Source organism: Cohnella zeiphila, from assembly GCF_014212055.1.
Lineage (GTDB): Bacteria > Bacillota > Bacilli > Paenibacillales > Paenibacillaceae > Cohnella > Cohnella zeiphila.
The window spans coordinates 57,672-115,342 of the sequence record NZ_JACJVO010000018.1 but is presented as its reverse complement, the minus strand read 5'-3'; the positions used below and the strand labels follow the sequence as shown (position 1 = coordinate 115,342).

Here is a 57,671-nt window from a genome sequence, read left to right as displayed (position 1 = left end):
GATCCGCAAAATCATTTTCAACCTTCGTCCGATGGCTCTGGATGACTTGGGTCTCGTACCGACCTTGCGAAAGTTCGTTCAGGATTTCGAGGAGCGAACGTCCATTCGGGCCAAGTTCGAGGCGATCGGCAGGGAGAAGCGTCTGACATCGGCTCTGGAGGCCGCAATGTTCCGACTGGTGCAGGAGGCGTTCAACAACGCGCAGAAGCATGCCGAGGCTTCTTTTATCTCTCTGGACATCGTTTTTCTGGAAGAGACGATCCAATTGGTCATCCGCGACAACGGAAAAGGCTTCGATGTCGCCGTCGTGGAAGCCCAGGCCAAGAAGTTCTCGAAGTTCGGTTTGATTGGCATGAGGGAACGGGTAGACTTGCTGCAAGGTACGATCGAATTCGATTCAAGCCTCGGCCAAGGCACTGCCATTGTCATACAAGTTCCTATTAACGCTGAGCTGCGAAAGGAGTTGGGACATTATGGAGAGCAAGGCCCCGAATCGTAAGATCAAGGTGCTTCTGGCCGACGATCATCAGCTTTTTCGAGAAGGGCTGAAACGCATTCTGAACATGGAAACCGATCTGGAGGTGATCGGGGAGTGCGGAGACGGCATTCAGGTGCTGGAGTTCTGCAACCGGATCAAGCCGGACGTCGTCTTGCTCGACATCAACATGCCGATCGAGAACGGAGTGGTAGCCACGGAACGTCTCCGCGATATTTTCCCGGAGATCAAGGTGATCATTCTCTCGATTCACGACGACGAGAGCTATGTGTTCGAGACGCTTCGCAAAGGCGCGACGGGCTATTTGCTCAAGGATATGGAAGCCGAGTCGCTGATCAACGCCATTCGCACGGTGGCGATGGGTCACGCTTACATCCATCCGAAAGTGACCGGCAAGCTGATCAACCAGCTTCGCCGCATGACCTATCTCGACGAGATCGGCGCTGCCTCGGGCGCTGCGGCCAGCCGGGAGACGGTGACCAAGTTCGTGCCGAGCGGCAACAATCCGCTGACGCGCCGGGAGTCGGAAGTGCTCCGCTTGATGGCCGAAGGCAAGAGCAACAAGACGATCGGGGAACACTTGTTCATCAGCGAGAAAACGGTCAAAAACCACGTCAGCAGCATCCTGCAGAAGATGGAAGTGGACGATCGCACCCAAGCGGTCATCAACTCGATCAAGTGCGGCTGGGTCACTCTATAGGGTCCGTTAGCGGGGACACGGTCCCCCATCTGAATGCCTAAGGGAGGAAATGTGAAGAAGAGTCACCGGTATCACCGTGGTACATAAAGCATCTCTCGCGGCTCTCATCGCCTCTCGGCGGTTGGGGGCCGCGATTTGTTTGACAGGAGCGGCGGAAGTGCTTCGCATACGTTGTAAAACATCGTAAGCGCATGGTGGGCCGGGTACATGCGCGCTAGCGATGTTTTGCATCGCATGGAGCGCGGATTGATCGCGCTCGGCCGAGAAAGTGCTTCGCATACGCTATGAACCATCGTTAAAGTAGGAAAGTCGAGTAGGGAGAGAAGGATTAACGATGTTTTATATCGTATGATGAGCTACAGCGGCTTGCGAAATGCGTACGGGTTATTGCAAAATGTGCCTCAGATTAAGCTCCGAAGCCAGTCTATACTTGCAGATTCGCGCCTCCCCCCTCCCGGCTGGAACGAGCAGGCGCTGTCGTACGAGGTTGTGAAGAAGCTTGCGGGCTTTCTGGCCCTCGACCCCTATCAGCTCGCAGATGGCTCCCGGAACAAAGGAGTTAGGAGCGAGTTTAGCGGCCATTCTTATAATCTCTCTTTCTTCTGCAGTCAAGGGAGCCAATATGGGCTGTATGGCGCTGCTCAAAACGCCGCCCATATATTGCTGAATCATTTGGACGCACATGCGGGGACGTTCCTTTACGTCGTCGTAGGCAAAGCGCAGAATGTCCCACTTATCCAGGACCAGGTGATTTTGGCGAATCCGATCGTCCGAGAACTTCTGTTTGCCGGCATGGCGCTGGTGGGCGTCGTAGCCATCGATCTCAATCGCCAGGCGAGCGCCGTTCCGGATCCAGGCAAAATCAAGATAGCGGCTGCCATCGCGAAAATCGGCCACTTCATACTCCGGCTGCAAATGCTCAAAATGACCGAATGATGGCCACCAGACCTTTTCCAAAAACATCTTCTCGGCATGGGAATGCCCGACTTCGAGTCTCCTTCGATTCTCCCCCTGGCGACGCTTCAGATGTCCCTGCAAATATTCGGCGTGCGCTTTGGCAAATTCCTTGTTCATAAATGGCCCTCCCGACAATGGACGCAAAAAAACCGCTGTCCGTTGCGAAACAACGGGACGAGCGGCGTGTTCTTCACGACCCTTCCTGTGGGAAAATCATATCGCGGCAAGACGGGGGCTGTCAACCGGGCGAACGGAGGAACGAACGAGGCGTCGGCGGCATATAGTATCGCACCTGAATAACGGCTTTCCAGGCTGAATGCGAAGCGGGAAGGCGCCTGAAGGAGGTGGCCCCATGCTGGCTGAATTGTTGGGGATTATCGCAGTGTATGCGCTTGCCGTTCTTTATGCGCACTGGGTTGCCAGTCACCGCAGTAAAGCGGAAGCGAGCCGATACGTTCTCGTGGCCGGGAACCATCAAGCCCAGATCGAGGGGTATTTGCGGTCAATGCAGGCCTATTCGCGAAGGAGCGGAACGGATTTGGCCATTACCGTGCTGCTTCGGAATTCGTCGGACGAGACGCAGCCCATCGTCGAAAAGTTTGCCCGCCACAGCTCGGACGTCGAATGGCGGAGGGAAGAGGCGGAGGCGGAACCGGAAGCGGCGCGTGCGGAAGGATTTCGGATCGATTTATCTTTGGGAGCAATCCGGCGTTTTCGAGGGCGAAGAGGCGTTTGACGGAACGGAACCGCAAGATTCGGCGGTTGTCCGCGGCCGAGGCTCGGAGTATAATGAGAACACTTGTAGCAGTTTCGGGGTGATGATCACCTTGCAGATCGTCGCTTAGACTCGAACGATCGGCGAGCTACTAGAAGCGGCTTAAGAAAATAGAGCTACAGGTGTGGAAGATCCAACCGATTAGAGCAGATTTCTGTTGGCCGGATGAGTAGTCTGCAAAAACATAAATGCTGAGGGTGAAGCACACTCTTGGATCGCGTAGAGCGATTCGAGGGCGTGCTTTTTTGTTTTGTGTTGCTGGGAAGAAACCTGTATGGAAGATCACATTGATGCACGAGGAGGAAAGGGCAATGAAGGCGATTCTATATGCGATGACGATGGGGAAGGGCTGGGAGGTTCGCTGGACGGTGGCGTGGGAAGTGGATGCCGGTTATTGGAGTCTGGCAAGAGAGGATTCGACGGCTATCGCGATTCGAACTAAGGCAAGCCTGCCGCTCGGGATCGCGGAGTCGGCGGCCGCGTGGTTGACGGAACGGCTTCGCGCAAAAGCGGCGGGAGCTGCGGAAGTGGAGGAGGCGGCTTGCGAGATGAAGAGAGCGATCGGCATGGCTTGGGAAGCGGCTTGCGGCGCGGCAGCCGACGAGGAGGCACAGCGGGAGATCCGCGCGGCACAGGAATGGCCGATCGAGACGGAACGGCTCGGGAGGCGGGAGGGACGAGGCGGCGCGGCGGGCGAGGCGTGGGTGGCGGCTGAAGGCCTCGAGGCTGGGAAGCTCGAGGCGATGGCAAAGGCGGCGCGGCAGGCGGGCGAATGCCTGCGCGGCCGCTCGCTCTTGCGCGAGGAAGCCACCGCTCTGCTGGCGGAGTCCTCGCTGCGCGAAGAGCCGGAGGCGCTTCGCGCCCTGCAATTGGCCGCGCTGCTGGGCGCGGCCCGGCTTAGGGCCGCCGTGCAGCCTGCGGCGGCCGGTTCGGCGCGGCGAAGCCGCGCCCTGCGCTGCCGGCGATGCGGCAGCGGCGAAGAGCGCATGCGCCGCACGCGGTGCGCCTCGTGCGGGCGAAGCGGCTGCGCCGTTTGCGAGGCGTGCGCCACGCTAGGCCGCAGCCGCGAATGCGGCCTGCTCGCCCTCGGCGCCGCGCCTCGCGAGCAGCTCTTGCTTGCGCCGCCGGTATCGGCGGAGCAGCAGGATGCAGCCCCGGACGCGGTCCTGGACCGCTGGGGGCTCAGTCCCGCGCAGCGGAGCGCGTCGACGGACGCCGTCCGCTTCCTGCGCGAGAATGCCTTCGCAGCCGCGCCTGCTCGCCTGCCGGAGACTCGCCCCGTCGAGCGGCACAATGTGCCAAGCCGTCCCGGCCAACACTTCCTTTCGCCCTTGCGCAAGCTGCTCACACTACGAGCCGGGCAGCCCTTTACCTTCGACCGAAGCTTTCTTTTGTGGGCGGTTACGGGAGCGGGCAAAACAGAGATGATCTTCCCATTGCTCGAGACTGTGCTGCGAGCGGGAGGCCGGGCGCTGGTGGCGACGCCTCGTAGGGACGTTGTGCTGGAGTTGGCTCCTAGGCTGGCAAAGGCGTTCCCGAACGACAGCATGGCGGTTCTTTACGGAGGCAGCGAGGACCGATGGCGGAACGCCGGTCTGACGCTCGCCACTACGCATCAGCTCTTTCGTTTTCAGGAGGCGTTCGACCTGGTTTTGATTGACGAGTTGGATGCCTTCCCCTACCATAACGATCCCCTGCTGCACTTTGCGGCGGTTAAAGCCCGTAAACCCGCCGGCGCTACGGTTCTGCTCAGCGCCACGCCTCCGCCGGCTTTGCAGCGGGCCGTTCGGCGCGGAAGTCAGCCGTGCGCGCGGGTGCCGGTGCGCTATCACCGTCATCCCTTGCCGGTTCCTCGCCGGCTGGGCATGCCGCCAATGAAGCGCTGGGTGCGGAAAGGCCATCTGCCCCCCGCTCTTGCCAAGGCGATCGTCCGGTCCGTTGAACGTGGGGCGCAGCTTTTTCTCTTCGTGCCTTACATCAAACATGTGGCGCCGCTTGTGGAGTTGCTCCGGCGGCATGCCGACGAATTCGGTCTCGCGCCTGAGGCCATAGACGGAACGTCGTCCGTCGACGAAGCGCGCGCGTTGAAAGTGAGCGCTTTTCGCGCCGCGGAGCTGCGCATTCTGGTGACGACGACCATTCTGGAGCGGGGGGTGACGATTCCGCGAAGCGATGTGTTCATCCTGGAGGCGGAGCAGGCTCAGTTCGACGAAGCCGCGCTCGTGCAGATGGCGGGGCGGGCGGGCCGTTCCGCAGACGATCCGCACGGAAAAGTCATCTTTTGCTCCTCTTACTTATCGCAATCCCAACGGGGAGCCATCGGCCAAATCACCGCCATGAACCGCCTGGCGCGAAAGAAGGGCTTTATGCTGAAGGAGGCGACGGCCCGATGAAGTGGGCGGAAAAGCTGCACGGTTTGCTCAGCGTCGGCGGGGAGACATGCTTGATCTGCGGCCGGGACAGCCGGTATCGCGCGGCGTCGTTCTTGCCCGTTCGGAACGCCGGTCCGCGCAAAGCGCTTCGAACGCTATGCGCTTCATGCCTGGCGCGAATTCCGTGGATTCTGAGCATTTCCTGCCCCGTTTGCGGAAGGCCGGAGCGGTGCGGCGACTGTCTGAGGCGATGGGAGCGGCATTTCGTCTGCTGCCGCGGTGCGGTTCGGTACGACGATGCGATGAAGGAATGGCTTGCCGTTTACAAGTATCGCGGCCTCGAGAAGCTGGAGCCGATTCTGGCGGCCATGCTGTCCACCGCCGTCGAAATGCTGCTGAACCCGCTGCAAGACGGCGTCGACGTCATCACCTCCGTGCCGCTGGCGGAAGGAAGGCTGGAGGAGCGGGGCTTCAATCAAGCGGAGCGGTTGTCCCGGCGAGTCGCGCAATGGTATGGATTGCCATATGAGCCGATGCTTCGGAGGGCCCGGCACACCGAGAAGCAAAGCTTTAAGTCCCGCAAAGATCGGCTGGAAGATATGAAGGGAACGTTCGCGCTGTTAGAGGAGCGAAACGTACCTTACGCGATGGCAGGGACGGTGCCGACCTCGGTTCCTTTTTCCGCTTCCGCCTATCCCCGTCCTCTTCCTGGCGCCTCCGCCAGGCCGCTGCGCATCTTGCTGGTCGACGACATCTATACGACCGGCAGCACGATGAACGAATGCGCTTCGGTCCTGCGTAGAGGCTATCCCGGCTGCGAGATATACGGGGCGCTCTGGGCCCGATCCTGACGGCTCAAAAAAACTATCGTTTCCCCAAAAAATGGGGTACAATGGTACAAAACCGTCAGATGATGTCGACCGAGGTCGAGAGGAGAGAGCGCCAGATGGACTTGGCCAACTGTCCGCGCTGCGGCAAGCTGTTCGCCCGACATTTCCGCGACATTTGCCAGAATTGCTATAAAGAGCTGGAAGCGGAGTACGAAGTGTGCATCGAATACCTGCGCAAAAACAAAGGCGCGACGATTACCGTGCTGTCCGAAGACACGGGGGTGTCGATCAAGCAGATTACGCGTTTTATCAGGGAAGGGCGGATTTCTCTCTATAACGCGCCCAATCTGTCCTATCCGTGCGAAGTGTGCGGCGTCCTGATCCGGGACGGGAATATGTGCGACAACTGCCGCTCCCGCCTCCGCACGGAGGTGCGCAACCTGGAGACGGACGAGACGCTGAAAGCCCGGAGGATGAACGAACTGCGGAACGGCGCAACGTATCAGATAGGCGATCGTCTGCGGGAGCGCGAATAGATTTAGATCGAAAGAACGATTCGATTGCCCGAAGCCGTCTTTTTCACCGGTCTTCTAAAAATTCGATAAATGGTAACCGATAATACTCCTAAGAGATTATCGGTTTTTTTATGGCCGGAAACCCAATGAGGTGACGACTTGAAGATTAACGATACACAGCGCATCGGCATGTATAAGAGCTACAGTCCGACGACGGACACTCGGGTCCGGACCGGCTCCTCCGGAAGCCGCCGGGATCAGCTTCAAATCTCCGAAGAAGCGAAGGAACTGCTCGGGGCTCAAGGGAAGTCGGACGCGGAGCGCGCGGACAAGATCGAATCGTTGAAAAGCCAGGTGAAATCCGGAACTTACTTCGTGGACGCCGGGAAGATTGCCGAGAAGCTGCTTCCTTATCTTAAATAAGCTTCGTTGGAGGGATGGAATTGACGGTTCAATGCATTTTGGATACTCTCCAACAGCAATCTGATATCTATGATCAACTTCTGGTCATTGAGAAGGAAAAAACAGAAACGCTGATTCATAACCAAATCGACCAACTGAACGCCATCGTTCAAAAAGAGCGGAAATTGACAAGGCAGGCCGAGGAGTTGGAGCAGCGCCGCATTCAAGAGACGGCTTCTTATATGAAGAGCGTTGGCTTTCAAGGACCGATGACCCAAATCGATCAACTTATTCGCGCCGTCAGCGATCCGAATTTCAAGCAATCCTTTTTGAAAATCAAGCAGAAGCTTTCGGAATCGCTTCACCAATTAAAGAGAATCAATGAAATGAATCAGCAATTGGCCCGGCAGGCGATTGATTTTACCGAATTTTCGATCGGACTCATGATAGAAGACCCCAACGAAGGGTTTGTTTACCAGCATCCTATCAACCAGAATAATGGACGGGGACGCAACGGCTTGTTTGATTCCCGAATTTAACATAATCAAATTCTTTAAGGAGGATGTCTAACAGTGCCATCGACATTTCTCGGAATCGAGACTTCCAAGAGAAGCCTATTCGCCCACCAAGCCGCTTTAAATACAGCCGGTCACAATATTGCTAACGTCGACACGGAAGGCTATTCGCGCCAACGTGTCAATCTGGTTACATCCAGATCGATTGAGGCATATGGGATGAACAGATCGAACACTCCTGGTCAATTGGGAACAGGGGTAGAGTTTGATTCTATTACGAGAATCCGGACTACATTTTTAGATGATCAGTTCCGCAATCAAAATCAAGCGCTGGGCAGCACGGAAGTTCAATCGGATACGCTGGACAAACTGCAGCAAGTTTTCAATGAGCCTTCCGATTCTGGGCTTAGGGAATTGATCGACAAGTTCTGGAGTTCCTGGTCGGACCTCAGCAATGACCCCGAGAATATTTCGGGACGTTCGGTCGTTGCGCAGAATGCCATTTCACTGGCCCAAACTTTTAATCAAATGAGCGGGCAGCTTAGCGATTTAAGTTCTGATTTGACAACAAGCGTCGCGCTAGATTCCGATAAGATTAACTCGCTCGGCTCATCGATAGCCGATCTGAACCTGCAGATTCATAAAGTGGAGTCTCTTGGAGACAATGCCAATGACTTGCGCGACCAACGGGATCTGTACGTCGACCAATTGTCGAAACTGGTCAATGTTACAGTCACCGAGGGCGATATGGGATACACGGTTGCAATGGGCGGGACAACGCTGGTCGATGGGGAGAATTCGACGACCGTTTCCGCGGCTTCCCTTGAGACGGCTTTTCAATCAGGCGATTTAAAGGGCGGCTCTGTTTACGGAGCACTCTATGCAAGAGACAATTATGTGTCGGATTATTCGAAACAGTTGGACAGTCTGGCCAACACGTTAGTCAACGGCGATGTGACCGTAACGCTTCCGTCGGGTACCGTATTGCCTGAGGGTACCGTTCTGAACGGGGTAACGTACACCGGCGCCTCTCGTACATTGACAAGCGATTTAACCGTTACGGTCAAAGGGCTGAACGGTTTGCATAAATTGGGATACTTACCGAATACGTCGCCGGCAACCGCAGCCGGAAACTTCTTCGTGGCATCGGACGGCGGGACGATTACTGCAGCAAACATCAAATTAAGCTCAGACATCGAGAAAAATCCAAACCTTATTGCTTCCTCTATGCGAACAAGCGGGTCGCCTGAAACCGTAGTAAGCGGAAATAATACGTTGGCTTTGCTTGCAGCCCAACTAAAGACGGGGAAATTCGTCATCAGCGGCAGTTCGAATAATGCAGTGTCGGAAGGAACGTTGGACGATTATTTTCAATCTCTCGTAGGAAAGCTTGGCGTACAGGCGGAGACGGCTACAACCCAGACGACAAATCAACAAGCGCTTGTTGATCAGGCAGATTCCAATCGCCAGTCCGTAAGTGGAGTATCTCTGGACGAAGAAATGTCCGATCTGATTAAATTTCAACACGCTTATAGTTCCGCAGCTCGATTCATGACAACCATGGATGAAGTGTTGGACAAGCTAATTAATGGTACAGGAGTAGTCGGACGTTAATTGGTTAACATGAAGGAGGGACTATAAAATGGCAATGCGGGTAACGCAAGGAATGATGCAAACGCAGGTTCTGCGGAATATTAACAATAATTTATTGTCCATTGACAAGAATCAAAATATGTTATCGACGGGACGCAAAATCAACAAAGCATCGGACGATCCGATCGGAGCCACCTATGCCATGCGTTATCGGAGCCAGCTTAATATGACAGACCAATACACTCGTAATATTAGTGCTGCGCAGACCAATTTGGATACCACAGATACAACCCTGGGGTCCATTAGCGACTTGCTCCAGCGGGCCAAAGAGTTGACGACCCAAGGCGTGAACGGAACGAACCCGCAAGCATCGCTTGATGCGATAGCCTCTGAACTGGAACAAATCTACCAACAAGCTGTTAATCTGGGGAATACGCAGATTAATGGAAAATACATTTTTAACGGACAGCAGACGGAAACTCAGCCTTATACCGAGGCCGGCGCAGCTACAGAATCAAGCGACGATCAGAAGATCGACTATCAAATCTATGCAGGAACAACCGTTCCGGCGAACGTAACGGGTAATGAAGTGTTTGGAACACCAGCTGACTCTGACAACATGTTTGCCGTGCTGAAAGGACTTCAAAATGCTTTTGCGACTGGAGACCAGGATACGGCTTCCGGATTAATGGATGAACTTACGACAAGACTAGATAAGGTCCTGGAGGTTCGTTCGCAAGTAGGCGCGGTCACGAATCGGGTGGATCTTATCAGTAGTCGCGTAGATAGCCTGAATACAAGCTTCACGTCCATGCTTGCGAATACGGAAGATGCCGATATCGCTGAATTGGCCACTAATCTGCAAGCTGGGCAAAATGTCTATCAGGCATCATTGTCAGTCGGATCAAGGCTCATGCAGCAAAGCCTTGTCGATTATTTGAAGTAAAGCAATTAGGTTAGATTTTACTTGTTGAAGGGGGGAGACCCGGCATGTCGAATATGCGACTTTCCATTCACCAAACGATGGGACAGATTGGGATTCAGACCCAATGGGCTTCACAGACGATGCATTCGTCCTTGGGAAGCCTCTCGATTGAGCAGCCAGCGGCCGACATGCAGATGGAGTCACCCCGTGGCGAGCTTACAGTTGATTCATCTGCTGCTTGGGATGCGCTGGGTAAAGGAAGCAACCTCGCCTGGAGCAGTCGAATTTATAGCCAGAGCAAGGATATCGTGCTTCAGTCGATCGCCAGAACGGCCGCGGAAGGAAAACGGATGTCCGATCTGACAAACCCTGCTAACCCGTTCGCGGCGATTGCTCGTGATCGTGCTTTAGCGGACTCCCCTTCGGTGTCGTATACAGGGCCGGCAGGCTACTCTAATGTAGAGCTGCACTATGAGGCACAAAAACCGGATATACAAATTACTCCTCGAAAGCCGGTAATCTCTTACACCCCGGTGAGACCGGATGTTCAGTACAATCCCGGATCCGTGGATGTTTATATCAGGCAGAAAAACACCATTGACATTCAGGTTAGCAACTATGACTTGTTTTCGTGAATTCAAACGTGAGCATCCCGCGCAAACAAAAGCGCATAGGGATGCTCTTTCCACAAACAAGGGAGGATATCTGATGTTGAACGGCTTCAACGATCGTGTGTTCCATTTCAAAGGAAGCGTGCTTGGATTCGATCAATTTGACGATTTTAAATTTTTTGCGGCGGAGGAGAATCCATCCTTTGGATATTTGGAGAGCGTAGAGGATCCAAGCGTCGGTTTTGTAGCGGTTTCTCCCTTTCACTTCTTTTCCGGTTATCAGTTTGAGATCGAAGAGAAGGTCAAGGACGAATTAAAACTCGTAAAGCCGGAAGAAGTGCTGGTGCTATCCATTATTCATGTAAAAAATCCGTTTACTGAATCCACCGTGAACTTAATGGCTCCATTAATCATTAATGTGACCAACAATCAAGGCCGGCAAATGATTTTGACCCAACCATCCATGTACGGTACGAAGGAGAAGTTGCTTGTGCCTTCTTCGAAGGAAGGCGGGGAGGACGCATGCTGATTCTGACCCGAAAGATTGGACAATCTATTATCATCGGTAACGATATCGAGATCATCGTTTCCGCTATTGACGGGGATCAGGTGAAGATTGGAATTCAAGCTCCGAAGGAGCTAAAGATACTCCGCAAGGAAGTGTACGAGGAAGTCACGATAAGCAATCGCGAAGCTGTAGTCTCTCGAGATAGTTTGCTTCAGATCAAGGGGCTTTTGGAGTGATTTTGAAAGTTAAAAGATTTATTTTTCGAAATATCAATTCGGCTCTAAAAAGCTGGATGGAATTGCCGATATAGTCTGTGAGGAATTTTATCCTTAATCCACACGGAAGTGGAAAATGATCATTCAGGGAGGAAACAAGCAATGATTATCAATCACAATTTGAACGCAATGAACGCTCACCGCAACCTTGTGTTCAACAACACGCAACAAGGCAAGTCCAGCGAAAAGCTGTCTTCCGGCTATCGCATCAACCGCGCGGCTGACGACGCTGCCGGCCTCTCGATCTCCGAGAAAATGCGCGCTCAAATCAAGTCCCTCGACCAAGCACAACGCAACGCGCAAGACGGCGTATCGCTCGTGCAAACGGCTGAAGGCGCGATGAGCGAAGTTTCCGACATGCTGGGCCGCATGAAGGAACTGGCAACGCAAGCTTCCAACGGAACGTACAACGCTTCCGACCTGGATGCTATGAACAAAGAGTACAGCGCTCTGAAGAACGCTATCACCAGCATCGCAACGAACACGAAGTTCAACGGCATCACGCTGCTGAACAATACGAATAAGATCACGATTCAGACGGGCGATACGGCCAGCAACACGGTAACGGTAACGATGCAGAACATCAGCAGCCTTACCCTTGGCGACTTGAGCAGCAGCACGAATGCTTCCTCCGCTCTCTCGTCTATCGACACCGCTATCGGCACGGTCAACAAAGCTCGTTCCGCTCTCGGTGCTTCCCAGAACCAACTGGAGCATACCTACAACAACATCGGCACGACGTCCGAGAACCTGCAGTCCGCTGAATCGCGTATCCGCGATACGGACATGGCTTCGGAAATGATGAACTACACCAAGTTCAACATTCTGCAACAAGCTTCGACGGCAATGCTCGCGCAAGCGAACCAAGCTCCGCAAGGCGTGCTGCAGCTGCTGCGTTAATAGTTTCGGCCCATACGAAGCGAGAGAAGCCCGAAAGGGCTTCTTTCGTTATGATGAGATGATCTCATTCCGCTATGTTTCGGAGGATATATGAAAATATCGGTTTGTATGATTGTTCGCAATGAATCCGCTCAATTGTCATATGCTCTCGAATCTATTCCTGAAGAGTATGAGAAAGTCGTCGTCGATACGGGCTCGACAGACGACACGGTCCGAATCGCCGAATCGCTGGGCGCCCGCGTCTTTCATTATGCATGGAACGACGACTTTGCCGCAGCCCGCAATGAATCGATATCTCATGCAACCGGAGATTATATTCTGATTCTGGATGCGGACGAATGGCTTGCCGAGGACGCTGGCGGGCAAATGGAACAATTTGTGCGCGAACATCCTAATGAACCGGGTATTGTGTCGATTTGGAATCAGATCGATGGCGAAGTGCACCGGACTCAGATGGTTCGTTTCTTTCCCAACGCGCCCCAATTCCAATTTCATGGTATCGTACACGAACAACTCTATAATGGGAGCGAACCGGCAACGTCTCTTCCCAGCAATATTGGGATTATTCACATGGGTTATCAGAAGGATATCTATGTGGCGCAAAAAAAAGAAGAGCGCTATTTAAAATTATATCGCAAACAATTAGAACAGGATCCTAATAATGGTTATCTGCTTTATCAGATCGGGAAATTGCATTATTCGCTTCAACGTTATGCGGAGGCAAGCGAGTATTTGAGCTTATGCGTGGATCTTCGGGAAGAAAATCGTTTGTACTATCCTCCGATGCTTGTCATGTACGGATATGCTTTGAAAAATTTAAATCGCAGTGCGGAAGCCGAGACATTGCTTACTCCCTTCTTGACGCTTTATCCTTCTTTTCCTGACCTTCCCTTTTTGTTAGGATTGCTTGCGATGGATACGATGAAAGTGCAAGATATCGAACGCCACTTTCTGAGAGCTCTCGAGATTGGGGAGACTTCTCAATATGCGACCGTTGCGGGGGTCGGCTCTTTCAAAGCAGCTTATAACGTCGGCTTATTTTATGAATTGACAGGGCAGGCCGATAAGGCGCGAACCGCTTACGAGATTGCCTCGTCCTATGATTATTTGCCGGCTGTAAATAGATTAAGTCAATTAACAAGGGGACCCTTTATAAAACGGTAACTTTTGACGATATAGAAAGTAATTGAAACCTCTAGTAAGGAGGAAGAATCATGGTCACTCGTATTACGGGTCTTAACTCAGGGATGGATATCGACTCGATAGTTACGCAGTTGATGACTGCTGAGAAGATACCGTTGGACAAGATGAAGCAGAATAAGCAGACGCTGACCTGGAAGTCGGATGCTTACCGGGATATCAACAAGCAGCTCGCCACTCTCAACACGACATTAAACAAACTGCGCTATTCTTCTCAATGGCAGACATCGTCAGCCAGTTCTTCCGATACAAGCATCGCGACGGTAACGGCCAGCACGAATTCAAGCGCGTCCTCGCATAGTCTCGTTGTCAATAGCTTGGCAACTGGAGCCATACTGAAAGGCTCGGCGGTCTCCAAAGCGGATGTCCCGCTTACGGCAACAACCCCGCTCGCATCAACGACGCGAATTACCGCTGGAGAGAACGACCAGCTTTCCGTAACGTTGGACGGTTCCACCAAGACCATTACATTAACGGCGAATGATCCAAGTGATCCGAGTGCTTCTTATACCCCGCAGCAATTGGCCGATGAGCTGCAGAACCAGTTAAACAGTTCGTTCGGATACAAGAAGGTCCTAGTGGGTCTAGATGGAAATAACATTACCATGACGCCGCAGGGATCGGCTGATAGTCTGCCTCAGTTGACAGTCGGTACGTACGGTTCTAATTCGGGGCTTGATGCGCTGGGCTTCACATCGGGCCAGTCGTTTAAGATCAATACGGCTTCCAAGCTTAGCGATATCGCAGGCCAATTCAATACGCCACTTTCGTACGGGACGTTCAGCGTGAACGGTGTCAGCTTTACCTACGGGGCAGACGACACTTTGGCTTCTATTATAAACCAAGTGAATGCTTCTTCCGCCGGCGTGAGAATGTCCTACGATTCTGTTACGGACCAATTTTCGGTCGTATCAAAGACGACGGGAGCTTCATCTATTGTCGAGATTAAAGACGGAAGCGGAAATCTCGCATCGGCACTAGGCTTCGGAAGCTCCAACACCGCTAGCGGTACCGATGCCGAAGTCGTGATCGACGGTACGACGTCGCATCGCAGCTCAAACTCTTTTACGGTCGATGATATTTCCTATACCCTTGTGAGCGCCGATCCCAGCAAGACCATAACAGTAAACTCTACGCAGGATACCGATGCGATCTTTAATTCAATCAAAAGCTTCGTTGACGCCTACAATACGACCATGACGCTCGTGAAGACACGTGTGAATGAGGCGGTCGACAAGAATTATCCGCCGCTTACCGACGATCAAAGGAAGGATATGTCCGACAGTGACATCCAGCTATGGGAAGCCAAGGCGAAGGTCGGCGTGCTGCATAGCGACAGTATCTTGAACTCCATTGCTAGTTCGCTTCGCAATGTGACCAGCGCTTCGGTTAGCACGGTTTCGACGGATTTCAACGCTCTTTACAAGATCGGGATCACGACGATGTCATATTCTTCTGGTTACGACGTAACGACGGCGAGCAATCTGCAGATCGACGAGACAAAACTGCGCGCGGCGATCCAGAAGGATCCAGACAGCGTAATCAAGCTGTTCTCCAGTCAGCCTAGTGACAGTTCAAATGCTAAAACCGGTATTGCCCAGCAGATGTATAATCAAGTGAATGACGCGATCAGTCAGTTGGTTACGAAAGCTGGGGGGTTATCCTCCGCACAGGATGCCATAACCAGTACATTAGGCAAGCAATTGCATGACTTGGAGAACGATATCGATGATTTCCAGGACAAACTGAATACCAAGGAAGATAACTATTATAAGCAATTTGCGGCGATGGAAGATGCGGTAGGTAAAGGCAATAGCACGCTTAGCTGGTTGCAATCCACGTTCGGATAAGGAGGATCAGGCATGGATGTTTCGTTGAATACCGCTTCGGCTACCCAAGGTAAAATGGTGAGCGGCGGCGAGGATTCGAACAATCGAAGCACACCTGCTGTTTCTTTAACGCAACAAGATCTACTTCATAAGAATAGAAGCGAGCTAAGTGTATCCGAGGAAGCTTTAGTCAAAGCTATTGAAAAAGCGCAGAAAATGATAGACGGCGTTCCGCGCAAGTTTGACTACGAGATCCATCGCGGTCATGTGGTCGTAAAGGTGATTAATTCCGAGACGGACGAAGTGATTCGAGAGATTCCTCCGGAGAAATTCATCGATTTGGTGGATAATCTGATGGAACTGAGCGGAATGATCATTGACGAAAAGAGGTAATAGCAGATGAATGCCCAGGCTCAGCAGACCTATCTTCAGATGCAAGTGAACACCGCATCCCCGGGCGAGTTGACGCTGATGCTTTACAACGGATGCATTCGGTTTATGAAGCAGGCGCTGAAGTGTATGGAGAGCAAGGATTACGCAGGGAAGAATGAATTCATTCTAAGAGCGGAAAACATTATCGACGAGCTCCTCATCACGCTAGACCCTCAGTACGAGATTTCGGAGAATTTGTCCGAGCTATATAGGTACATGAAGTCGCAATTAATTCAAGCGAATATGAAGCTTCAAACCGAGTCGCTCGAAACATGCATTCGGCTAATGACAGAGTTGAAGGATACATGGGTGGAGGCGCTAAAAATCGCCAAAAAAGGTACGCCCATTCAGGGACAAGCATGAATCGTGAGCAATTGCTAACCGAGATGCTGGTTCTATCCAAACGCGTGTTCGAACTTGATTTTGACCGAGATGAAGATTTAGCGGAGTTGGAGCGGATTCAGCAACGGCAGTCGGACATTCGAGCGATATACGATCGCTTGTCATCGGAGGATGGTCAGGAGCCTACTCAGAAACTACGAGATCTTGCGCATGAGATTACCGGCCTCGAGACGGAGAACGTAATTCGAATGCAAGAATTCAAATCAAAATTGGAACAGACCCGGCGCGACATTCAATCCGCCAAACGGGTAAAAAACGTCTATGAGAACAGCTACATACAAGGCTTCGGCTATTTTATCGATTCGCACAAATAAAGCCTTCGCCCTTTCGGGGGCTTCTTTCTTTTTATACCCCATTTAGAATCGGGAAGGTGTCTACCAATGTTGATTTCTCTCTGCATGATCGTGAGGGACGAAGAGAAGGTGCTCGGACGCTGCCTAGACAGCGTTCAAGGATTAGCGGATGAGATTATTATTGTCGATACCGGCTCACAGGACGGTACGAAGGAAATTGCGAGAAAGTATACCGATCATGTATATGATTTTGAGTGGATCAATGACTTCGCGGCTGCCCGCAACCAATCGCTGCGGCATGCTTCCGGCGATTGGATCCTTGTCATGGACGCGGATGAGTACGTCCAACCGGGAATGCAAGATCAACTGCGGAGGAAGCTTGAGCGAATGAAAGCCGATAGACCGCATTGCTTCCTTGTTAAAATCATGAACTTCCATGGAGATCGCGGCGAACAACTATATGAATCGACGGGAGCTCGCTTGTTTACCAACAAAAGAGGCATCTATTACAAGGAGCCGATTCACGAGCAATTGGAATGTTCGGAAGGACAAATTCAGTTTGAGATGGATTCGTTTGCGCTCTTTCATTCGGGGTATATGACGGATACTGTGATGGAGAAAGGCAAGAACGAGCGGAACATGAAGATCCTTCTCGATATGGCCACCGAAAGCAAATTACAAGACCCGTTTTTCTGTTTTATTCTTGGAAACGAATACGCCAATAGCGGAAGTCAGGAACAAGCCTATGAGTATTATAAGAGGGCCATGGAGAAAGCTCCTTTAACTACAGCCTGGTACGAGCATCTTCTGGATAGGCTTTGCCAAACGGCTTTGAAAACACGAAACCTTAAAGACGCTGAAGTTTATATAGAGTTAGGTAAGCAACGATGGCCTGAACAAGCGGATTACCATTGTTTGGAGGGAATGCTTTTTGAATGCTTGGGTTTCTACAATCGAGCACTGCTATCTTTTCAGCGGTGTTTAGAAATTGTCGAGAGATGCCAAGCCAAAGGTGAAAAGTATTGGGTAATTGAGGAGCGTTATGGAGGCTCGATTCCGCACCTAACGTCCGCTGAAATTGCAAGAAAATGTGCCGATCTTCATAAGATGGTTTATCATTTGACCGCTGTTCTTAAGGTCGATCGGCAAAACTTCTCTGTGCTTCGTATGCTGCTGAGGACGCTAGCTCGTCACGAATCAAGCGATAATGTACTCGCTTTTATGAATAAGCTGTTTCCGATTTCGGATCCGAAAAATGCGTTTGTCTTGCTGCAAGTCGCCCAACTCGAAGGTCTCGCTGAGCTAGCGGTATTCTATTGGGATGCCTGTAAAGAGAATAATGTTCCGCTCAAGTACGCAGATGAATTGTCATTCCATCTACTAGAGAAGAAGGAAGCGAATCCGAAGAGCAGCCAACTTATTGACCCGCGGCTTGCACTATTGGCCAGTGTGGTTTATAAGGACTCTCGTTATTGTAACATGGCAGAGTCTCAAAATGCTTTGTTGAACAAGCTTGCCCAGCAGCTACTGGAGGAGCGGGCAGACAAGGTAGAGTCGCAACCGTGGTTAGCTGATGAATATGCATTGCTGACACAATTGATCGTTCAACTGCTCCAATATGGCTATATCAACGAATATGAGTCGCTCGTGAACCGTTTCGCGGATGAAGAATTGTTGCATAGATTGGCTGAGCAATTGAACTCGTTGGACTACGCAGACATTGCCATCGAGCTATATTCCATACTGCTCGACAACGACTTATTGCGTGGAGAGGGGTACAAGCAGCTTGGCATCTACTGCCTCGTTCATGGCAATTTCCAGCAAGGCATTCTTTTTATGCAAAAAGCTGTCGAGCTGTCGCCTTCTTTGGACATGCTCGGATTGGTAATGGAGAATAGCGCGGATCAAGATGTGTCGGAATTTGTTCGGGCGTTTACCGATTGGACAGAGAAGGAGAAAATAACACTGCCTCTCCTTACAGGTTCGAATTCAAATTGAACACGTTTTAGTAAAATTCAAGTCGCTAAATGTCGATAAATAGGATAAGGAATTGCATGCAAGTACGCTGAAAGGCGATGATTTGCGATATGCAAAGACATAGTCAGAAGGAGATGTCACAAGCAGAATTGCGGCAAATGCAGTTGATTCAAGTCGAACTGCTTGCCGAGTTCGATGCGCTGTGCAGGAAACACAAGCTACGATACATCATTGCTTCAGGAACGCTATTGGGTGCGGTACGACATGGCGCTTTTATTCCATGGGACGATGATATCGATGTCGAGATGCTGCGCAGCGACTTTGATAAGTTCTGTCAGATCGACAAACAGGAATTTAGAGAGGATACGTTCTTCCAAACAAACAAGACGGATAAACACTATCCATGGTTGTATGGGAAGCTTAGACGCACGGGTACTCAAGCGGTTCGTCTTGGTCAAGAGCATCTGAAGATGCATAGCGGGGTATTCATTGACATATTTCCACGCGATGGCGTGCCGAAAAGTGTCGCATTGCGATCTGCTCGCGGCGTTATTGCAACCATGTGCCGGAAGATACTCTATTCGCGAGTAGCCTACCGATTGTCGGAGACGTTCATCGGGCGATTGGGCTGGAGCGTCGTTCGGTTGATTCCGAAGCAGGCGGCATTCGGCATCGCGAAGCTTCTATCGGTGGTGTTCGAAGAGAAGCGTTCTGAACGCGTAGGTTGCATTGGGTATCATGGCGAGGCGGAGACGAACGGCTTTCACAAACGTTGGTTTACGGAGCTTGTGACATTGCCCTTCGAGGGTGGGACGTACTATGCGCCCGCAGATTGGGATGGTTATCTACGCTACGTCTACGGTGAAGGCTATATGACACCGCCTCCTCCAAATCGTAGGCATGTCACGTCCCCGCTTTCTTCTTATAGTCTATGACATTAACAGAGGGTGATGAGCATGAAAGCCATCTTGCTCGCAGCAGGGCGCGGCACGCGCATATCACGGATGATTGAAGACGTGCCGAAATCGACATTGCCAATTGCCGGAGTTCCGCTTATCCGTCGAACGGCGCAGATGCTGCTCGATTATGGATTTGAATTGGTCGTATGTGTGGGTTACCAGGCCAACAAGATATATAAGGCACTTGAGGGACTGCCGGTTCAATATTACACCAATCCTTTTTACGATGTAACCAATAGCATCGCCAGTCTATGGTTTGCTCGAAATGAGCTGCAGGGGGATGCCGTTGTACTTAATGCGGATGTCTATTTCTCTAAAGACATTCTCAATCTCGTACTTAACGACAAGCGGGAAGTAAGTATGGCGATTGACAAAACGCGCACGGAGATAGGCGATTACTTTTTCTCGACAACAGACAATGGCTGTATTGAGAAGTATGGGAAAGAGTTGCCGCTTACGTCCAGAAGCTGTGAATATGTAGGACTTGCCAAGATCGAGAGTAGTTTTATGCCGATTTTCACTGAACGGCTGGAGGAGCTTGTGGAAAGCCATAAGCACTCTTTATGGTGGGAAAATGTGCTCTATTCGTTTGCTGATACGAAGGAACAGAATATATATACAGTGGATGTAAAAGGGGAATTCTGGGCGGAGATCGATTATTTTGACGATTATGAACGGATTCTGAAGCATATCGAAAAGGAAGAGAAGGTCCGGATTCTGAAGCGCATCAAGAGGGAGGAGGAAGTCCGTGTCTGATCGGCATAGGATTTATGGAGATGCTGTAAGCATTAAGACTGAAAATACTCGTAATTTCTATAACGAGAGAGCAAAAGCAATGGAAAGCATGGCTAATCCTTATGTCGCAGTCTTATTAGGTGACCAGAACCCCAGGCATGCGGAAGAATGGAATCGCTTCGAGAAAGACTTTGTTCTTCCGCAGCTTCGAATATCTCAAACGAATAGCGTTCTCGACATCGGATGTGGAATTGGCAGATGGGCGGAATCGATTATCCCGCATGCCGGCTACTATTGCGGAACGGATTTTTCCTCTGAAATGATAGAGGCAGCCCATAGACGCAATAGCTATTCAGATAGAGACTATGATTTCTATAATCTCTCCTTTCAGGAGACGGTAAGCAAATCAAAGGAGTTTTACAAAAAACAATTTGACCGTCTCATCGTTGGCGGCGTTTGTATGTACATTAATGATGAGGAACTGCCCGGCTGTTACGAGGGCGTACTGAAGCTGTTGGATGAGCGTTGCATCATATATTTCACCGAAACTGTCGCTGTTGAGAAGCGGCTTACTCTGGACGAATGTCCATCCGAAGCGTTGAAAACCAATTACGATGTGATCTACAGAACACCGGACGAGTACAAGGGATATTACAGCGTGTTTACCGATGCAGGCTTTGTGGTGAAAGAACAGAAATATTTGCCTCATCTCAATAATGAGAAACCATTTTATGAGACGGACCGCTGGTACACTATTCTGGAAAGGTAGTCAGACGCTATGTATGTCAACGAATCTATTAAAGATCTGTACCGTGTGAAGTTTCACGAAGATCGTGCGAATGTACTGCGTTTGGATATGAATGAGAGTCCGGAAGGTCTTCCGCTTTCGTTCGTGGAGGAAGTGAAGCGGCAGATCACGCCGGAATTTCTGGCTACCTATCCACAGAAAGATCGCCTTGTGCAGCAAGTTTCCGCGCATTGCGGATTGCGGGCGGATCAGATTACGATTACGAACGGCTCCGATGAAGCGATGCGTTTGGCGTTCCAATGTTTCGGCGAAAGAGGGAAGAAGGTCGTAACGGTTACGCCGACCTTCGAGATGTACGGTGTCTATGCGGCAATGTTTGGGATGGAGCATGTGACAATCGGATATAATGCTGATTTCACGATTCCGGTTGATCAGTTGCTCGCATCGATTGATGAGACAACGGGGATTGTCGTTATTCTCAATCCGAACAGCCCGATTGGTGTGACCTACACAGAGGATGAGGCGCGCGCCATTATTGAAAAGGCTGGTACTGTCGGTGCGCTTGTCGTGATCGATGAAGCATATCATTACTTCTATGAACCTACCTTTATGCCGCTGATAGCGCAGTACAGGAATGTTATCGTGCTAAGGACATTCTCTAAGTTATGCGCGATTGCTGGGCTGCGAGTCGGTTATGCGGCAGGAAATGCACAGTTAATCGACTATATGGAGAAAGCCGAATCTACCTTCAATGTGAGCAACGTGGGGCTGTTGTTCGCTGAAGAGATCTTAAAGCGTCCGGATCTAATGGAGGCACAGCGAAAAGCAGAGGCAGAGGGGCGCGGGTGGCTCACTGAACAGTTGGTAAAAGCGGGCTACCAGGTACTATCGCTCGAGGGCAACTTCATTCTGTTCAAGCCTAAAGGCAACGCTGGCGATTTGGTGGCTGCGCTGAAGAAGCGAGGCGTCTGGATTCGAGACTATAGCTCGGGGATGCTCGCCGGCTATTTGCGTATCTCTACAGGGTGTCTCGATTATATGAGAAGGTTCTGGGATGCTTTTACCGTAGTGGAGGAATGACACACAGGAGGCAGGCACATGGCGCTGCTACGAAGTCGGAATGTATTGCCGAGTATTATTCGCGATGTGTCTGAGCGAATGGACGAAATATATAACATGGGGCGCACAGTTGTCTGGTTCGGCTATCTTGCGTTGGTCGATGTGGTTCAGACGGCGTTGGCCGACAGGGGACAGCGTATCGATTATGTCGTCGATAACGATAGGATGAAGTGGGGACGGGTTACCTATGGGGGTGTCATGGTGTCCCCACCTGCTCATGTGCTGACAACGGTTAGAGAGAACGCCGTCGTATTGATATTTTCCAATTACGCAGATGCAATGGTTCAACAGGTCAAAGGTTACGGGTATACGGATGACCAGATTGTTCGCTTCCCCGCACCGTCGACGTACGCAGAGGAAGCAGAAGCGCTGCTTGGTGAAGAGGTCGTCGCATCCCCGCGAATGACTTTGCGGGAACTTCAATTAGTTGAACTAGATATACTCAAAGCACTTCGTGAATTCTGTGCGGATCATCAGTTGAAATATTACTTGGCTGGCGGCACGCTGTTCGGTGCGGTGAACTATAAAGGGTTCGTTCCGTGGGACGATGACATTGATATTTATATGCCGTATGAGGATTACATGAAGCTCATTAAGCATTTCCCTGTTGGCGGCAGATATGAGATTTTGCATTGGGAATCTTACGATGAGTTCTTCTGGCCATATATTCAGATGGTGGATAATTCCACCATTATTTTGTATGGAAGCACGCCGATTAGCCTCGCACAAGGCGTATTTATTGATATTATTCCGTTGACAGGCTACCCGGAGAATCAGGACGAGATCGACTATCGTATCAATATGAACCGCTATCTTGAATCGCAATGGCGTTGGTTCTATAACGCTCGAGGCGTTGTTGAGACAGGAGCGGGGAGACAGGCGGATTGTCGTGCGGATGTGATGAAGCGGCGGTATGATCTCACCTTCTATGACAGCCCGAATGTGGCGACTGCGGTTGAACTGTGGGGCGGAGAAGAACAATGGATTGTGCCGCGGGACGTGTTCGATTATGGCACGACGTTGGAATTCGAAGGGGAACATTTTTCGGTTGCGAAAGGGTACGAAGAATACTTGAAGTTAAGGGCTCGGAAGTACGCGAATGCGCCGGTCTCAACGGTTCAGGTAGCACATCCGATCAATGCCTATTGGAAAAAATAAGCGGAATGGATGGGGCGCGCCATGCGGAAGCACCAGCAGCAGCGAATTTTCGAATTACTTGAAATCTTAAATGAAGCTCACGATGAATTAGCGCGACAGACAGCGCCGAAGGTCATCGTGGGCTTGCTTGGCGATTGCCAGGAGTTCGCTTTGAAGATTGGGGATTACATCGAGGAGATTGAAGGAGAAGGAACACGAACGGTTTCACTTCTCGAAGAATACTGTGAATTGTTGTATGAGGTAAGCGTAAATCTTGACTTGACGAATGGGGTCCCTAAGCTTCGCAGACAGCTGATCGTCATTACAAATAGCGTGAAGGACGAGCTGAAGCAGAAAAAGATTGAAATTGCCTTCTTCCCGTACAAGGCTTCTATGTTTGATGCGCTCGAGTCAATCTGGTTAGCTGCTAAGGACGATCCGCAGTGCGACGTGTATGTCGTTCCGATCCCGTATTATGACTTGCTGTCGGATGGCCAGATAGGCCAGATGCAATATGAGGGCGATCAATATCCCGACTATGTCCCGATTACGAACTGGCAGGAATATGATGTAGAGGCAAGACGCCCCGATATTATCTACATCCATAACCCGTATGATAATGGGAACCGTGTGACGAGCGTTCACCCTATGTATTACAGTAAGCGGCTGCGTGATCTAACTGACTTGCTCGTTTATGTGCCGTATTTCGTATCGAACGGCGATGTAAGCGAGGCGATGTGCCGAACAGCTGCGTGTATCTATTCGCACAAGGTGTTCGTACAGTCTGAGAAGGTTCGTCAGACGTACATAAGGGTTTACAAGCAACTCGCACAGCAGCATGGCTTCGGCGATGCGTTCGGCAAGGCGGAAGAGAAATTTCAAGCACTCGGTTCGCCGAAGTTCGACAAAGTCGTGAATTCGAGACGTGAAGACTATCCCCTGCCGGATGAATGGGCGGGGAAGATGATTCGATCGGACGGCACGAGGAAGAAGGTTGTGCTGTACAACACGGCGATCAGCTCGCTGCTAACGGGCAACGAGGCAGTTCTGCATAAGTTGCGATATGTGTTCAGCGTCTTCAGTGAACGCGATGACGTACTGCTCTGGTGGCGTCCGCACCCGCTTAATGGCACGACGTATGCGTCGATGCGTCCAGAGCTGCTAGAAGAGTACGAGACGATCGTCCGAGAATATAAGCTTGGAGACTTCGGCATCTATGATGATTCCACAGATTCGCAACGTGCGATTGCAATGTCGGATGCTTATTATGGCGATGGCGGATCGATGGTGGCATTGTATAAGCTGACGGGGAAGTCGATGATGTTGCAAAATATTGAGTTGAGCGCAGCAGGTACGACGGCGCGTAATCCGTATGCTTTTACTCATGCTGCGGACGATGGCAGCCACTTGTGGTGGAGTGCTTATTCTGGTAATGCGCTGATGCGTATGGACAAGCAGACGAAGGTGGCGACCTATGTAGGATTTTTCCCTGACGAGAAATACTGCGGATGGCCGCTTTATGGCGGTGCTCTACTCTCTGAAGGGAAACTGTTCTTTGCACCTAGTGCGGCGGATGCGGTTGCTATCTACGACATTGAGGCTGGAACATGGGAGAAGATAGCCTTCGAGTTGTCTGTTCAAGAGGCAGGACAGCTATTTTTTCCGGAATACAAGTTCGGGGACATCAAACGCTATAAGAATTGGTTATTCTTCATTCCGCTTTCTTATCCTGCCATTATTCGATATGATCTTGATACAGGAAAGATTGAATACATTAATAAGTGGATCAAGCAACTGGAACCATATATATTCGATAAGGCAGAGGTTTGGTTCGCACAAAGTGTACAGGAAGGCTCCCAGTTACTGTTACCGGCGTGTAACGCGAACGCAATCGTCATCTTCGATATGGAGACGTGTAAGTCAGTTGTACAGACAGTCGAAAATGTGCAACATGGGTTCGAAGGTGTTTGCGGTGATGCAGAGCAATATTGGCTGACACCACGAAAACATACCGAAATCGTGCGGTGGAATCGCAAGGATAACACTTTCACGAAGCTGAATGAGTTCCCACAAGAATTCGTCGGAGGAACATACTCTTTTACTTTGCCGATCTATGCGAATCGTTCAGTCTGGTTACTTCCGAAACAAGCAAACCAAATTATTCAGATTAATGAGGAAGACGGAAAGATGACGAGCTTCGACGGATTTCCTATTGAAGCGAGACCATTTTACTACACACAAATGATAGAAAATAAAATAGTTACGGTGTCGTGTCGGGAGAATCAATTGATCGAGTGGGGAATTCAGGAAGCCACGGCGCAAGTATACGCAATTGTCGTGTCCAGTGACGATGATGCGCGCATGGATGGGCAGGGAGTGTTCGGCAATTACAATTACGAGGAGCATGCTACGAGCCTTAACAAGTTTTGTGAATATATTACAGGGCGAGATCGTTCATCAGTCAATGTAGAGCAGCAAATGAAACGTGTAGTTCAAGAACTTACAAACTTTGATGGCAGCGCTGGTAAAGCTATCTTTCAAAAGAGTGTGCAATTGCTACGATATTGATTCAATGATACGAGAAACTTCACATTTATGGTGAAGCCTAAACAATGCTTTGGAGGATACTCCTGTGGATATTCATAAATTAAATCAGCCGGTTTATATTGTCCCTTTTTCCGCAAGGGGTGTGTTGTTTTATCATCTTTTGCGTAAGTGTAACATTCCTGTGGTAGGCTTTTTGGACAATAATCCTGATTTGCAGGGGGATTGTTACGATGGCTGCGAGATCTTATCCCCTCAGCAGAATCAATCTATAATCGGCAGTGCAACGATTGTAGTATGTACATCGCGTTATGCTGACGTTATAACTCGCCAGTTCCATGAGTTGGGGGCAAGCACGGTTTGTATGATGAGTGACTTTTCGGCTGATGTCAGCACCGCCGGACTCACGGAGCAAATCGATACTGCAGCCTTTTCGGCTATTTCACCTAGCGGTGTTCCGACCATGCGTGAATTGATTTTTGATTGTAAAAAAATAGATCGTTGGCAGGATATTTTGAAGTACCTTATTAATTTCGACGGGAGTCCGTATTCTTTTGTTGAGCAACCTGTTGGAACGGTTAATACAACTCAAAATAGAAAAATTATATTATGTGTGAATGGAACGTCGGATTTTAATGATACATATTTTGAAGCTTGTATGAAGAGTATTAAGGGGCAAGGGTATGCTGGATTCGATCCCGTGTTCTTTTTTTGTAAGGAAAACCTATCTTCTGCGGAGCAGTGGCTGAAAGAAACGGACCTACATATAAGGGCAAAAGTTGTTGTAACGGATCGACCGATAGTTGATGCGTTCGACTTTCTTGAATATGTGAAGCCTTATGTCAGCGGGTACGATTATATTGTGGTGATGAATGGACATGATGTTCTTTCCTCTAATGCGGTCTATGCTATTTCCGAGGCGTACAGGCATAGCGGATATTCGCTTATTACTGCATATGAAGATCGTCTTTACAAGGATAGCTACATCGCCCCTTTTTACAAGGATGACTATATTCAGGATGACAATATTACCCTTAAGGGACTCGTTCGCAACTTCTTCGCTATCGATATAAGAGCATTTGACCGCGTGTATTCCCTTCAGAAGTCAGATGTCTTTATTATTAAAGAAGTGTTATATCATTACAGAGTCGATGAAGTCGTAAAACACGAAAATGGCATAAAACCAATAGCTTTTTATCTCCCGCAGTTTCACCCTATTCCAGAAAACAACAAATGGTGGGGAGAGGGGTTTACCGAGTGGGTTAATGTTAAGCGTGCCTTTCCGATGTTTTCTGGTCATTATCAGCCCCACGAACCCGGCAGGTTAGGATATTATGATTTAGTTGATGACGATGACGTGCAGCGCAAACAAATTGAATTGGCTAAGCAATATGGTATTTACGGCTTCTGCTATTATTACTATTGGTTCAATGGGAAACGTCTGCTTGAAAAGCCTCTAGATAGAATCCTTGAAGATAAAACTCTTGATTTTCCCTTTTGTATCTGTTGGGCGAATGAGACGTGGAGTAGGCGTTGGGATGGTTCTGAAAGTGAAGTGCTAATGCAGCAGGTTCATAATAGCGAAACTGATGAGAAGTTTATACTAGATATCATCCCCATTTTAAAAGACCCACGTTATATTACTGTAAATGGTGCGCCTTTACTATTGATTTATAGAGTTGATCTTTTTGAAGACATTGAAAATACGATAATAGGCTGGAGAAAGGTTTGTGCAGAGAATGGCTTGTCGCATATTCATGTTTCAATGGTTCAGGCCTTTAATGCGCATAATCCTCTGATTCGAGGGTGTGATTCTGCGACGGAGTTCCCTCCTCATAAGGGAAGAAGTCGTGCCACAACAGAAGGAATAGAGAATCTAAACCCGGAATTTAGCGGGCACATTTATGATTATAGAGAATTCTCAGCCAGAATGATGAATATACGTAAAACCGACTTCCTGAATTTTAGAGGTGTGATGCCTAGTTGGGATAATACTGCCCGACGGCTCACAAAAGCGGAAATATTTAAAAATGCAGCACCGGAGGAATATAAGAAATTGTTGCTGTCCATCGTTGATTTTACAAGCAGATTCCCTAAGGATCAGCGGCTTATATTTATCAACGCGTGGAACGAATGGGCCGAAGGAGCCCACTTGGAGCCGGACAGGAAGTACGGAGATGCTTACTTAAAAGCAACGCTGGATGCTATACACATGAATTGCTAGGATGCTAGTCATACTCGACAATTGAACAAGGAGCGAACTTAAGATGAACAGGGTCATCTTTAATTCGTATGTCATTAAGCGAGGTCCAAACGTCCTGTATGCGAATGTGGGGCTAAGAGATGAATAAACCACTTGTTTCTATCATCATCCCCGTCTACAATACAGAACGCTATGTTCGCAGAAGCGTCGAGAGTGCGTTGGCTCAATCTTATGAACATATTGAGGTTATTTTAGTGAATGACGGCTCTACAGATAGTTCAGGGAAAAGATGCGATGAGATAGCCCTTTCAGATCGCAGGCTTAAGGTGATTCATCAGCATAATAGTGGAGTATCAGCTGCAAGGAACGCAGGATTGAACGCTGCGACAGGTGAGTATGTACAGTTTCTCGACTCGGATGACATAATTGAAAAAGGCATGACGGCGGCTCTTGTTACTGTTATGCAGAATCAGTCTTGTGATCTAGTCGCTTGTGACTTTATGTATGTGAACCAGGATAATAAACCGAGAACCATGGAAGCAGGAGTGTATCCCGCAACAGAAGTGTTGATACGCACCTATACAGATCGGAGTCTGTGGGCAGTGTTCCATAGTGCTTGCTATATGTTATTTAAACGGGAGATAATCGTATCCAACCAAATTCAGTTTAATACTGAATTTGTTATAGGAGAGGATGGTCTCTTTGCGCTTGAATACATGTGTCATTGTAGAATGATTGGCTTCGTGAATGAAGCCTTTTACAAGTACTATTCCTATAACCTAGATGAACGTGTGAGCGCAGTATCCTATTTTCCGCCTGACTTATACGTGCTTAAACTTAAATACTTCGAGCGACTGTTCAGTCATATTAGAAGTCAGGGAATAACGGATGCGGATCAGCGATTGTTTCAGACATTTATTGATGCTGTGATTATCAATCTGGTTCACATGGGAGCTTATTTTGAGTTTTTTGGAAAGCAGAATTTGCACAATCAACTACGGACTATTGTTAACCATCCGTTAGTTAAACAAGCCTCTAGAAGCTATCGTAGAACTAGGAAAACAGACAGTCGACTAATTCCTTTTTTTGTGCGCAGAAGGTGGGTTCGGTCTCTGTACCTTGTACTGAAAGCTCGAGGAAAAAAATACGTTCAAGCATATGGGAAAAAATCTTATGTTAAATCAATCTATCGTGAAAGAATGGAGAATCGCTAATGCAAATGCCGTTGGTATCCATTGTTATCCCAGTGTACAACGGAGCAAACTATATGCGCGAAGCGATCGATAGTGCGTTAGCACAAACGTATCCGAATATTGAAGTAATTATTGTGAATGATGGATCGAAGGATGAGGGGGAGACGGAACGAATTGCACTGTCCTATGGCGATCGTATTCGTTATCTACATAAAAACAATGGCGGAGTAGCTACAGCATTGAATTATGCGATTGAAGAGATGAAGGGTGACTACTTCTCATGGTTATCGCACGATGATTTGTACTATCCGCAGAAAGTGGAAAAACAGATTGAAGCGTTACAAAACAGTGGGAATGAGAGGTCCATTGTATTGAGTGATGTGGACTTCATGGAAACAGATGTAGTGACGACACAACTGAAGCTTAGTAACATGCATACCGTGGAACAATTGCAAAATTCTGTATTCCCGGTGATAGAAGGTTTAATTCACGGATGTAGTTTGTTAATACATAAGTCTCATTTTGAACGAGTGGGTCAATTTGACGAAAGTTTAATCACAACACAAGATTATGATTTGTGGTTCCGGATGTTTCGATATGAACGATTACTTTATGTTCCAGAATCGTTAATAATCGGACGATTACACCCAGATCAAGGGAGCCGTACAATCCCACAACATCAGACAGAACGTAATCAACTGTATATTGGTTTCATAGAACAGTTAACCGAACTGGAAATGAATCAGATGTATGGGTCTGCGTATCGATTCTACGCTAGAATAAGTCAATTTCTACAGGCAAATAAGCTGTATGCGGCGTATCAGTATTCGAATGCAAGGTTGCAAGAGGAGGAAGTGCCGGATTATGCATATGTTGACATTCATAAGCTAAAACTTCATCTAATGCGAATTACTAATGGTTGCACTGATCGTATTTGTATATTCGGTGCTGGTGTATACGGAAGGCGTTTGCTCCATTTGCTACAGGGTAGACTGGTTCAAATTGACTGCTTTTGTGATAACAATACAGAAAAGTGGAAGACATTCATTGAGGGTCTTGAGTGCATATCGCTTGATCGATTGGTAGAGATGAGGAACCGTACTCTCGTAATTGTTGCAAATGAAACGCCAGAACCCATTGTTCAACAGTTGAAATCGTTAGGATTTCACTTCTTAACAACTAAGCAAGAACTAGATTCCGTGCTCAGCGAGATTTCACCGTTGAAATGGGTGTCCGCTTTTGATGGTTTAGAAGGAGTGGAATATACAATTAACGATGTGAAGTTATTAATAAGTCAATTTAAGAAGGTTATTATCGATATGGGGAATCAGATGTTGCTTAGAATTCCTAATCATTGCGAGAATAATTCTCTTTAAGAAACAGTAGTAAATTTCGATAATAAAGATAGGCTTCTCTGAAGCAATAACCCATCGAAGGGGTTCGAGGTCATGAAGAAGGCACTAATTGTTGGCGGTGCAGGCTATATTGGCGGATATATGACAGATCTATTGCAGCAAAGCACGGACTTCGATATTACGGTTTATGATAATCTGTTGTTCGAAAATCATTTTTTGAAAAACGTTAAGTTTATCTATGGAGATATTCGAGATCGCGAGAAGTTGGCGAAGATTCTGCCGGAATATAATTTCGTGATTTGGCTTGCGGCGCTCGTTGGCGATGGTGCTTGTGCCGTTAATCTGCCGCTCACGGAAGAGATTAATGCCGATGCACCGAAGTGGTTGGTGGATCATTACGACGGCACGATTGTATTCATGTCTACTTGTTCAGTTTACGGTATGAATAAAAGTCTGATTAATGAAGATGCGAAGCCGAATCCTCTATCCGCATACGCTTCGACCAAGCTTGAGGCTGAACAATATATTGTGAATCACGCAAAAGATTATTTGATCTTCCGATTAGGCACGCTCTATGGCGTTGGCGATATGTTCTCGCGTCTTCGTTTTGACCTAGTAGTTAATGTTCTTACGCTGCATGCGATTCAAAAAGGCGAAGTGTCTGTCTTCGGAGGGCAACAATGGAGACCGATTCTACACGTTAAAGATGTGGCGCATGCTGTCGCTTACTGCTTGAAACATAATGTGCGCGGTTTATACAACCTATCTGAACAGAACGTCGTTATCGCAGATCTGGCGGAAGAGATTAAGAAGATTGTCCCTGATATGAAGATTAAGCATCAAGATATCAAGTTCGAAGACTTGCGGGATTACAAGGTGGACAATAGCCGTATTCTTGAGACAGGCTGGCGTCCCAAATTTACACTGACAGAAGGAATAGAAGAAATTGCATGGGCAATCTCCGAGAGCCGTGTGAAGGATCCAAGTGATCCGGTGTATTCAAATGTGGCATATATGCGAGAACTGGAGAGGAGTGGCGCTCGTGGGTGACCAGATCGAATTGATTAGGGGCGGGTTAGCGGTAGATGATCGCGGCAGTCTCCGATTTGTTAATGATTTTTCTTTTGCAGAAGTGAAACGCTTCTATCAAGTGGAGAATCACAGACAAGGATTTATTCGAGCATGGCACGGGCATGAAAGAGAAGGCAAATATGTCTATGCGGTTTCTGGATCGGCACTTATAGGGGCTGTGCCGCTAGCGGCTGCAATTGGAGATTTGGCCGCTGTGAAGAAAGTTGTGTTATCGGAACAGTCGCCGGCTGTGCTATGGATACCTCCGGGCTATTACAACGGATTCATGAGTTTAACGGTGAATACGAAACTGATGTTTTTCTCAACATCGACGCTAGAAGAAAGTCGAGGCGACGATATTCGCAAAGACTACGACACTTGGAACATTTGGCAGGAGGATTTTCGATGAAGCGGATATTGGTGTTGGGCAGCACAGGGATGCTTGGGAATGCAGTCGTCCGTTATTTTTCCAGCCAGTCCCAATACGAGGTTATCGCAACTTACCGTACGGATAGTGCGAAGCCGACAATAAGTGGTTCGATCAAAGAAGTGGTTTACTTCGATGCCTCGCATTCTTCTTTTGAAGAGCTTCCTGCGCAAGTCGATTACGTAATTAATTGCATCGGCGTTATCAAACCATTCATGGCTGCAGACCCGGCCGTTGCGATTTCTTTAAACGCGCTATTCCCATGGAGACTGGCTGATTGGTGTCATCAGAATGGAAGTCGACTTTTGCATATTACAACGGATTGTGCTTATTCGGGAGCAAAGGGTAAATATGTTGAGAGCGATCTGCACGATGCGCTTGATGACTACGGCAAGAGTAAGTCGCTAGGCGAGTGCGCAAGCAAGGCAATGGTTCTACGTACGAGTATTATTGGTGAAGAGATTCATAAATTCGCAAGCTTGATCTCATGGGTGAAGAGTCAGAAGGGCAAGACGGTAGGGGGGTTCTCCACTCATCTCTGGAACGGTATCACGACCGACCAGTACGCGAAAATTTGCGATCGGATCATCCGTGAAAATTGGTATGAGACGGGACTATTTCATGTACACGCAAAAGATGATGTCAGTAAGCTTGATATGATGAATTACTTCAATGAAACATTCGGTCTCAGCCTTACTATTGAAGAAAAGACACCGGCATCCGTGGACCGTACGCTTCGATCCGAAAAAGCGCTGTGTGCCAAGCTAGAGATCCCAACGGTACGTGACATGATCGCAGAATTAGGAGCAATTAGGAGCACTTTAGTGCTGAAGTGACGGAGGAAATATGCGGAAACTGAAGGTTATGACCATCATTGGAACCCGTCCGGACATTATTAAACTTAGCGAAATTATCAAAAGCTGCGACCTTCACTTTGAGCATACGTTGGTTCATACAGGACAGAACTATGACTACGAACTGAACCAGGCTTTTTTTGATGATCTTTGTTTGCGCGCTCCAGATTTCTACTTGAATGTTGCGGGAAGCCATCTCGGTGAAACAATGGGGAATGTTTTGGCGAAGTCTTACGAGCTGCTGGCGAATGAGCGTCCTGACGCTCTGTTGGTGCTTGGAGATACGAATTCTGCTTTGTGTGTGATTTCAGCCAAGAGATTGAAAATCCCGATCTTCCATTTGGAAGCAGGCAATCGTTGCTTCGATGAGAATTTGCCCGAAGAAGTGAATAGAAGAATTGTCGATCACACGAGTGACGTCAATTTGTGTTATACCGAACATGCGCGACGGTATTTGTATGCTGAAGGAGTACGTAAGGAGTATACGTTCGTAGTCGGTTCGCCGATGAAGGAAGTGCTTGATAAGAATAGGCAGACAATCGAAGCAAGTGATGTGCTTAGCAGACTTTCGCTTGATTCGAAACAATTTATTCTCGTTTCTGCGCATCGCGAAGAGAACATCGACATTGAGTCGAGTTTCTGGTCGTTAATGAATGCGCTAAATGCATTGGCCGAGCATTACGATATGCCGGTGATCTATTCCGTTCATCCCCGCAGCGACAAGTTCATCAAGGCGAGAGGATTTGTATTCCATCCGAATGTTCAAGCGATGAAGCCGTTTAATTTCAGCGATTACGTTACATTGCAGAAGAATGCTTACTGCGTTGTATCGGACAGCGGAACATTACCAGAAGAAGCGAGTTACTTCCGATTCCCTGCTGTTTCGATCCGAACGAGCACGGAGCGCCCCGAGGCAATGGATAAGGGGAATTTCATTCTGGGAGGACTAACGGAAGAAAGCTTGCTTCAGGCAGTTGAACTGACCGTTCGTATGCACGAAATTGGCGAGAACGGTACAGTGGTACCGGATTATAGTGATGACAATGTATCAGCTAAAGTCGTGGGTATTATCCAGGGGTACGTAGGAGTTATCAATCGCATGGTGTGGAGAAAGTAATTGCTTGTTGAACAGCGAAGCGAAGATAATTGCAGCTGTGCTCATGTGTAGCTGCGGTACGATATGGAGGTATTCGTAATGAAGGTAGTTATACTAGTACCATGACCGAATCAAATTTCAGGATAAAAGTGTTTTAATTCCCCTCTGGCCTGCTCGGTCGTAAAATGCCATTGTATTGATTTCTGAGCCAGGTTGCGATCCGTTTCCCAAGCTGTTGCTTCTCGCTGTACTTGTTCCATGGAGTCGATTCGGCGATGCAAGCATTGCACCGTCAGTGCGCTCAACTCGATTTCCGCGATGTTCAACTAGCTCCCATGCTTAGGCGTGTAATGGATCTCAAGACGTTTGGCTAAAGACAATGCCCTTTCGGGAGGAAACGTTTCATACAAGGACGAAATCGCATGGGTGTTCAAATTATCCATGACAAGCCGAACGCGCTTCGCCTCGGGATAATGATCTTCAAGAAGTTCTCGAACTTGCTCAGCCCAATCGGCTTTTGTCCGTCGTTCACTCACATGGACATGACGCCACCCGGCTAACGGTTCGGTAAACATGAACAAACTGCAGCTTCCTTTTCGCACATAATCGTAATCTTCCCGATGGATCTTTCCGAGTTTCATCGGTTCCGGAGGGCGCGAATGATCCAATAATTGGATGGGCTGCTCATCCATGCAGATGAGCGGGATTCAGGATTCAGTAGTCCTTGACTGCGTTATACACCGTGGCTTCGCTAACGCCTGCGCGGCGAGCAATCTCCGCTTGAGTGGGAATCGCTCCCTGACTTTCGTCTGCCAGCAGAAGCACGAGACAACGATGCCGAATGCCTTTGGATGTAGACCCGCTATGAAGGAGTTGCTCGATCTGTTCGCGTTCTTTTTCTTGGAGCCGAATCTCGTATTTTTTGTTCATCGAAAAGTCCTCCCGAATTTTTTTATAGGGAGAGCTTAATGGTTAAATCTGGATTGGCCAAAGTACTAGAAGTGTGGATTGTAGCCTTTCGACCTCTTATGGTCTTAAACCAATCACAGAGAACCATGGAAAACCGCACCAAGGAAGCCTGTGCGCCTCCGCTATCATTTCCGATCACGGGCGCGGCGCATACAGAACTGCCCGTTCGAGGTTGTTTCGCCTTGAACCGGCATAATCATTTAAGATTTTGGACGATGGCCGTCCAGGTGGCCTGTTCTTGCATCCGGTCCAGTCCACGACTTCTAGCGCGGCCCAGCCCATGAACATTTTTAGCTTCGGCAAACGCATGCTCACATCGCGCTCGCATCTTCTGGACCTGTCGGTTGCCACCGTGCAATTGAACCTGCTTGGCTTCATTGTGGATCTGAATCTGCTCGGCTTTGTCTGCCGAAAGGATCAGGATGGAAAACGACGGATGACGAAAACGAATGGCTTGAAGTTGCTGCAGACTCACTTCGCGCTCTGCGGTTCCAGAAGCATGGCTGGCACGGCGATCCAAGATGACGCCGGAGCGGACATCCACGAGATCATGAACCAAGTAGCGGGGATGCACTTCTTGTCCCGCACTCTTTTTGTACAGTCGGGCGTCGGGGTCGCGTCGTGGCATACAGATTCCGTTCACTATGATTGAACAAGCAAGTAGCCAAGCAACATCAGACGAACCATGAATTCAGGATCGGCTGCCCGGCATTCCATCTTCTCGTCGTAAAGCGGCGCGACCCATGGATAAATAATCGAACAGTCGATCGCCTCATCAAGACGCCGAAGAATGTGCCCCTCCGGTACGAGGGCATCCATATCAATGGACTATTTCACCACACTTTTAGATGTACAACCCTTAAGTACAATGTGGATTTTTGTCGATTACCAGTCTACTTTTTTCCTAAATGTTGAGATATGATAGGAACATTATGGAGATGGGGCAAGAGAGGAATAAATCTTTGAAGCTGGTTATGCTGTTCAGCATTATGGCATAATCATTCCATTTTTTTACTTTACTGGCAAATGTTAAATTTCTATCATGACAACCTCTAAGGAGATAACATGGACAAAGAAAATAAACTTATTATTTATGGTGCAGGAATCATCGGAAGAGGCATTTATGAATTTCTTAAATTAATGGGATATGGTGATGCTGTTTATGCGTTTTGCGATAAAAGAGCTGATGAAATAAAGGAAATTGATAATATTATAGTTTATACATATGAGCAGTTGGGGGAATGTGGTTTTCCTTACTACATTGCGATTCGTGATAACAATTTATTTCAAGACGTGAAGGAACAACTATTAAATGATGGAAAAACGTTAATCGATGACTTAGCCATTTTTGTGGGGGCAGACAACCAAGAAAGTTCTAAAGTGAACTCAGGATATTGTCCTATTTGCGAAAAAGAAACCTATTTTTATGAAAAAGGCGATTGGCTAAGGGATGAGTACTTATGTTTGTATTGTCATTCGATCCCAAGAGAGAGGGCGCTTGTGCATGTATTAAATCAATTTGAAAATAATTGGAGAAATTTAATAATTCATGAATCGTCTCCGGGTGGTGCTTCAGCAGATTACTTGAAAAATAATTGTAAAAGTTACACGGATTCTCAATTTTTTCGTAATATAAATCTTGGGGAATATTATAATGGCGTACGTTGTGAAAATTTGGAGAGCTTAACATTTGATAGTGATAGTATCGATATATTCATAACTCAGGATGTTTTTGAACATGTAATGAACCCAATAGAAGCCTTTAAAGAGATTGAAAGAGTACTGAAAATTGGTGGAGTACATATATTTACAGTCCCTATTTATACAAAATTAGATAAAACAGTTCAGAGGGCAAAGATAGTTAATAATGAGCTTGAACATATTCTCGAACCAATTTATCATGGAAATCCTATTGATCAAAATGGTTCGCTTGTAACATATGATTATGGGTTAGATATCACTAAATTTTTCTCAAATGCGATATCGACTACCATTTATTTGGAAAAAAATAGACAACTGGGGCTAGATGGAGAGTTTTTACATGTATTGATTTGCAGAAAGAATTAAGCAGGTTCAAAACAAACTCCTAATACGCTCATTTATCACGTTGTCGTGTATAATTTTGCGGCAGCCCCTTAAAAATGCCGCAGTATGATTCACTTTCCAATAGTCTGTTTCAAGGGCTGTAAGGCTTCTGCTATCGATTTTTCGGGGCAGCCTGCGGAGATGGATCGATTGTCCATGCTGGCGAAGGACCGCGGTCTGGTGCTGATCGAAGACGCCTACGAAATGCAGGAGCTCGGCTACAACTATCGGATGATCGATATTCAGGCGGCGCTTGGCGCTTTGCAGAGGACAAGCTGGAACGCTGTCTAGCGGCGCCGCGCGATTGCGGTGCGCTACAATGAAGCGTTCCGGAGCGTGCCGGGGCTGACTTTGCCGGAGCAGCACCCGGAGTCTCGCTCCAGCTGGCATCTATATGTTTTGCGGGATGAGCAAGCATTGCACGGCGGACGCGATGCGGCGTTCGAGCAGCTTTGCGCGTTGAATATCGGCGTGCAGGTGCACTACATTCCGGTGTATCGCCAACCCTACTATCGTAATCTTGGATAAACCCCAGATGGGTTTGCGAATGCGGAGGCGTACTACCGCTCGTCGCTGTCGCTTCCGATCTTCCCGGGGATGACGGACGAAGATGCTGCGGATGAGATCGATGCCGTGTTGGGAACGGCAGCGGGGCTAAGTCGATAAACAGGGTTGGCGCTCAATCTTCTGTGCCATAATGAAAATGAAATTAACAAAACGGACGGAACTTTGGACGACGAAACAGAGCCGCGGAGGTGAGGGAGTTGAGCAAGCCCTTAGATCGGATGGCCTATCGAACGCGGATTATTTGCGCTGGCCGGAGGGGACGCGCATGGAATTGATCGGGGGCGAGCCGCACGCAATGACGCCGGCGCCTTCGCGACAGCATCAGCGGGTGCTGGGGGCGCTGTTTGTGCAGTTCAGCAACTTCCTGCACGGCAAGAGTTGCGAGGTGTATGCGGTTCCGTTTGATGTCCGTTTGCCTGAGGGGGGTGAAGCGGACGAGGATACGATGACGGTTGTGCAGCCGGACATCACGCTCGTGTGCGATCCGTCCAAGCTGGACGACAGGGGCTGCAAGGGCGCTCCCGATCTTGTCGTCGAGGTTATCTCCCCCGCCAGCATCAAGCTGGATTTGACGGTCAAAAAGTCGCTGTACGAACGCGCGGGGGTCAAAGAATATTGGATCGTTTATCCCGCGGAGAAGATTATCCTCGTTCACCTGTTGAACGGGGAAGGTAAATACGAATCGCTGGACACGTACAGCGCAGACGATACCGTAACTGTAAGCGTACTTCCGGGAATGTCCTTTGCAACCGAAGAGATTTTTTGAACCTTCCCCGTGCAAGAGCTGAGCGCTAGCGGAAGCTCAGCCGGTACCCGGTCAATATCTCCAGCTTGGCGCCGATCGCTTCTGCCTCCTGCGGATTGATGGTGGCGTCGGGAGCCGGCTTGACACCGACGAGGCCGCTGTCCATGTGAATCGACGGGGTCTTCGCGACTCCCCATGATGGCGGGAGCAATTCCTCGGCGATTGTCAAAATTTCATTTTGCTTCGGATGCCGGGCGATGGAGACGGCCATGCCGATTCGTTCGGCTAACTGCTCCATCTTTTGCCGGTAGCGGCTGCCGACCTGCGGCTAGCTGCGATTTCCCGCTGCCACAGCTTGACTTCCTGCTGCGCCCGATTGACCTCCATCGGCTGCCGTCCGGCGGGCGGAAGCGCCGCGGTTCCGCCGTCCTCGGCAGAGGCCGAGGCGCTTCCTGCTCCTCCCTCCTTCCGCTTGAGCGTCAGCCGATAGCCGGTCGTCCCCTGGAATTGCCGCTGAATCGCCTCCCAGTCAGATCCCGGTTCCGCCTCCACCGCAAGTTGCCGGTCTTGCAAGTGAATGGACGGATTGCCGGTCAGGGCCGGACCGAGAAGGGTGCGGGCCAACTGGACCAGCTGATCCTGGCGAATCGACGGCGAGAAGCGAACGGTCCATCCGGTTTGGCGCTCCAGTTCCTCCGCCATCTACCGCCGCTCCTCTTCCGTTACCGCATCGGGAAAATCGAAGTAGACGACAATCTCGGGCCGATCCGTATCCGCTCCTTCGGCGCCGCAGCGCGCAAATCGGGGGTGCGGTTCGAGAAGCTGGCGAGCTTCGTGGAGCGCGGTTGCCGGATCGGTCGCAACCCCTGGATCGGCAGCCGAAGCTCCTGGAGTGCCTCCAGCGCTTCGCGGTCCGGCGTATAAAGGGGCAACTCGAACCCGTCTTCCCGTCTTACGCGGCTTACTTGTTCTTCCGGCAGCGCCAGAAGGGCCAGGGCGACCGCCAGACGCTGCTCCATTTCGGTCGCCCCAACGACGCTGCACATTTCCTCCAGATCGTAGCCGCGGCCCGCTTCCAATCCGGTCCAATCCAACGTCAACAACGTCGGCTTGCTGAATTTGACCAGCTCCGGCAGCTTCTCTTCAAGCTCCTGCACCGGCCCGGACCATGGGCCAACCGTCTCCGCCACCTCGGACGCCATCGCCTTGACGATCCGGCCCTTGCGGAAGTCCTGGCAGATGAGCGTGCGCGACTTCCCGTGAACTCCTGTGCAGATCACCGGATATAATTGCGATTCGTCGGTGCGCTGCAGCATCACCTGGCCGATCCAGCCGTCCAACCCCGATTGTTCGTTCTCGTGGCGATATTTTTTTTCCCAGATTGCCTTGCCGGGAGCCGCGCGGCGCGAATTCGTAGACGGCGCCGTTGTCGGTCAGCACCGGATCGAACCGGTCGTCGAGCCGTTGCGACAGCTGGAAGCGGGCATCGTCGTCGCCGTGGACGAGCAGCGTATGGGCCGGACCCAACTCTTCGATAAATCGGGTCATCTCCAAGCGTCCGCATGGGCGGACAGGCCGTATTTATCCACACGGCAGGCAACGGGGCGCTGGGCTCCGTTCAATTCCAGCGTCCGTTCCGTCCTTTCCGCCAGCGCGATCAGCTTCCGCCCGGGGCTCTCTTCATCCTGATAGCCGGTAATGAAGATGGCCTTCCCGTTCACCGCCGATCAGCCTTCGCTGTCGGAGAACGATATTCGCGAATTGCTAACGATTGCGGGTTGAGGCGGGTTTTATCGAGGTTTGACAAGCGATCCGTCCCAAAGGCGCACTTGCCGGGGCGGGTCGTTGCGTTTATTCATCAAGATTCCACGGAACCGGACATCACCCCGCAAATAAAGGCATAAATTTATTTGACACCGCTTACAAATTCCCCATTGACACCAATCTTTCCCTGATGGTATATTCGGGGTGTGGGCCAGGCCAAATCGCCTATGTCATTTGAAAATGAAGGGAATGTTACGCACATGCAAGGTAAAGTAAAATGGTTCAATGCAGAGAAGGGTTATGGCTTTATCGAAACGGAGCAAGGCGGCGACGTGTTCGTACACTTCTCCGCGATCCAAATGGACGGATACAAGTCCCTCGAAGAAGGGCAAGCCGTCGAATTTGACATTGTGCAAGGCGCTAGAGGCCCGCAAGCAGCAAACGTCGTAAAAGCGTAATTATCGGCGCGATGGCGCCAGACAGACATATAATTAGAAAACCGGTTATCATTTTACGATTTGCCGGCCACCCCGCCTCGGAGCGATCCGGGGCATTTTTATTTGGGATCGACATGCGCGCGGCCGTTATTTTCACGGTATGAGCCAAGTTATCAAAAAATTCAAAATTATTAACGGAATGTTTTGAAACGCCTCCTTCGGCTGTGATAAAATAAAGGCAGCAAAAGGAGGAGGAATGCCTGTGATCTACAATGTTCGTGGTCAGCGCATGGATGTGACGGATGCTCTTCGGGACTATGTCGAGAAGAAGCTGAGTCGGCTGGAACGGTATTTCGAAGCGCCTCCCAAATCCGACGTGCATGTGACGCTAAGCACCACCAAAGGCCGGCATGCCGTTGAGGTCACCATTCCGCTCCCGAGCGTGCTGCTCCGGGCGGAAGACAAGAGCGAAGACATGTACGCTTCCATCGACCTCGTGGTGGACAAACTGGAGCGTCAGATTCGCAAGCACAAGACGAAAGTGAATCGTCAAGTGAAGCAGAGCGGCACGTCCCGAGCCCTTTTCAAAGAGGATTACGGAACCGGTTACTCCCGCAGCTCGACGGCACTCGCGCCATTTGAAGAGGAAGAGGAATTCGAGCTGGTGCGGACGAAGAGCTTCAACCTGAAGCCGATGGATGTCGAAGAAGCGATTCTCCAGATGAATATGGTCGGACACAACTTCTACGTATTCGCGAACTCGGATACGAAGGATGTCAACGTCGTCTACCGCCGCAGCGACGGCAAATACGGGTTGATCGAAACCGCCGAATAACCAAACATAACCGAGGCCTTCCGTATTCGTACGGAGGGCTTTTCTATGGGGGCTTGGTTTGCTGCGCTTTTCCAGCGGCCCTTCCTTGCCCGCCCATCGGCAAACTGCTAAAATAAGTAGATACGGCTATACCCGCACAGAGGGAAGGGGTAGACTATGCTCGGATTGGTCAAGAAAATTTTCGGAGACGTCAACGAACGCGAAGTGAAGCGGCTGCAGAAGACCGTGGATCAGATCAACGCCTTGGAGTCCTCCGTTTCGGGGCTTTCGGACGAACAGCTTCGCGGCAAGACGGAAGAGTTCCGGGAGCGCCTGGACAAGGGCGAAGAGGAACTGGACGATCTTCTGCCTGAAGCGTTCGCCGTCGTGCGCGAAGCGTCCAAGCGCGTGTTGAAAAAGCGCCATTACGATGTCCAGCTGATGGGCGGCATGGTGCTGCATTCGGGCAAAATCTCCGAGATGAAGACCGGGGAAGGGAAGACGCTCGTCGCCACGCTTTCCGTCTATTTGAACGCGCTCGCCGGCAAAGGCGTACACGTCGTCACCGTCAACGACTACCTGGCCCAGCGCGACAGCCATGAGATGGGACAGGTGTACGAATTTCTGGGCATGACCGTCGGCTGCAATCTTCACGGCCTCAGCCACGAAGAGAAGCAGGCGGCTTACGCTTGCGATATTACGTACGGAACGAACAACGAATTCGGCTTCGATTACTTGCGCGACAACATGGTCCTTTATAAGGAACAAATGGTTCAGCGTCCGCTTTCTTACGCGATCATCGACGAAGTGGACTCCATCCTGATCGACGAAGCGCGGACGCCGCTTATTATATCCGGACAGGCTCAAAAATCGACGCAGCTTTACTATGCGGCGGACCGTTTCGTGAGCCGGCTGACGGAGACCGAAGATTACACGATCGACGTGAAAATGCGCAGCATCGCGTTGACCGATCAAGGGGTCAGCAAAGCGGAGAGCGCGTTTAATATCGACAACTTGTTCTCGCACGAGCACGTGACCTTGAACCATCACGTCAGCCAGGCGCTGCGCGCGCGCTACATCATGAAGCGCGACGTCGATTACGTCGTCCAGGAAGACGAAGTGGTCATCGTCGACGAGTTCACCGGGCGCCTCATGGCGGGCCGCCGCTACAGCGACGGGCTGCACCAGGCGATCGAGGCGAAGGAAGGGCTCGAGGTTCAGAACGAGAGCATGACGCTCGCGACGATCACGTTCCAGAACTACTTCCGGATGTACCGCAAGCTGGCCGGCATGACCGGTACGGCGAAGACGGAGGAAGAAGAGTTCAAGCGGATCTACGGCCTCGAAGTCGTGCAAATCCCGACGAACCGCCCGAACATCCGCCAGGACGCGCCGGACGTCGTGTACAAGTCGGAGAACGGCAAGTTCCGCGCCGTGGTGGACGAGATCGTGAAGCGCCACCAGACGGGGCAGCCGGTACTCGTCGGCACGGTCTCGATCGAGAACTCCGAGCGCGTGTCGGAGATGCTCAAGAAAAAGGGCATCAAGCACCAGGTGCTTAACGCCAAGTACCATGCCGAGGAAGCGGCCATCATCGCCAACGCGGGACAGCGAGGCACGGTCACGATCGCCACGAACATGGCGGGCCGCGGTACCGACATCCTGCTGGAGGAAGGCGTAGCCGATCTCGGCGGACTGCATATTATCGGCACGGAGCGGCATGAGAGCCGCCGGATCGACAACCAGCTGCGCGGACGCGCCGGCCGTCAGGGAGACCCGGGATCGTCGCAGTTCTATCTGTCGATGGAAGACGAACTGATGCGCCGGTTCGGCGCCGATAACATTATGGGCATGATGGAGCGCCTCGGCTTCGACGAGGATTCCCCGATCGAGAGCCGGCTCATCACCCGCGCCATCGAGTCGGCCCAGAAGCGGGTCGAAGGCAGCAACTTCGATGCCCGCCGGATCGTGCTTCAGTACGACGACGTCATCAACCTGCAGCGGGAGAAGATTTACGGCGACCGTCGCGAGATTCTGAACTCCGAGAATATCCGCGAGATCGTGACCGGGATGATTCGTTCCTCCGTCGAGCGAGCCGTCGAGAACCATTGTCCGACGGACCAGGTTCCAGAGGATTGGGATCTCGAGAGCCTCGTCAAATACGCGCACACGAACTTCCTGCCGGAGGATCGGGTGACGAAGGACGATTTGTGGGGCAAAGAGCCGGACGAGCTCGTCGAATGGTTCATGGAGCGCATCCTGGCGTACTACGATGAGCGTGAAGAGCAGATCGGACCGGAGACGATGCGCGAGTTCGAGAAGGTCGTCGTGCTCCGCGCCGTGGACAGCAAGTGGATGGATCACATCGACGCGATGGACCACCTGCGCCAAGGCATCCATCTTCGGGCTTACGGAGGCAACGATCCGCTTCGCGAATACCAGTTCGAAGGGCATAACATGTTCCAGTCGATGATTGCCCGCATCGAAGAGGAGATCACGCTGTACATCCTGAAAGCTCAGGTCGAGAGCAACGTGAAGCGCGAAGCGGTGGCGGAAGGTCAAGCCGTCGACACCAAAGCCGAGGAGAGCGCCAAGCGCCCGGCCAAGCGGGCGCTCGAGCGCATCGGCCGCAACGATCCGTGCCCTTGCGGCAGCGGGAAGAAATACAAAATGTGTCACGGTCGCATAGACTAAAGAAGAATGCGAGCGGTGCCGCGCCTCGATAGATGGGCGGACGGGCGCCGCTTGCGTCTGTTTTGGGCAAGACGATATTTCGACGAGGTGAATGTGCATGGCAGATATCGATGTAAGCTTGAAGCAAGACCTTCGCGAGACCGCGAAGCGACTCCGGCAACTCAGGGGGTCTCTTTGACTTAGATCTCAAGACGGAGATGATCGCCAACTTCGAAGAGAAGATGAGCGCGCCCGACTTCTGGGACGATAACGAGAAGGCGCAGGGCGTGATCGCCGAGCTGAACGCGATCAAGAGCGTCGTGGAGCAGTACGGCAAGCTCGCTTCGGAGCAGGAAGACCTGGAGGCGATGCTGGAGATCCTGGAAGAAGAACCGGATGAGAGCATGCAGGCGGAATGGGCGCAAAGCGTGAAAACGCTGGCGGCGAGCGTCGATTCGTTCGAGCTGCAGCTTCTGCTGAACCAGCCGTACGACAAGGCGCACGCTATTCTGGAGCTCCATCCCGGAGCGGGCGGCACCGAGTCGCAGGACTGGGCGCAGATGCTCTACCGAATGTATACCCGTTGGGCGGAGAAGCGCGGCTTCAAAGTCGAAGTGCTCGACTTCCTGCCGGGCGACGAAGCGGGCATTAAGAGCGTCACGATCATGGTCCGGGGCTACAATGCCTACGGGTACCTGAAAGCGGAGAAAGGCGTGCACCGGCTCGTGCGGATCTCGCCGTTCGATGCGTCGGGGCGCCGCCATACGTCGTTCGTCTCGTGCGACGTCGTGCCGGAAATTCCCGACGACGTGCAGATCGACATCCGGCCGGAGGACCTTCGCGTCGATACGTATCGTTCCAGCGGCGCGGGCGGCCAGCATATCAACAAGACGGAGTCGGCGATTCGGATCACCCACTTGCCGACCGGCATCGTCGTCGCCTGCCAGACGGAGCGCTCGCAGATTCAGAACCGCGACCGCGCGATGAAAATGCTGATGTCGAAGCTGTACGAGTTGAAGATCCAGGAGCAGCAGAAGGAGCTGGCCGAGATCCGCGGCGAGCAGATGGATATCGCTTGGGGCAGTCAGATCCGCTCTTACGTCTTCCATCCGTACAGCATGGTCAAGGACCATCGCACCAGCGTAGAGACGGGCAATGTGCAGGCGGTCATGGACGGCGATCTCGACGCGTTCATCGACGGCTATTTGCGCAGCCAGATCAAGCAGCCGGAAGCGAACGCCTGACTGAAGCGCCGCGACGGCCGAGGTTCCCTTGGAAGCAGGGGAGCTTCGGCCGTCTTTTTGTGATAAAGATTGGACGCAACAGTCAAAAAAAGATTGTATAAATAATAATGTGAATGTATAATAATACATAATTCCTGAAACGGCGAACCCCCGGAAATTGTTTTTACTTCCACGGTGCGATTCGGTACAATAAAAGTTGGTTTTCCGCGTCGCTCCCGCACGGGAGCGGGATTGAAATAGAGGGAGAGAATGCCATGACGACACAACCTGCCCAGCTTCGCGCGGCGATCGTCGGCTCCACCGGCTACGGCGGCGTCGAGCTGATTCGCCTGCTGGCCGCCCATCCTAGCGTGAAGGTCACTTCGGTCGTATCCTCTTCGTCGGCCGGGTCCTTATTTTCCGAGAGTTTCCCGCACTTGACGGAGATCGTCACCGATGCGCTGGACGCCGTCGATCCGGAATTGATCCGGAGCAAGGCGGACGTCGTGTTCCTGGCGACGCCGCACGGAGTGAGCGCCAAGCTGGCGCCGGATTTTCTCGCGGCGGGGCTCAAGGTCATCGACTTGTCCGGCGACTTCCGGCTGAAGGACCGCGCGCAGTACGAGAAGTGGTATAAGAAGGAGGCTGCGGGCCAGGAGGAGCTGGATCAGGCCGTGTTCGGCATGTGCGAGCTGTTTGGCGACGAAGTGGCGGGAGCGAGTTTCGTATCCAATCCGGGCTGCTTCCCGACGGCGACCGTGCTTGGGCTGTATCCGGCGGTGAAGGCAGGCTGGATCGATCCGGACTCGATCGTCATCGATGCCAAGACCGGCGTCTCCGGCTCCGGACGCGGGCTTCAGCTGAACGCCCACTTTTCCGAAGTGAACGAGAACTTCAAAGCGTACAAGGTCGGCCAGCATCAGCATACGCCGGAGATCGAGATGGTGCTCGCCCGCGCGGCGGGGCGCCCGGTCGCCACGACGTTCACGACGCACCTGACGCCGATGACTCGAGGCATCATGAGCACGATGTACGCCACGCTGACCGACAGGAGCCGAACGAGCGCCGATTTTCATGAGCTGTACCGGCAGTTCTACGAGGGCAGGAAGTTCGTGCGCGTGCGGCCGACCGGGACGTACCCGGCGACGAAGGAAGTGTACGGCTCGAACTATTGCGACATCAGCTTGTTCGCGGACGAGCGAACGGGGCGGCTGACGGTGTTCTCGGTCATCGACAACCTGGTGAAGGGCGCGGCCGGTCAGGCCATTCAGAACCTGAACCTGATGATGGGCTGGGACGAGACGCTCGGCTTGACGTTTACGCCGGTTTACCCTTAATAGAGCGCGGCAAGTTACGACGGACGGAGGAACGGAGTTTTCATGGGGAAATCATTCGAGATCGTCCCGGAGGGCGGCGTTACGTCGCCGAAGGGTTTTCGGGCCAGCGGACTGCACTGCGGCCTCAAAAAGACGGATCGCCACGATCTGGGAGCGATCGTCTGCGACGTGCCGGCGGCTGCCGCGGCGGTATATACGACGAATTTGTTTCAAGCGGCTCCGCTGCAGGTGACGCGCGAGAGCCTGGCCGAGGAAGGCAAGCTGCGCGCGGTGCTCGTAAACAGCGGCAACGCCAACGCCTGCACGGGGAAGCAGGGGGAAGACGACGCGCGAACGATGCGATCGGAGCTGGCGGAAGCGCTCGGCATCCCGAAGCATCTGGTGGCGGTGGCGTCGACCGGCGTCATCGGGGAACTGCTGAAGATGGACCGCGTGTCCGCGGGCATCGCGAAGCTTCCGGAGCGGCTGCGATCGGATGAGCGGGGATCGGAAGATTTCTGCCAGGCGATTCTGACGACCGATTTGGTCAAAAAGACGGCATGCGTGACGCTGACCGTGGACGGACAAAAGGTGACGATCTCCGGCGCGGCCAAAGGCTCGGGCATGATTCACCCGAACATGGCGACGATGCTCGGCTTCGTAACGACGGATGCGGCGATCTCGGCTTCGCTGCTGCAGGAGCTGCTGCGCGAGACGACCGACGTTACGTTCAACATGATTACCGTCGACGGCGATACGAGCACGAACGACATGCTCGTCGCGATGGCGAGCGGGCTGGCGGGCAACCGCGAGCTCAGTCGCGGGCACGCCGACTTCGCGGCATTCGCGGACGGCCTGCGCTACGTGTGCGCGGAGCTGGCGAAGGCGATCGCGCGCGACGGGGAAGGCGCGACGAAGCTGATCGAGACGACCGTCGCCGGCGCGCGGAGCGACGACGACGCGCGAGCGATCGCCAAGACGATCATCGGCTCCAGCCTCGTCAAGTCGGCCGCGTTCGGCGCCGACGCCAACTGGGGGCGCATTATCGCCGCCGTCGGCCGCGCGGGCGTGCCGGTCGACGTGAACACCGTCGACATCCGGCTCGGCGACATCTCCGTGCTGGAGCAATCGCGCCCCGTTCCGTTCGACGAGGACATCGCGCTCGAATATTTGAAGGGCAGCCAGGTCGATATCTTTGTCGACTTGAACATGGGAAGCGGCCGGGCGGTCGCCTGGGGCTGCGATCTGACTTACGACTACGTGCGGATCAACGCCGCCTACCGGACGTAAGGGGGCCGCAAGGAAGACATGAACCGATTCGTGATGAAGTGCGGAGGCAGCACGCTCGCGGCGCTGCCGGACGCTTTTTTTCAAGATTTGCGCGAGCTGCAGGAGAGCGGCGTTCAGCCGGTCATCGTGCACGGAGGCGGGCCGGCCATTAACGAGACGCTCGGCAAGCTCGGCATCGAGAGCCGCTTCGTGAACGGCCTGCGCGTCACCGACGAGGCGACGCTCGAAGTCGTCGAGATGGTGCTGGCGGGGCGCATCAACAAGGAGATCGTCCGCAAGCTACAACAGAACGGAGCCAAGGCGCTCGGCCTGTCCGGCACGGACGGCCGGCTGATCGAGGCGCAGCCCGTCGCCAATGCGGACGAGATCGGCTTCGTCGGCGACGTCGCCGGCGTCAACGCCGAGCTGATCGAAGGCGTCGTCGCCCTCGGCTACTTGCCCGTCATTGCGCCGATCGGCATCGACGCGCAAGGCCAGCGCTACAACATCAACGCGGACACGGCGGCCGGCGCGGTCGCGTCGCGGCTTGGCGTCGATTCGATGATCGTCGTCACCGACGTGCCCGGCATCATGCGTACGGTAGACGGCGAGAAGAAGGTGCTGCCGCAAGTCACGTTCGCCGACATCGAAGAGATGATCGGAAGCGGCGAGATCTACGGCGGCATGATTCCGAAAGTTCGCGCCGCGATGAAATGCCTGCACGGCGACGTGCGGGAAGTCGTCATCGTCGACGGAGCGGAGCCGCGCGTGCTGAGCCGCGCCGTCCGCGAAGGCGGCATCGGCACCCGCATCGTGCGGGAGTAAGGGCAAACTAAATTTTGGAGGGGAGAGTTTAAGCATGAGCAGTTTGTTTCCCAATTACGCGCGTTATCCGATCACTTTGGTCAAGGGGAAAGGCAGCCGCCTCTGGGACGATCAGGGCAAGGAATATCTCGACTTCATGACCGGCATCGCGGTCACGGGTCTCGGGCACGTGCCGGAACGGGTCAAGAACGCGCTCGTGAACCAGCTCGACCAGCTCTGGCACGTATCCAACCTGTTCCATATCCCGAACCAGGAGAAGGCGGCCCGGCTGCTCACCGACAACAGCTGCGCCGACGCCGTCTTCTTCTGCAACAGCGGCGCCGAAGCGAACGAAGCGGCGATCAAGCTGGCCCGCCGCTACCATCAGAAGGTGCTTGGCAACAGGCGTTACGAGATCATTGCGTTCAAGCAGTCGTTCCACGGCCGCACGCTGGCGACGCTGACCGCAACCGGCCAGGATAAGGTGAAAGAAGGCTTTCTGCCGCTTCCGGAAGGCTTCGTGCATGTGCCTCTGAACGATCTGGCAGCGGTCGAAGCCGCCATTACCGACAAGACGGCGGCGATCCTGCTGGAGACGATCCAGGCGGAGGGCGGCGTCCATATCGTCGATCAGGCGTTCGCGACCGCCGTTCGCGAGCTGTGCGACCGCCACGGCCTGCTGCTGATTATGGACGAGATTCAGACCGGCATGGGCCGCACCGGCAAATTGTTCTCCTACGAGCACTACGGCATCGAACCGGATATTTTCACGCTCGCCAAAGCGATCGGCAGCGGCTTCCCGGTCGGCGCCATGCTGGCCAAAGCGCCGCTCGTCCCGGCATTTGCGGCGGGTTCGCACGGCTCGACGTTCGGCGGAACGCCGATCGCCACCGCGGCCGTCATCGCCACGATCGAGACGATGCTGCAGGAAAAGGCGCCGGAGCGCGCCGCGGCGTCCGGCGAGCTGCTCGTCGGCAGGCTGAAAGAGGCGCTGAAAGGACTGCCGAACGTGGTCGACGTGCGCGGCAAGGGGCTGCTTGTCGGCATCGAGTGCGCGGGCCCTGTCGCCGGCATCGTCGCCGAGCTGCAGCAGCGCGGACTGCTCGTCATTACGGCCGGGCCGAACGTGCTGCGCCTGCTGCCGAACCTGCTCGTTACCGCCGAGGAGATCGAAGAGGCGGTGTCGCTGATCTCCGCCGTCCTGGCCGAACAAGCGGCCGCCGCGACCCATTAACCCCTAAAGGAGGGAACCCCTTGTTTCCTACCGTTAACGTAGAAGAATTGGCGATCGGCTTGAAGGGCCGGGATTTTCTCGGCATTGCCGATTACAAGCCGGAGGAGCTCCGCTACCTGCTCAACCTGGCGATCGACTTAAAGCGCAAGCAGAAAAACGGCGAGCTTTATCAGCCGCTTAAAGGCAAGACGCTGGGCATGATTTTCGAGAAATCGTCCACCCGCACCCGGGTTTCGTTCGAGGTGGGCATGTATCAGCTGGGAGGGCAGGCGCTGTTCCTCAGCCGCAACGACATCCAGATGGGACGCGGCGAGCCGATCCGCGACACCGGGATGGTCATGTCCCGCTATCTGGACGGCATGATCATCCGGACGTTCGGACACCGCAACGTCGTCGAGCTCGCGCGCTCTTCGACCGTTCCGGTCATCAACGCGCTGTCCGACCAATCCCACCCGTGCCAGGCGATGGCCGACTACCAGACGGTATTGGAGAAGAAGGGCAAGCTGGAAGGGCTCAAAGTCGTTTATATCGGCGACGGCAACAACATGCTGCACTCGCTGATGATGGGCGCGAGCAAGCTGGGCATGCACTTCGCCAGCGCATCGCCGGAAGGGTACGATCCGGATCCCGAGCAGGTGCGCCTCGCGCGCGAGTTCGCGTCCGATACGGGCGCGAAAGTCGACATTTTGCGCGATCCGCGCGAAGCGATCGAAGGGGCCGACGTCGTCTACACCGACGTATGGGCGAGCATGGGCTTCGAGGAAGAGCAGAAGGAGCGGGAGCGCGCTTTTAAAGATTATCAGGTGAACGAGCAGCTCGTTCAATCCGCCAAGCAGGACTACCTGTTCATGCACTGCCTGCCCGCTCACCGCGGGGAAGAAGTGAGCGAGGGCGTTATCGACGGCCCGAACTCGGTCATTTTCGACGAGGCCGAGAACCGGCTCCACGCGCAAAAAGCGATCATGGCCGCGATCATGTAACCATTCGTAACTAATCAGGATAAAGAAGGAGCGTTCATTTTCCCATGGCAAAAGAAAAAATCGTGCTCGCCTACTCCGGCGGTCTCGACACGTCCGTCATTCTGACGTGGCTGAAAGAGACGTACGACGCCGAGATCATTACGTTCACCGCCGACATCGGCCAGAAGGAAGAGCTGGACGGCCTGGAGGAGAAGGCGATCAAGACAGGCGCTTCCAAAGTGTACATCGACGACCTGCGCGACGAGTTCGCCAAGGATTTCATTTATCCGATGTTCCAGGCCGGTGCGCTGTACGAAGGGCAATACTTGCTCGGCACCTCGATCGCGCGTCCGCTGATCGCCAAGCGCATGGTCGAGATCGCCCGCGCGGAAGGCGCCACCGCCATCGCGCACGGCGCGACCGGCAAGGGCAACGACCAAGTGCGCTTCGAGCTGACGGCCGCCGCGCTGACGCCGGACATCAAGGTAATTGCGCCTTGGCGCGACGAAGCGTTCCGCGCCGCGTTCCCGGGCCGCGCCGAGATGATCGCCTACGCCGAGAAGCACGGCATTAACGTGCAGGCGTCCGCGGCCAAGCCGTACTCGATGGACCGCAACCTGCTGCACATCAGCTTCGAGAGCGGCATGCTGGAGGATCCTTGGTTCGATTCGAGCGCGTCCGACGTGCAGGACATGTACGTGCTGAGCGTCTCGCCGGAGCAGGCTCCGGACCAAGCGGAGTACGTCGAACTGGACTTCGAAGCGGGCAACTGCGTCGCGATCAACGGCCAGAAGCTGTCCCCGCTGGCGGTCATGGAGAAGCTGAACGAGCTCGGCGGCAAGCACGGTATCGGGCGCGTCGACATGGTGGAGAACCGTTTCGTCGGCATGAAAAGCCGCGGCGTATACGAGACGCCGGGCGGCACGATTCTTTTCGCCGCGCACCGCAAGATGGAGTCGCTGACGATGGACCGCGACGTCATGCACCTGCGCGATTCGCTGATCTCCAAGTACGCGTCGCTCGTGTACAACGGCTTCTGGTTCGCGCCGGAGCGCCTGGCGATTCAGGCTTTGGTCACCGAGAGCCAGAAGAACGTTACCGGCACCGTGCGCCTGAAGCTGTACAAAGGCAACGTCATGGCCGCCGGCCTGAAGAGCCCGGTCAGCCTGTACAACCCGAACATCGCGACGATGGAAGCGGACCCGACGCAGGCTTACGACCAAGGCGACGCGACTGGCTTCATCCGCCTCAACGCGCTGCGTCTGAAAGTGTCGTCGGGCGTGAACGGGGCGTCCGGACTGGACCAATAAAACGGGGCGAAGGCAGCCTGGAACGGGCTGCGCGCATAGCCAGGGAGTGCCGGGAGCGTTGCGAAGCGCCGCGGCGCTCCCGCTTTGGCGTTTTGGAGGCGTCGTCCGGCATGTTCGCATGTATGGCGTGGCGTGGCGGGACGAGATGAGACGAGACGAGACGTCAGAATCAGGAGTTCGTTTGAAATCAGACTAAATTCGCCGCTACCACGTGGCCAGACCCAATTTAGTCTGAGATCAGATCAATTCAGTCGCGTATCGATTGGATAGGCAGGAGTTAGTCTGAAATCAGATTAATTCCGTCGTGTGCCGGCTAGATAGGCAGGAGTTAGTCTGAAACCAGATTAATTCCGTCGTCTGCCGGCTGGATGGGCGGAAGTTAGTCTGAAATCAGATCAAATCCGTCGCGTGCCGACTGGATAGGCAGGAGTTAGTCTGAAATCAGATCAAATCCGTCGCGTGCTGGCTGGATGGGCGGAAGTTAGTCTGAAATCAGATTAATTCCGCCGTATATTGGCCGACCGGGCCGAATGTCGTCCGAAATCAAATCAAAACCGCTTCGTGGCGGCCGGATAGGCCGAGAAGGGCCGCGAGATTGTCGAAGCGAAGGGAGTTTACGCGAGATGAGCAAGCTTTGGGGGGGCCGGTTTACGAAGAAAACCGACCAACTGGTAGAGGAATACACGGCATCGATCCTGTTCGACAAGGAGCTGGCCGAAGAGGACATTCAGGGCAGCCTCGCCCATGTCTCGATGCTCGGGCACTGCGGCATCTTGCCCGCCGCCGACGTCGAGACGATCAAGGAAGGGCTGATGAGAGTCCGCAACCGCATCCAGCGCGGGGAGCTGGAGTTTTCGATCGCCGACGAAGACATCCACATGAACATCGAGAAGACGCTGATCGACGAAGTCGGATCGGTCGGCGGGAAGCTCCATACCGGCCGCAGCCGCAACGACCAGGTGGCAACCGACATGCACTTGTACCTGCGCAAGCGCGTCGTGGAGTTCGTCGGCATGCTGTCCAAGCTTCAGGAAGCGCTCATCGGACAAGCCAAGGCCAACCTCGACACGATCGTGCCGGGCTACACGCACCTGCAGCGCGCGCAGCCGATTCTGTTCGCCCACCACCTGATGGCGTACGTGGCGATGTTCGGCCGCGACATCGAGCGGCTGCAGGACAGCTACAAGCGCATCGACGCGCTTCCGCTCGGCGCGGGCGCGCTGGCCGGCACGACGTTCGCGATCGACCGGCAATATACGGCGAAGCTGCTGAACTTCGGCCGCGTGTACGAGAACAGCCTGGACGCGGTCAGCGACCGCGACTTCATCGTCGAGTTTCTCGCCGGCGCGTCGCTCATCATGGCGCATCTGTCTCGCTTGAGCGAAGAGCTGATTCTCTGGTCGAGCACCGAGTTCCAGTTCGTCGAGCTCGACGACGCGTTCTGCACCGGCTCCAGCATCATGCCGCAGAAGAAAAACCCGGACGTGCCCGAGCTCGTTCGCGGCAAGACGGGCCGGGTGTACGGCAATCTCGTCGGGCTGCTGACCGTGCTGAAGTCGCTTCCGCTCGCGTACAACAAGGACATGCAGGAAGACAAGGAAGGCATGTTCGACACGGTTCGCACGCTTCAGGGCGCCCTGCAGCTGTTCGCGCCGATGATCGAGACGATGAAGGTGCGCAAGGACAAGATGCGCCGCGCGGTCGACCAAGACTTCTCGAACGCGACCGACATCGCCGACTTCCTCGTGGGCAAAGGGCTGCCGTTCCGCCAGGCGCATGAAGTCATCGGCAAAACGGTGCTGTACTGCATCGAGAACGGCAAGTTCCTGCTCGACTTGACGCTGGACGAGTTCAAGCAGTTCTCCTCGCTGTTCGACGATCGCATCTACCAGGTGCTGCAGCCGCAGAACGTCGTCAACGCCCGCAACGTTTACGGCGGCACGGCTTCGCCGCAAGTGGCCGCCGCGATCGAGCGCGCCGAAGCCGAACTGGCCCGCACCCAATCTTGGGTAACGGAATACGAAGCGAAGAGCAAGTAAACCGCGGTCCGTACGACATGAACGCCCCCATCTCCGCTATTACTGGCGGCGATGGGGGCGCTTTTTTTCTGGGGAGAGAGAACGCCATCGCGTGAAAGAGGAGCACAGACGTTGGGCGCTCGGCCCCGGGCGGTGTGGGTCGAAAGTTGCGGGACGGATGACGCTTGCCAGATTAAAAATTTCTTACTTTCGGCGAATCCTCGTTCCATAGGCCTCAAAACGGCAAAAAGTGCCTTTTCCGGCCCCGGAAGACCGATCGACAAAGAAAGGAATTTCAGGCATGATGTCGAAGTATCTAAAGTCGAATCCGAATGGGAAGTGATCCTGTGTGATTGAAATGCACGACATCTGGAAGACCTATCCCGATGGCACTGTCGCGCTGCAAAGCGTCAACGTGGTCATCGACCGCAACGAATTCGTTTACATCGTCGGCCCTTCGGGCGCCGGCAAGTCGACGTTCATGAAGCTGATCTACCGCGAGGAAGTGCCGAGCAAAGGGCAATTATCCGTCAATGGGTTCAATATAGGCAAGCTGAAGCAACGTAAAATTCCCTATGTCCGCCGCAACATCGGCGTCGTGTTCCAGGATTACCGCCTGCTGCCGAAGCTGACCGCCTACGAGAACGTGTCGTTCGCGATGGAAGTAATCGAGGCGTCCAAACGCCAGATCCGCCGCCGCACGATGGAAGTGCTCGACCTGGTCGGCCTCAAGCACAAGGCGGGCAGCGTGCCGGCGCAGCTCTCCGGGGGCGAACAGCAGCGCATCGCGATCGCCCGCGCGATCGTCAACAATCCTTCGGTCATCGTCGCCGACGAGCCGACGGGGAACCTCGATCCGGAGACGTCCTGGGGCATTATGAAGCTGCTGGAGGAGATTCATTTTCGCGGCACGACCATCGTCATGGCCACTCACAACAAAGAGATCGTGAACACGCTGCGCAAACGCGTCATCGCCATCGAGCGCGGAACCATCGTGAGGGACGAGCCTAGAGGGGAGTACGGCTATGAGATTTAGCACCCTCGTCCGGCATATCCGCGAAGGCACGAAGAACGTGTTCCGGAACGGCTGGATGTCGTTCGCTTCGATGGGCTCGATCATCGTATCGCTTTTCATCCTGGGCGTTTTTATGATCCTCGCTTTAAACGTGGACAAGCTGGCCAGCCAGATCGAGAACCAGGTCGAGATTCGCGTCTACTTGCAGCTCGGCACCGAGCAAGCGAAGATCGACGACATCAATCGGCAGATCGGCCGCATTCCCGAGGTGAAGAAGGTGACCTTCGTCTCCAAGGAGGAAGGACTTCAGCGCCTGAAGGAGAACCTGGACCCGGACGCCCAGAGCGCGCTCGACGGCTACGAGAACGAGAACAACCCGCTTCCCGACGCCTTCGACGTCGAAGTGTTCGATCCGCAGAAGGTCGCCGACGTGGCGAAGCAGATCCAGGCGATCAACGCGAGCGACGCGGACCAGCCGATCCTCGGGGTTAAATACGGCCAAGGGACGGTCGAGAAGCTGTTCAAAATTACGAACGCGGTGCGGAACGTCGGCCTGATCGTCGTCGCCGGGCTCGCGGTGATGGCAATGTTCCTCATCTCGACGACGGTCAAGATGACGATTCTGGCCCGCCGCCGCGAGATCGCCATCATGAAGCTGGTCGGGGCGACCAACAGCTTCATTCGCTGGCCTTTCTTCGTGGAAGGCGTGCTGATCGGCGTTTTCGGCGCGGCGGTGACGAGCGCGATTCTTCTGTACGGCTATTCCTGGCTCATCCGTACGACACAGTACGATCTCGGGCTGATGCTCATTAAATTTGCCAGCATGCAGGATGTGGGCGGCTTTATCGCCGGAACGCTGCTCGTGCTGGGCGCGCTGCTCGGCATTTGGGGAAGCACCGTGTCGGTGCGCAAATATTTGAAGGTGTAATACGCCGGAAGGAGGCCCCTTTTGAAACGCAAACTGCTTGGCGTGCTGGCGATGCTGGTCGCCGCCGCCTTCCTCGTTCATCCGAATAACGGTCATGCGGAGACGCAGCTTCAGAAGATCGAGCGACAGATCAAGGAACTCCAGCAGCAGATGGATCAGGCCGCCGAAGACAAGAAAAACGCCGAACAGAACAACAAGGCGTTGTCTGCCAAGAAGGAAGCGACCAAGGCGGACATTGCGACGTTGATGGCGCAGATCGACAAGGCCGGGAACGACCTGGACGCGACCCAGAAAAAAGTAGACGCGGCGCAGGCGAAGCTTCTCCAGACGACGCAGGAACTGGAGGATGCGGAGAACCAGCGGCAGACGCGCGACGAGATGCTGCAGTCCCGCATTCGCCTCATGTATACGAACGGAGCGGTGTCCTATCTGGACGTGCTGCTCAGCTCGACCAGCTTCACTGACTTCATTACCCGCTTCGACGCGCTTCAGTCCATTACGAAGCAGGACAAGCAGGTGCTCAAGCAGAGCGAGGAGTACAAGGCGATCGTCGCCGACAAGAAGGCTCAGGTGGAGAGCGAGCTGAGCAACGTCAAATCGCTCTACTCCGAGTTGGCGGACCGGAAGGCCGCGTTGGAGCTGAACGAACAGTCCAAAGAAGTGATGGTCTCGAAGCTGAACGAGCAGATCGAAGAGACCGAGGACATCAGCGACGAAGCCGAGAAGGCGATCACCGAATTCGGCAAGCAGTATTCGAAGCTGCTCGAGCAGAAAAACCAGATCAAAAACTACTATAAGGGCGGCCAATTGGGAATGCCGTTGAAAGCCAAATGGCGCCTCTCCTCTCCGTTCGGCTACCGCACCCATCCGGTGACCGGGGAGAAGAACAAGCTGCACACGGGCATGGATATGGCCGTTCCGAAGAATACGCCCGTCTATGCCGCCGAGTCCGGCGTCGTCATCGTCGCCCAAACTTGGAGCGGATACGGCAACTGCATTATCATCAACCACGGCGGCGGACTATGGACGCTGTACGGCCACTTGAACAAGATACTGGTCAAGAAGGGCGAAACGGTCAAGCGCGGCGAAAACATCGGGTTGGTCGGCATGACCGGCACCGCGACGGGGTACCATCTTCACTTCGAAGTCCGCAAGAACGAAACCCCGGTGAATCCCGCGCCGTATTTAGGTTTGAAGTAGCCAGACCGAGCCGCCATCAAGCGAGACAGCCGCTTCCGGCGCGTCGCTCCCGGGTCCCACTCATGCGGAGAGGATGCGAAGAAGACGGCTGTTTTGCCATTCGGAACCGGAATCATTTTGCGATTAAGGATACAGTTGGAAAAGGATTCATAGCATAGGGAAGATGAAAGAAGAGAAGGTGAGCGATCTTGAAGTTCCGGGGTCGTACGGTAGCGGCGATCGCCGTTTTGGCGGCGGTCGGGGCCTCCGGCGCCACGCTTGGCGCCTTGGCCTTGGCGGATCGATTGCATGCGCCTTTGCCGGCGAGCGAGCCCGCCGTCACGGAGGCGGCCCGATCCTCGGGCGAGACGTCCGGCGTCGGGCTCAGTGCCGGGGAGTTGTCCAAGCTGAACG

General features: G+C 52.7%; 60 protein-coding genes and 1 pseudogene (2 of these 61 cut by a window edge). 52 read left to right on the top strand and 9 right to left on the bottom strand.

The annotated features are described in order from the left end of the window. A protein-coding gene (locus tag H7C18_RS15225) for a histidine kinase (RefSeq protein WP_185129936.1) crosses the window boundary here: on the top strand, positions 1-499 show its 3' end. Its footprint begins 695 nt before the window's first position; the window shows 499 of its 1,194 coding nt (coding positions 696-1,194); its start codon lies beyond the left edge, outside the window; the stop codon is at positions 497-499. Further along, positions 474-1,196 carry a response regulator gene (locus H7C18_RS15220; RefSeq protein ID WP_185129935.1) on the top strand — a complete coding sequence of 241 codons (723 nt, stop codon included), beginning with the start codon at positions 474-476 and terminating at the stop codon, positions 1,194-1,196. The genes H7C18_RS15225 and H7C18_RS15220 overlap by 26 nt, the downstream gene beginning before the upstream one ends. Positions 1,197-1,580: 384 nt before the next feature. On the opposite strand, the gene H7C18_RS15215 is transcribed toward H7C18_RS15220, so the two are convergent. After that, entirely contained in the window at positions 1,581-2,270 is a 690-nt protein-coding gene (locus H7C18_RS15215) for a DNA-binding response regulator (RefSeq protein ID WP_185129934.1), read from the bottom strand. Between the two features lie 235 nt (positions 2,271-2,505). Between H7C18_RS15215 and H7C18_RS15210 the strand changes: the two genes are divergently transcribed. The 31 genes from H7C18_RS15210 (at position 2,506) to wecB (ending at position 33,969) form a co-directional block, all read left to right on the top strand. After that, positions 2,506-2,889 carry a hypothetical protein gene (locus tag H7C18_RS15210; protein ID WP_185129933.1) on the top strand — a complete coding sequence of 128 codons (384 nt, stop codon included), beginning with the start codon at positions 2,506-2,508 and terminating at the stop codon, positions 2,887-2,889. A 350-nt stretch (positions 2,890-3,239) separates the two neighbouring features. Further along, entirely contained in the window at positions 3,240-5,321 is a 2,082-nt protein-coding gene (locus H7C18_RS15205) for a helicase-related protein (RefSeq protein WP_238357707.1), read from the top strand. Beyond that, entirely contained in the window at positions 5,318-6,151 is an 834-nt protein-coding gene (locus tag H7C18_RS15200) for a ComF family protein (RefSeq protein ID WP_185129932.1), read from the top strand. Before H7C18_RS15205 ends, H7C18_RS15200 begins: the two co-directional genes overlap by 4 nt. A gap of 95 nt (positions 6,152-6,246) precedes the next feature. Then, positions 6,247-6,666, top strand: a complete 420-nt coding sequence (locus H7C18_RS15195; RefSeq protein WP_185129931.1) for a TIGR03826 family flagellar region protein — start codon at positions 6,247-6,249, stop codon at positions 6,664-6,666. Between the two features lie 138 nt (positions 6,667-6,804). Further along, positions 6,805-7,068, top strand: coding sequence for a flagellar biosynthesis anti-sigma factor FlgM (gene flgM, locus H7C18_RS15190; protein WP_238357706.1), 264 nt, complete (start codon positions 6,805-6,807; stop codon positions 7,066-7,068). A gap of 20 nt (positions 7,069-7,088) precedes the next feature. Then, positions 7,089-7,586 (top strand): flagellar protein FlgN, encoded by a 498-nt coding sequence (locus tag H7C18_RS15185; RefSeq protein ID WP_185129930.1) that lies wholly within the window; start codon positions 7,089-7,091, stop codon positions 7,584-7,586. Between the two features lie 33 nt (positions 7,587-7,619). Then, complete coding sequence (gene flgK / locus H7C18_RS15180; protein WP_185129929.1) at positions 7,620-9,176, top strand: flagellar hook-associated protein FlgK; 1,557 nt, start codon at positions 7,620-7,622, stop codon at positions 9,174-9,176. 28 nt (positions 9,177-9,204) lie between these two features. Beyond that, a complete protein-coding gene (gene flgL / locus H7C18_RS15175) occupies positions 9,205-10,101 on the top strand; it encodes a flagellar hook-associated protein FlgL (RefSeq protein WP_185129928.1) in 897 nt (298 codons plus the stop codon). Between the two features lie 44 nt (positions 10,102-10,145). After that, complete coding sequence (locus H7C18_RS15170; RefSeq protein WP_185129927.1) at positions 10,146-10,715, top strand: DUF6470 family protein; 570 nt, start codon at positions 10,146-10,148, stop codon at positions 10,713-10,715. A 73-nt stretch (positions 10,716-10,788) separates the two neighbouring features. Continuing rightward, positions 10,789-11,220 carry a flagellar assembly protein FliW gene (gene fliW / locus H7C18_RS15165; protein ID WP_185129926.1) on the top strand — a complete coding sequence of 144 codons (432 nt, stop codon included), beginning with the start codon at positions 10,789-10,791 and terminating at the stop codon, positions 11,218-11,220. Beyond that, positions 11,214-11,435 carry a carbon storage regulator CsrA gene (csrA, locus tag H7C18_RS15160; protein WP_185129925.1) on the top strand — a complete coding sequence of 74 codons (222 nt, stop codon included), beginning with the start codon at positions 11,214-11,216 and terminating at the stop codon, positions 11,433-11,435. The genes fliW and csrA overlap by 7 nt, the downstream gene beginning before the upstream one ends. 141 nt (positions 11,436-11,576) lie before the next feature. Then, the gene (locus tag H7C18_RS15155; protein WP_185129924.1) at positions 11,577-12,374 is read left to right on the top strand and encodes a flagellin N-terminal helical domain-containing protein; all 798 of its coding nucleotides are present in this window, start codon (positions 11,577-11,579) and stop codon (positions 12,372-12,374) included. A gap of 90 nt (positions 12,375-12,464) precedes the next feature. After that, complete coding sequence (locus H7C18_RS15150) at positions 12,465-13,538, top strand: glycosyltransferase family 2 protein (RefSeq protein WP_185129923.1); 1,074 nt, start codon at positions 12,465-12,467, stop codon at positions 13,536-13,538. A 50-nt stretch (positions 13,539-13,588) separates the two neighbouring features. Then, positions 13,589-15,424 (top strand): flagellar filament capping protein FliD, encoded by a 1,836-nt coding sequence (gene fliD / locus H7C18_RS15145; RefSeq protein WP_185129922.1) that lies wholly within the window; start codon positions 13,589-13,591, stop codon positions 15,422-15,424. Positions 15,425-15,436: 12 nt separating this feature from the next. Beyond that, positions 15,437-15,796, top strand: a complete 360-nt coding sequence (locus tag H7C18_RS15140; RefSeq protein ID WP_185129921.1) for a flagellar protein FlaG — start codon at positions 15,437-15,439, stop codon at positions 15,794-15,796. Between the two features lie 6 nt (positions 15,797-15,802). Next, positions 15,803-16,198: a flagellar export chaperone FliS gene (gene fliS, locus H7C18_RS15135; protein ID WP_185129920.1), complete on the top strand. Its 396-nt coding sequence runs from the start codon at positions 15,803-15,805 to the stop codon at positions 16,196-16,198. Then, positions 16,195-16,551 carry a hypothetical protein gene (locus tag H7C18_RS15130; RefSeq protein ID WP_185129919.1) on the top strand — a complete coding sequence of 119 codons (357 nt, stop codon included), beginning with the start codon at positions 16,195-16,197 and terminating at the stop codon, positions 16,549-16,551. The genes fliS and H7C18_RS15130 overlap by 4 nt, the downstream gene beginning before the upstream one ends. A 66-nt stretch (positions 16,552-16,617) precedes the next feature. Then, on the top strand, positions 16,618-18,528 hold the full coding sequence (locus H7C18_RS15125) for a TPR domain-containing glycosyltransferase (RefSeq protein WP_185129918.1): 1,911 nt from the start codon (positions 16,618-16,620) through the stop codon (positions 18,526-18,528). Positions 18,529-18,641: 113 nt separating this feature from the next. Then, a complete protein-coding gene (locus H7C18_RS15120) occupies positions 18,642-19,442 on the top strand; it encodes a LicD family protein (RefSeq protein WP_185129917.1) in 801 nt (266 codons plus the stop codon). A 21-nt stretch (positions 19,443-19,463) separates the two neighbouring features. Beyond that, a complete protein-coding gene (locus H7C18_RS15115; protein WP_185129916.1) occupies positions 19,464-20,222 on the top strand; it encodes a phosphocholine cytidylyltransferase family protein in 759 nt (252 codons plus the stop codon). Continuing rightward, positions 20,215-20,970, top strand: coding sequence for a methyltransferase (locus H7C18_RS15110; RefSeq protein ID WP_185129915.1), 756 nt, complete (start codon positions 20,215-20,217; stop codon positions 20,968-20,970). Before H7C18_RS15115 ends, H7C18_RS15110 begins: the two co-directional genes overlap by 8 nt. Positions 20,971-20,979: 9 nt before the next feature. After that, entirely contained in the window at positions 20,980-22,029 is a 1,050-nt protein-coding gene (locus H7C18_RS15105; protein WP_185129914.1) for a pyridoxal phosphate-dependent aminotransferase, read from the top strand. Positions 22,030-22,047: 18 nt separating this feature from the next. Next, the gene (locus H7C18_RS15100; protein WP_185129913.1) at positions 22,048-23,226 is read left to right on the top strand and encodes a LicD family protein; all 1,179 of its coding nucleotides are present in this window, start codon (positions 22,048-22,050) and stop codon (positions 23,224-23,226) included. Between the two features lie 21 nt (positions 23,227-23,247). Beyond that, entirely contained in the window at positions 23,248-25,773 is a 2,526-nt protein-coding gene (locus H7C18_RS15095; RefSeq protein WP_185129912.1) for an NHL repeat-containing protein, read from the top strand. Positions 25,774-25,837: 64 nt separating this feature from the next. Continuing rightward, positions 25,838-27,973 carry a glycoside hydrolase family 99-like domain-containing protein gene (locus H7C18_RS35735; RefSeq protein WP_185129911.1) on the top strand — a complete coding sequence of 712 codons (2,136 nt, stop codon included), beginning with the start codon at positions 25,838-25,840 and terminating at the stop codon, positions 27,971-27,973. 119 nt (positions 27,974-28,092) lie between these two features. Continuing rightward, complete coding sequence (locus tag H7C18_RS15085; RefSeq protein ID WP_185129910.1) at positions 28,093-29,166, top strand: glycosyltransferase family 2 protein; 1,074 nt, start codon at positions 28,093-28,095, stop codon at positions 29,164-29,166. Continuing rightward, on the top strand, positions 29,166-30,521 hold the full coding sequence (locus H7C18_RS15080) for a glycosyltransferase (RefSeq protein WP_185129909.1): 1,356 nt from the start codon (positions 29,166-29,168) through the stop codon (positions 30,519-30,521). The genes H7C18_RS15085 and H7C18_RS15080 overlap by 1 nt, the downstream gene beginning before the upstream one ends. A 72-nt stretch (positions 30,522-30,593) precedes the next feature. Beyond that, complete coding sequence (locus H7C18_RS15075; RefSeq protein ID WP_185129908.1) at positions 30,594-31,550, top strand: NAD-dependent epimerase/dehydratase family protein; 957 nt, start codon at positions 30,594-30,596, stop codon at positions 31,548-31,550. After that, entirely contained in the window at positions 31,543-31,980 is a 438-nt protein-coding gene (locus H7C18_RS15070) for a dTDP-4-dehydrorhamnose 3,5-epimerase family protein (protein ID WP_202887088.1), read from the top strand. Before H7C18_RS15075 ends, H7C18_RS15070 begins: the two co-directional genes overlap by 8 nt. Next, positions 31,977-32,834: a sugar nucleotide-binding protein gene (locus tag H7C18_RS15065; protein ID WP_185129906.1), complete on the top strand. Its 858-nt coding sequence runs from the start codon at positions 31,977-31,979 to the stop codon at positions 32,832-32,834. The genes H7C18_RS15070 and H7C18_RS15065 overlap by 4 nt, the downstream gene beginning before the upstream one ends. Before the next feature lie 10 nt (positions 32,835-32,844). After that, complete coding sequence (gene wecB / locus H7C18_RS15060) at positions 32,845-33,969, top strand: non-hydrolyzing UDP-N-acetylglucosamine 2-epimerase (RefSeq protein WP_185129905.1); 1,125 nt, start codon at positions 32,845-32,847, stop codon at positions 33,967-33,969. A gap of 110 nt (positions 33,970-34,079) precedes the next feature. Here wecB and H7C18_RS15055 read toward each other — a convergent pair whose 3' ends face one another. From H7C18_RS15055 to H7C18_RS15040, 4 genes and pseudogenes are all read right to left on the bottom strand, one after another. Beyond that, positions 34,080-34,274 (bottom strand): hypothetical protein, encoded by a 195-nt coding sequence (locus H7C18_RS15055; RefSeq protein WP_185129904.1) that lies wholly within the window; start codon positions 34,272-34,274, stop codon positions 34,080-34,082. After that, on the bottom strand, positions 34,275-34,640 hold the full coding sequence (locus tag H7C18_RS36025; protein WP_185129903.1) for a transposase: 366 nt from the start codon (positions 34,638-34,640) through the stop codon (positions 34,275-34,277). A gap of 22 nt (positions 34,641-34,662) precedes the next feature. Further along, positions 34,663-34,878, bottom strand: coding sequence for a helix-turn-helix domain-containing protein (locus H7C18_RS15045; protein ID WP_185129902.1), 216 nt, complete (start codon positions 34,876-34,878; stop codon positions 34,663-34,665). A gap of 238 nt (positions 34,879-35,116) precedes the next feature. Continuing rightward, a pseudogene (locus H7C18_RS15040) lies at positions 35,117-35,742 on the bottom strand (transposase); the annotation flags it as partial. A 525-nt stretch (positions 35,743-36,267) separates the two neighbouring features. Between H7C18_RS15040 and H7C18_RS15035 the strand changes: the two are divergent. The 4 genes from H7C18_RS15035 (at position 36,268) to H7C18_RS15025 (ending at position 38,335) form a co-directional block, all read left to right on the top strand. Then, the gene (locus H7C18_RS15035; RefSeq protein WP_337913554.1) at positions 36,268-36,984 is read left to right on the top strand and encodes a class I SAM-dependent methyltransferase; all 717 of its coding nucleotides are present in this window, start codon (positions 36,268-36,270) and stop codon (positions 36,982-36,984) included. A 168-nt stretch (positions 36,985-37,152) separates the two neighbouring features. Then, positions 37,153-37,293: a hypothetical protein gene (locus H7C18_RS35120; protein ID WP_238357705.1), complete on the top strand. Its 141-nt coding sequence runs from the start codon at positions 37,153-37,155 to the stop codon at positions 37,291-37,293. Positions 37,294-37,305: 12 nt separating this feature from the next. Further along, positions 37,306-37,530 carry a DegT/DnrJ/EryC1/StrS family aminotransferase gene (locus tag H7C18_RS35115; RefSeq protein ID WP_337913552.1) on the top strand — a complete coding sequence of 75 codons (225 nt, stop codon included), beginning with the start codon at positions 37,306-37,308 and terminating at the stop codon, positions 37,528-37,530. Between the two features lie 280 nt (positions 37,531-37,810). After that, positions 37,811-38,335: a Uma2 family endonuclease gene (locus H7C18_RS15025; protein ID WP_273386755.1), complete on the top strand. Its 525-nt coding sequence runs from the start codon at positions 37,811-37,813 to the stop codon at positions 38,333-38,335. A gap of 25 nt (positions 38,336-38,360) precedes the next feature. Here H7C18_RS15025 and H7C18_RS15020 read toward each other — a convergent pair whose 3' ends face one another. The 4 genes from H7C18_RS15020 to H7C18_RS15005 form a co-directional block, all read right to left on the bottom strand. Further along, entirely contained in the window at positions 38,361-38,612 is a 252-nt protein-coding gene (locus H7C18_RS15020) for a hypothetical protein (protein ID WP_185129900.1), read from the bottom strand. Beyond that, complete coding sequence (locus tag H7C18_RS15015) at positions 38,600-39,016, bottom strand: hypothetical protein (RefSeq protein ID WP_185129899.1); 417 nt, start codon at positions 39,014-39,016, stop codon at positions 38,600-38,602. The genes H7C18_RS15020 and H7C18_RS15015 overlap by 13 nt, the downstream gene beginning before the upstream one ends. Before the next feature lie 20 nt (positions 39,017-39,036). Beyond that, on the bottom strand, positions 39,037-39,654 hold the full coding sequence (locus tag H7C18_RS15010) for a hypothetical protein (RefSeq protein WP_185129898.1): 618 nt from the start codon (positions 39,652-39,654) through the stop codon (positions 39,037-39,039). A gap of 204 nt (positions 39,655-39,858) precedes the next feature. Beyond that, positions 39,859-40,035 (bottom strand): hypothetical protein, encoded by a 177-nt coding sequence (locus tag H7C18_RS15005; protein ID WP_185129983.1) that lies wholly within the window; start codon positions 40,033-40,035, stop codon positions 39,859-39,861. 303 nt (positions 40,036-40,338) lie between these two features. Between H7C18_RS15005 and H7C18_RS15000 the strand changes: the two genes are divergently transcribed. The 15 genes from H7C18_RS15000 to H7C18_RS14930 all read left to right on the top strand — a co-directional run. Next, entirely contained in the window at positions 40,339-40,536 is a 198-nt protein-coding gene (locus H7C18_RS15000) for a cold shock domain-containing protein (protein ID WP_185129897.1), read from the top strand. Positions 40,537-40,777: 241 nt separating this feature from the next. Next, a complete protein-coding gene (gene hpf / locus H7C18_RS14995) occupies positions 40,778-41,350 on the top strand; it encodes a ribosome hibernation-promoting factor, HPF/YfiA family (RefSeq protein WP_185129896.1) in 573 nt (190 codons plus the stop codon). A 156-nt stretch (positions 41,351-41,506) separates the two neighbouring features. Continuing rightward, entirely contained in the window at positions 41,507-44,023 is a 2,517-nt protein-coding gene (gene secA / locus H7C18_RS14990; protein ID WP_185129895.1) for a preprotein translocase subunit SecA, read from the top strand. Between the two features lie 97 nt (positions 44,024-44,120). Next, positions 44,121-45,246, top strand: a protein-coding gene (prfB, locus tag H7C18_RS14985) for a peptide chain release factor 2 (RefSeq protein ID WP_185129894.1) whose coding sequence is annotated in 2 segments (ribosomal slippage) — positions 44,121-44,198 and positions 44,200-45,246 — 1,125 coding nt in all. Because the reading frame shifts where the segments join, the coding sequence is not laid out codon by codon here. Between the two features lie 254 nt (positions 45,247-45,500). Then, positions 45,501-46,562, top strand: a complete 1,062-nt coding sequence (argC, locus tag H7C18_RS14980; RefSeq protein WP_185129893.1) for an N-acetyl-gamma-glutamyl-phosphate reductase — start codon at positions 45,501-45,503, stop codon at positions 46,560-46,562. Positions 46,563-46,604: 42 nt separating this feature from the next. Beyond that, a complete protein-coding gene (gene argJ, locus H7C18_RS14975; protein WP_185129892.1) occupies positions 46,605-47,831 on the top strand; it encodes a bifunctional glutamate N-acetyltransferase/amino-acid acetyltransferase ArgJ in 1,227 nt (408 codons plus the stop codon). Between the two features lie 18 nt (positions 47,832-47,849). Continuing rightward, positions 47,850-48,635: an acetylglutamate kinase gene (gene argB, locus H7C18_RS14970; protein WP_185129891.1), complete on the top strand. Its 786-nt coding sequence runs from the start codon at positions 47,850-47,852 to the stop codon at positions 48,633-48,635. Between the two features lie 34 nt (positions 48,636-48,669). Beyond that, a complete protein-coding gene (locus H7C18_RS14965) occupies positions 48,670-49,848 on the top strand; it encodes an acetylornithine transaminase (RefSeq protein WP_185129890.1) in 1,179 nt (392 codons plus the stop codon). A gap of 20 nt (positions 49,849-49,868) precedes the next feature. After that, positions 49,869-50,828, top strand: a complete 960-nt coding sequence (gene argF / locus H7C18_RS14960) for an ornithine carbamoyltransferase (protein ID WP_185129889.1) — start codon at positions 49,869-49,871, stop codon at positions 50,826-50,828. A 44-nt stretch (positions 50,829-50,872) separates the two neighbouring features. Continuing rightward, positions 50,873-52,117: an argininosuccinate synthase gene (locus H7C18_RS14955; RefSeq protein WP_185129888.1), complete on the top strand. Its 1,245-nt coding sequence runs from the start codon at positions 50,873-50,875 to the stop codon at positions 52,115-52,117. A gap of 623 nt (positions 52,118-52,740) precedes the next feature. After that, positions 52,741-54,156, top strand: coding sequence for an argininosuccinate lyase (argH, locus tag H7C18_RS14950; RefSeq protein ID WP_185129887.1), 1,416 nt, complete (start codon positions 52,741-52,743; stop codon positions 54,154-54,156). A 328-nt stretch (positions 54,157-54,484) separates the two neighbouring features. Continuing rightward, the gene (gene ftsE, locus H7C18_RS14945) at positions 54,485-55,171 is read left to right on the top strand and encodes a cell division ATP-binding protein FtsE (RefSeq protein WP_185129886.1); all 687 of its coding nucleotides are present in this window, start codon (positions 54,485-54,487) and stop codon (positions 55,169-55,171) included. After that, positions 55,161-56,078 (top strand): permease-like cell division protein FtsX, encoded by a 918-nt coding sequence (gene ftsX, locus H7C18_RS14940; protein ID WP_185129885.1) that lies wholly within the window; start codon positions 55,161-55,163, stop codon positions 56,076-56,078. The genes ftsE and ftsX overlap by 11 nt, the downstream gene beginning before the upstream one ends. 21 nt (positions 56,079-56,099) lie before the next feature. Continuing rightward, on the top strand, positions 56,100-57,278 hold the full coding sequence (locus H7C18_RS14935) for a murein hydrolase activator EnvC family protein (protein WP_185129884.1): 1,179 nt from the start codon (positions 56,100-56,102) through the stop codon (positions 57,276-57,278). A gap of 188 nt (positions 57,279-57,466) precedes the next feature. Then, positions 57,467-57,671, top strand: the beginning of a protein-coding gene (locus tag H7C18_RS14930) for a S41 family peptidase (RefSeq protein WP_185129883.1). 1,283 nt of this gene lie beyond the right edge of the window; 205 of the gene's 1,488 nt are visible here — the first part of the coding sequence; its start codon is at positions 57,467-57,469; its stop codon lies beyond the right edge, outside the window.

Bases quoted from the DNA above. Each gene is read 5' to 3' on its own strand.
- H7C18_RS15220 (WP_185129935.1), top strand. From the start codon at position 474: ATGGAGAGCAAGGCCCCGAATCGTAAGATCAAGGTGCTTCTGGCCGAC.
- H7C18_RS15215 (WP_185129934.1), bottom strand. From the start codon at position 2,270: ATGAACAAGGAATTTGCCAAAGCGCACGCCGAATATTTGCAGGGACAT.
- H7C18_RS15210 (WP_185129933.1), top strand. From the start codon at position 2,506: ATGCTGGCTGAATTGTTGGGGATTATCGCAGTGTATGCGCTTGCCGTT.
- H7C18_RS15205 (WP_238357707.1), top strand. From the start codon at position 3,240: ATGAAGGCGATTCTATATGCGATGACGATGGGGAAGGGCTGGGAGGTT.
- H7C18_RS15200 (WP_185129932.1), top strand. From the start codon at position 5,318: ATGAAGTGGGCGGAAAAGCTGCACGGTTTGCTCAGCGTCGGCGGGGAG.
- H7C18_RS15195 (WP_185129931.1), top strand. From the start codon at position 6,247: ATGGACTTGGCCAACTGTCCGCGCTGCGGCAAGCTGTTCGCCCGACAT.
- flgL (WP_185129928.1), top strand. From the start codon at position 9,205: ATGGCAATGCGGGTAACGCAAGGAATGATGCAAACGCAGGTTCTGCGG.
- H7C18_RS15170 (WP_185129927.1), top strand. From the start codon at position 10,146: ATGTCGAATATGCGACTTTCCATTCACCAAACGATGGGACAGATTGGG.
- fliW (WP_185129926.1), top strand. From the start codon at position 10,789: ATGTTGAACGGCTTCAACGATCGTGTGTTCCATTTCAAAGGAAGCGTG.
- csrA (WP_185129925.1), top strand. From the start codon at position 11,214: ATGCTGATTCTGACCCGAAAGATTGGACAATCTATTATCATCGGTAAC.
- H7C18_RS15155 (WP_185129924.1), top strand. From the start codon at position 11,577: ATGATTATCAATCACAATTTGAACGCAATGAACGCTCACCGCAACCTT.
- H7C18_RS15150 (WP_185129923.1), top strand. From the start codon at position 12,465: ATGAAAATATCGGTTTGTATGATTGTTCGCAATGAATCCGCTCAATTG.
- fliD (WP_185129922.1), top strand. From the start codon at position 13,589: ATGGTCACTCGTATTACGGGTCTTAACTCAGGGATGGATATCGACTCG.
- H7C18_RS15140 (WP_185129921.1), top strand. From the start codon at position 15,437: ATGGATGTTTCGTTGAATACCGCTTCGGCTACCCAAGGTAAAATGGTG.
- fliS (WP_185129920.1), top strand. From the start codon at position 15,803: ATGAATGCCCAGGCTCAGCAGACCTATCTTCAGATGCAAGTGAACACC.
- H7C18_RS15130 (WP_185129919.1), top strand. From the start codon at position 16,195: ATGAATCGTGAGCAATTGCTAACCGAGATGCTGGTTCTATCCAAACGC.
- H7C18_RS15125 (WP_185129918.1), top strand. From the start codon at position 16,618: ATGTTGATTTCTCTCTGCATGATCGTGAGGGACGAAGAGAAGGTGCTC.
- H7C18_RS15120 (WP_185129917.1), top strand. From the start codon at position 18,642: ATGTCACAAGCAGAATTGCGGCAAATGCAGTTGATTCAAGTCGAACTG.
- H7C18_RS15115 (WP_185129916.1), top strand. From the start codon at position 19,464: ATGAAAGCCATCTTGCTCGCAGCAGGGCGCGGCACGCGCATATCACGG.
- H7C18_RS15105 (WP_185129914.1), top strand. From the start codon at position 20,980: ATGTATGTCAACGAATCTATTAAAGATCTGTACCGTGTGAAGTTTCAC.
- H7C18_RS15100 (WP_185129913.1), top strand. From the start codon at position 22,048: ATGGCGCTGCTACGAAGTCGGAATGTATTGCCGAGTATTATTCGCGAT.
- H7C18_RS15095 (WP_185129912.1), top strand. From the start codon at position 23,248: ATGCGGAAGCACCAGCAGCAGCGAATTTTCGAATTACTTGAAATCTTA.
- H7C18_RS15085 (WP_185129910.1), top strand. From the start codon at position 28,093: ATGAATAAACCACTTGTTTCTATCATCATCCCCGTCTACAATACAGAA.
- H7C18_RS15080 (WP_185129909.1), top strand. From the start codon at position 29,166: ATGCAAATGCCGTTGGTATCCATTGTTATCCCAGTGTACAACGGAGCA.
- H7C18_RS15075 (WP_185129908.1), top strand. From the start codon at position 30,594: ATGAAGAAGGCACTAATTGTTGGCGGTGCAGGCTATATTGGCGGATAT.
- H7C18_RS15065 (WP_185129906.1), top strand. From the start codon at position 31,977: ATGAAGCGGATATTGGTGTTGGGCAGCACAGGGATGCTTGGGAATGCA.
- wecB (WP_185129905.1), top strand. From the start codon at position 32,845: ATGCGGAAACTGAAGGTTATGACCATCATTGGAACCCGTCCGGACATT.
- H7C18_RS36025 (WP_185129903.1), bottom strand. From the start codon at position 34,640: ATGGATGAGCAGCCCATCCAATTATTGGATCATTCGCGCCCTCCGGAA.
- H7C18_RS15045 (WP_185129902.1), bottom strand. From the start codon at position 34,878: ATGAACAAAAAATACGAGATTCGGCTCCAAGAAAAAGAACGCGAACAG.
- H7C18_RS15020 (WP_185129900.1), bottom strand. From the start codon at position 38,612: ATGGAGCAGTTAGCCGAACGAATCGGCATGGCCGTCTCCATCGCCCGG.
- H7C18_RS15015 (WP_185129899.1), bottom strand. From the start codon at position 39,016: ATGGCGGAGGAACTGGAGCGCCAAACCGGATGGACCGTTCGCTTCTCG.
- H7C18_RS15000 (WP_185129897.1), top strand. From the start codon at position 40,339: ATGCAAGGTAAAGTAAAATGGTTCAATGCAGAGAAGGGTTATGGCTTT.
- secA (WP_185129895.1), top strand. From the start codon at position 41,507: ATGCTCGGATTGGTCAAGAAAATTTTCGGAGACGTCAACGAACGCGAA.
- argC (WP_185129893.1), top strand. From the start codon at position 45,501: ATGACGACACAACCTGCCCAGCTTCGCGCGGCGATCGTCGGCTCCACC.
- argJ (WP_185129892.1), top strand. From the start codon at position 46,605: ATGGGGAAATCATTCGAGATCGTCCCGGAGGGCGGCGTTACGTCGCCG.
- argB (WP_185129891.1), top strand. From the start codon at position 47,850: ATGAACCGATTCGTGATGAAGTGCGGAGGCAGCACGCTCGCGGCGCTG.
- H7C18_RS14965 (WP_185129890.1), top strand. From the start codon at position 48,670: ATGAGCAGTTTGTTTCCCAATTACGCGCGTTATCCGATCACTTTGGTC.
- H7C18_RS14955 (WP_185129888.1), top strand. From the start codon at position 50,873: ATGGCAAAAGAAAAAATCGTGCTCGCCTACTCCGGCGGTCTCGACACG.
- argH (WP_185129887.1), top strand. From the start codon at position 52,741: ATGAGCAAGCTTTGGGGGGGCCGGTTTACGAAGAAAACCGACCAACTG.
- ftsX (WP_185129885.1), top strand. From the start codon at position 55,161: ATGAGATTTAGCACCCTCGTCCGGCATATCCGCGAAGGCACGAAGAAC.